The sequence below is a fragment of the Rhizorhabdus antheiae genome (assembly GCF_049889055.1).
GTDB lineage: Bacteria > Pseudomonadota > Alphaproteobacteria > Sphingomonadales > Sphingomonadaceae > Rhizorhabdus.
Genome location: NZ_JBLTWO010000008.1, coordinates 56,537 through 112,800, shown reverse-complemented (window position 1 = coordinate 112,800; position 56,264 = coordinate 56,537). Strand labels below are relative to the sequence as shown.

The following is a 56,264-nucleotide window of genomic DNA, read 5'->3' as shown; positions in this document are numbered from 1 at the left end:
CTTGCACGATGTTGAAGATGCCCGCCGGAATACCCGCCTCCACCGCCAGCGTGGCCAGCCGCACGACCGAGAACGGCGTTAGTTCGGACGGTTTGAGCACCACCGCATTGCCTGCCGCGAGTGCAGGGCCAAGCTTCCAAGCAGCCATGACCAGCGGCAGATTCCACGGTGCTATCGCCGCCACCACCCCATAGGGCTGTGTCAGCGTGAAACCCAGCTTGTCGGGCGTGGTCGCTCCGATCTCGCCGCCGTGCTTGTCGGCAAACTCGGCGAAAAAGCGGATGCACTCGGCGGTATAGGGCAGGTCCCAAGCGAGGATTTCACGCAGTGTCCGGCTCGACCCTGCAGCCTCCATCGGAGCGAGCGTTCCGGAATCGGCCTCTATCAGATCGGCCCATCGGCGCAGCAGGCGCATGCGCCCGCGCGGTTCCATCGTGCCCCAGCCGCTGGTCTTCTGACTCCGTACGGCATCTTCTACCGCATCGGCCACTTGCTGCGCGTCGGCGGAGCGCAGCTCTCCCAGCAGGCCGCCGTCCGACGGGCGCATCACGGCAAAGCTCCGCCCACGCCCGGTAACCGTTGTGCCACCGATGAAATTGGCCGCCAGCGCGGGACGGATCGTGTCGGGATCGAACGGGCTCATCTGCGGGTTCCGGTCTCTCTATGTGTCGCGGCAGTCTATGCCGGCACTTGCGCCACAGATACGACGAAGCGGTGCAAATCTGCGCGATAATGTTCCGAATCCTATATAAAACCGGCAATTTCTGTTGATCGGGGCTGGCTAGACCAGCAGCATCGAGGCGCATCGCCTGCGCCACCAATATTGCAAATTGCGGGAGCAAGAGATGACAGTTCCGGACGCGGCACAGATCGTCATGCGCGACATGACCAGCAAAGACGTTCTCGCCGCCGCCGAACTGTGCATCGAACAGCAATGGCCTCATCGCGAGGAGGATCTCGCACTGTTTTTCTCGATTGGCGAAGGCGTGGTCGCGGAGCTTGATGGCAAGGTTGTCGGCACCGTTATGGGCTGGCGCTTTGGCGAAAGCTTTGCGACCCTGGGGATGGTGATCGTCACCAACGCCTTGCAGGGCAAGGGCCTCGGCCGACAGCTCATGGATACGATGCTTGAACGGCTGCAGGGCCGCACCATCCTCCTCAATGCCACCGCCGCAGGTTTGCCGCTCTACCGCAAGATGGGTTTTGTCGAACTCGGTGCCGTCTGCCAGCATCAGGCCATCGCATCCGCACAGCCGCTGGTCCAGCTGCGCCCGGGTGAACGGGTGCGGCCGATGGGCGCGACCGATGGCGAAGCCCTCAATGCGCTCTATGCTGCAGCGACAGGAATGGACCGCAAGGTCCTGCTCGATGCCTTCCTCGCCGAAGGCAATACCGTGGTGCTGTCCCATGAACATGAGCAGTCCGGCTTTGCCGTGTTGCGCCGTTTTGGGCGTGGATGGGCCATCGCGCCAGTCGTCGCCCCCGATGCCGACGGAGCCAAAGCGCTGATCTCGCACTGGCTGGGCACGCAATCGGGCAGCTTCTGTCGCATCGACATTCCCGAAGAATCCGGGCTCGGTCCCTGGCTCGAGGAGCAGGGCCTGCCTCAGGTCGGCCGGGTTACCGTCATGGCGCTTGGCCCCGCACCGGTTTCGGGCGATACCGTCAAGGCCTTTGGCCTCGCCGCGCAGGCGCTGGGCTGAACATGCTCACCCTGAACGACAGCACCCTGCTGCTGCAGGCGGCACTGATAGATGGCGAATGGATTTCCGGCGGTCTGCCCTCGATCGAGGTCACCGACCCGGCCACGGGCGAGATCATCGGTACGGTGCCCGATTGCGGGGAAGCCGAAACCACAACCGCGATCGCCGCCGCGCAACGCGCCTGGTCCGAATGGCGTCGCCGCACGGCAAATGAGCGTGCCGTGCTGCTGGAAGCCTGGCATGCGCTGGTACTGGCCAATCTCGACGATCTTGCGCTGATCATGACCGCCGAACAGGGCAAGCCTCTGGCCGAGGCACAGGGTGAAATTCGCTACGCCGCCTCGTTCATCAAATGGTTCGCAGAGGAAGGCCGCCGCATCGGCGGCCGCAACGTGCCTTCGCCCGAGCGTGACCGGCGCATCATCGTGATGACCGAACCGGTCGGCGTTTCTGCCGCGATCACGCCGTGGAACTTCCCCGCCGCCATGATTACCCGAAAGTGCGCACCCGCACTTGCCGCCGGGTGCCCGGTCGTGATCAAGCCTTCGGAGCTGACGCCCTTTACTGCGCTCGCGCTGGCCGAACTGGCGCGACGAGCGGGCTTCCCCAGCGGTTCGATCAACGTGCTCACCGGCATGCCCGAGGCCATCGGCGCGGCGATCACAGCAAGCCCCGTCGTGCGCAAGCTCTCCTTCACCGGCTCCACCCGCGTCGGAGCGCTACTGATGCGCCGGAGTGCGGACACGATCAAGCGGCTGAGCCTCGAACTGGGCGGCAATGCACCGCTCATTGTGTTCGACGATGCCGACCTCGATCTGGCCGTTAAGGCGACGATGGCCAGCAAGTTCCGCAATGCCGGACAGACCTGCGTATGCGCCAACCGAATCCTGGTCCATTCGACGGTCTACGACGAATTTGCCGACCGCCTCGGCGCGGCTGTCGCGGCGCTCACTGTCGGTAACGGCATGGACCCTGATGCCACCACCGGCCCGCTGATCAATCGCGCGGCGAAGGACAAGGTGTCCGCTCATGTCGAAGATGCACTGGCCAAGGGTGGCAAGTTGCTGTTTTCGGGCCGCGGCGCGCAGGGTGGCAACTTCGCGCGGCCCGTCGTGATCGGCAATGCCTCGCCCGACATGTGGCTCGCGTCCGAGGAAACATTCGGCCCCGTCGCCCCCCTGTTCCGCTTCGAAACCGAACAGGAGGCCATCGCGCTGGCCAACGACACGCCCTACGGTCTGGCGAGCTATTTCTATACCTCGGGCCTCGATCGGGCGTTCCGGGTAGCCGAGGCGCTAGAGGCAGGGATGATTGCGCTCAACACCGGCTCGATCGCGATGGAAATGGCGCCGTTCGGCGGGGTCAAGCAATCGGGCCTCGGGCGCGAAGGCGGCACTATGGGCATCGAGGAATATCTGGAAACCAAGGCATTCCACATCGGTAGCCTGAAGATCTGAAACCCGGGGGACAAGCATGGCAAGCAACAGGCGAAAGCATATCATTGCGGTAATCCCCGGCGATGGGATCGGCAAGGAAGTCATGCCCGAAGGCATGCGCGTGCTGGAAAAGGCGGCGATGCTGTTCGGCTTCGATATCGAACAGAAGTGGCACAATTTCGCCTGCTGCGACTATTATGCGCATCATGGCAGGATGATGCCCGAGAACTGGAAGGAAGAGATCGGCCGTCCCGATGCGATTTTCTTCGGTGCTGTCGGCTGGCCCGATACCGTGCCCGATCACATCTCGCTCTGGGGATCGCTGCTGCAGTTCCGCCGCGAATATGATCAATATGTGAATCTGCGTCCCGTGCGCCTTATGCCTGGCGTGCCCTGCCCGCTGGCCGGCCGCGAGCCGGGCGATATCGACTTCTGGGTCGTGCGCGAGAATACCGAGGGTGAATACTCCTCGGTCGGCGGCACCATGTTCCCCGGCACGGACCGCGAAGTGGTGATCCAGGAAACAGTGATGACCCGCATCGGTGTGGACCGCGTACTCCGTTATGCCTTCGATCTGGCACAGAAGCGCCCACGCAAACACTTGACCAGCGCCACCAAATCCAATGGCATCGCCATAACCATGCCCTACTGGGATCAGCGCGTGGAAGCCATCGGCGCCGAGTATCCCGATGTGCGCCATGACAAATACCACATCGATATCCTCACGGCGCAGTTCGTGCTGAATCCGGATCGCTTCGATGTAGTGGTCGGCTCGAACCTGTTCGGAGATATCCTTTCCGATCTCGGCCCGGCCTGCACCGGCACGATCGGCGTCGCACCGTCGGGCAATATCAACCCGGAGGGCACGCATCCTTCGCTGTTCGAGCCGGTCCACGGCTCCGCGCCCGACATTGCTGGGCAGGGGATCGCGAATCCCGTTGGCCAGATCTGGTCCGCCGCGATGATGCTGGAGCATCTGGGCGAAGCAGAAGCTGCCGCTGCGATCATGCGCGCAGTCGAACAGGTTCTTGCCACCCCTTCGGCTCGCACGCGTGATCTGAAGGGCGCGGCCAGCACGGAAAACTGCGGGAAGGCCATTGCCGAAGCTCTCGGCTGACCCCGACTGGGCGCGGCATAAAGTGCTGCGCCCGGTCATCTGAACGCCCCCGAAGCGCCCCTTCGCGATCGCTTTCGGCGAATCCCGCTCTTGCTCGCAGCATAGTCTATCGGCATTGTTCCTCAATGGACGAGCCGCGATGAACGCCCCCGCTTATGCTCTTTCGAACCGTGCCCTTCTCGATATCGATCGCGATCACCTGATCCACTCGGTCACATCGTTCCGGGGCCACGAACAGAACGGCGCGGTCGTGCTCGAATCCGGCAAGGGCATGTGGCTGACGGATGCCGAAGGAAACCGACTGCTTGATGCTTTTGCGGGCCTGTGGTGCGTGAACGTCGGCTACGGTCAGGATTCGATCGTCGAAGTCGCAGCAGAGCAGATGCGCCGCCTGCCCTATGCCACCGGCTATTTCCACTTCGCCAGCGAACCGGCTATCCGCCTTGCCGGGGAGCTTACTGCCGCCGCACCGGCGGGACTCGACCATGTGTTTTTCACCCAAGGCGGCTCGGATGCCATCGACAGCGCCATCCGCTACATAGTTCATTACTGGAATGCGGCAGGGAGGCCCGAGAAGAAGCACTTCATCGCACTGGAATGGGGCTATCACGGATCGAGCAGCCTTGGCGCCGGACTTACCGCGCTCGGCAATTTCCACCGCAACTTCGATCTGCCGCGCCCCTGGCAGCACCATATCAGCTCGCCCTATCCCTATCGCCACCCACAGGGGGATGATGAGGCGGCGGTGATCGCTTCAACCGTTGCGGCGCTGGAAGCCAAGGTTGCCGAACTCGGGGCCGACAATGTCGCGGCCTTCTTCTGCGAACCGATCCAGGGCTCGGGCGGCGTCATCGTCCCTCCGCGCGGCTGGCTCAAGGCGCTGCGCAAGACCTGCACGCGGCTCGGGATCCTGATGGTGGTGGACGAGGTCATCACCGGCTTCGGTCGCACCGGCCCGCTCTTCGCCTGCCTCGATGAAGGCGTCTCGCCCGACTTCATGACCGCGGCCAAAGGCCTGACGGCCGGTTACATCCCGATGGGCGCGATGTTCATGGCCGATCACGTCTATCAGACTATCGCCGATGCCGCTCCTCCGGCTCTGCCCATCGGCCATGGCCAGACCTATTCGGGCCACCCCGTCGCCGCCGCCGTGGCACTGGAAGTGCTGCGCCTCTATCGTGAAGGCGGACTGCTCGAAAACGGTCGCAAGACCGGAGAGCGATTTGCCGAAAGGATGGAACGCATCCGCAGCCACCCACTGGTCGGCGATGTGCGCTATCGCGGCATGCTCGGCGCGATAGAACTCACCCCCGACAAGACGACGCGGGCGATTTTCGACGGCTCGCTGGACATCGCCGGACGCCTTGCAAAGCTGACCTATGCCAATGGGGTGATCGTACGCTGCTTCGCCAATGCCGTGCTCGGCTTCGCACCAGCGCTGTGCTGCACGCTGGAGGAAATGGACATGATCTTTGATCGCGTGGAACGCTCGCTGGATCAGCTGCTCGATCAGCCCGACATCCGCGCCGCCGTTGCGCCGCAAGACGCCTGAAGCAGCGAGCGCGCGATGCTCCCGGGAGGACCCAAGCTCGACAGGATCGATCTCAAGATCCTAGCCAAGCTCCAGCAGGAGGGGCGGATCACAAATGTCGAGCTGGCCGATGCGGTCGGCCTGTCACCCAGCCCCTGCCTCACGCGGGTCAAGCGGCTGGAAAGGGCCGGGTATATCACCGGTTACGGCGCGCATGTGAGCCTCAACAAGCTCGGCGAATTTCTTACCGTCTTCACCGAGGTGACCCTGAGCGAACACCGCCGAGGCGATTTCGCCCGCTTCGAAAGCCGCATCGTCAAGATTGACGAGATCGTCGAATGCCACCTCGTCTCGGGAGGGTACGATTATCTGCTGAAGTTCGTTGCGCGCGGCGTTGCGCACTATCAGTCGATCATCGAGGGCATCCTCGAAAGCGACTATGGCATCGAAAAATATTTCTCCTATGTCGTGATCAAATCGCCTTTCATCAAACACCACTTCCCTATCCAGAATCTGTTCGGCCAGAACCATGCCTGACCCTCTGACGGCAGAGCTGGCCGACATCATTCCGGATCTGGTCGCCCTGCGCCGCGACATCCATGCTCATCCGGAACTCGGCTTCTGCGAGCACCGCACCGCCGCGCGCATCGCCGAGGAACTGCGCGGCCTGGGCATAGAGGTTCATGAGGGCATCGGCACCACCGGCCTCGTCGGCGTACTGAAAGGAAAGCGCCCGGGCACCCGCACCTTGGGCCTACGCGCCGATATGGACGCGCTGCCGATCCACGAACAGACCAATCTGCCCTGGGCCAGCACCACGGCCGGCACGTTTCACGGCTGTGGCCACGATGGCCATGTGGCGATGCTGCTGGGCGCGGCGCACATGCTGGCTGCGGATCCCGATTTCGCCGGCACGCTCAACCTGATCTTCCAGCCTGCCGAGGAAGGCCAGGGCGGCGCGCGGGTGATGATCGAGGAAGGGCTGTTCGATCGCTTCCCGTGCGACCGCGTCTATGCCCTGCACAACTGGCCGGACCTGCCAGCCGGCACGATCAGCACCCGCCCAGGTGCGATCATGGGCGCAGCCGACAAGTTCCAGATCACGCTCACCGGCAAGGGCGGCCACGCTGCAATTCCGCAGGACAGCCCCGATGCGATCCTTGCCGCCGCCAGCCTCGTGCAGCAGCTGAACACCATCGTCTCCCGCGCCGTGCCGGCCTATGCCGCCGCGGTTCTTTCGATCACCCAGATTCACGGCGGCCACGCACACAATGTGATTCCCGCTGAAGTCACCGTAAGCGGCACCGTCCGCACCTTCGATCCGGCGGTGCAGGACCGTATCGAGGCGCGGATACGCGCGATGCTCAAAGGCATCGAGGTCGGCTTCGAAGTGCAAGCCGCGATCGACTACGACCGCTACTATCCGGCCACGATCAACGATCCGGTCGCAGCAGCCGACGTAATGGCCGTCGCCGCTACGGTAGCCAAAGCCGAACTCGCGCCCGAACCTGCGCCGACGTCCGAAGACTTCTCTTTCATGCTCCAGCAGCGCCCCGGTGCCTATATCTGGCTTGGCCAGGCCGCGCCGGATCATGCCGCGCCCCTCCACAACCCACATTATGATTTCAACGATAAGGTGCTGGAGACCGGCATCCGCCTCCACGTTGCGCTGGCGCAGCACTGGCTGGTTTAGCGGCATTGCTGGGGCTGCGGACTGCAAATCCGCACATGCCGGTTCGATTCCGGCTCGGGCCTCCACCTTCTCGATTCAGAAATGGCATGTCACATTCGCCGCGGGCGAGAAGGCTAAGCGGGTACTTCGCGCCTCAGGCCCCGTTTGCGCCGGCGGGCCCGCCTTCATTCTCCCAGCAGTCCAATCCGGCGAGACGCTCCTCTTTTCTTGTGACGCGGGCGGGGGGCCATGTCGGCGCCCGGTCGATGGTCCCCTCGGTGCCAAGCAGCTTTCCGTACGCCTTGGCGAGGCGAAGATGAGCGCTGCGCGCAGACGGATGCGTTGCCGCCGCTGCTGCGGCATAGGACGCTTCCATTCTCATTCTAAAGTAACTCGGCCCCATGATGCGCGCCCCGTTCAGAGAAGGATAAGAAAGCCATACTCGTCGCCCCATCGGCTGATCCCATATCCGGCTAGCGGACTGCGGGATCGCGCGCTTCGTCGCGCAACGCCATAGCGACGGCGTCCGACAGCAGATGATATCGATAGTCGCGGTAGAGATAGCGAGGCACCAGCATCTTGCGGATGCCGTGCTGTGCCATCAGAACAACTTCGTCGCTTTCATCGGGCACTGACATCGAACGTCTCCTGTGGGTGAGGACAAGGCTCGCCGGAGATCGTCAGCCGCAGCGTGCGATCGCCTGCCTGAGCACCCTGCTCCTGTGCGCAAAACCCTTGGGGCTGACGAAACCTCCGGCAAAGCCATCGTACAGACGCCTTGCCATCCGGCTTGTCATATCGAGGGCCGCTGTCCGCGCCGGCCCGCCGACGGCGGGCCCCACTTCGAAATCATGCGGCGCGCGCAGCGGAAAGGCGGTTTCCTCGATGAGGCGCCGGGCGTCGCGCGCCATGTTCCTGTGGACGGTGCGGCTTTCGACGTCAGTAGCGACCTCGGACCGCATGATCGCCGCTTGCTCGCGCGCAAGCTGCATGTTCAGGTCGACGGGAGGATCACTCGCCTCGGCCCCGGCTTCGCCGGCAGGACAGGTTCTGGAGGGATAGGTCATCTGGCGCTCCTCGGTGCGGGAGCCCAAAATTGTCTCTCAGCCGTAGCGTGCGAAGACGTGCCGCGGTACTTGGGATATGGGGATGATCAGGAGGAAAACAAGCTGGAGACCTATGCGGGGCAAGCCGTCCATCTGCACCGCAACGAGGCTCGAAGCCGTCACTCCTTGATCAGGCGACGATCAATCTGCCATTTTCCTTCCATTCTAAGCATCGGCCTTCCGCATCCCTGGCAATTTGCATGCCAGCATTGGTTGGCGTAATAGAGGGAAAGCCTTTCCCTTTTATGCAAACCGGCAAGGCAAAACATAATGGTCCACATGATATTTTATCTTTTCCTGACTCATCGGATTCGATCGGGCCATGGATTCCATATACAGCATGTTTTGATTTCCCATATTATAAGTTTATTTTCAATTTTGTTACGGGTCCGATCATATTTTTCTTATTTTACCAAGAATGATCGCCATATCTGCACCCTTGCTTCGGCAATCAGCGCACGGAGACAGCGATGACCCATGATCAATGCGACACCAGGATGCTCGAGCAACTGCGCAAGCGCGCCTTGTCGGATGCCGCACTGACCACCGATCCGATCAGCCGGCAGCAATTTCACGATCTGGCACAGGCCTATGCCGAAACCGCGACCGAGCTGCGCACCTATGGCACGGCGCGGTGGCCCGTGCCCCAGGCTGCCGTCCTGCCGTGGCGCTCGGTGCCCTTGTGGACATCGAACGACCGATAAGCGTTACGGCTCGACCATCGGGCGGCGGATTACGCTGCCAGGCATCACTCGCTGAACGGGATCGAAGCCTTTGCGTGGAGCCCTGTCGGCAACCAGTCGCGGGTGAACGTACCGCGCAACTGACGCTCGATACTGGCCTTGACGAGTTCGGAGCCGAAGCCCTGGTGGCTGCTTGCTTTCTGCACCTCGCCGCCCCGCTCTACCCAGTCGAGCTGCAGCTGCCCGTCATGCCGGGCGATCGATAGCTCCACCATTCCCTTCGGGCCCGCCAATGCTCCATATTTGACGGCGTTCGTCGCGAGTTCGTGAAAGGTGAGCGCGAGCGGCGTCATATGTTTCTCGGACAAAATGACGTCCTCGCCGGTGACGCGGACGCGCGCAGCGCCATCGAAATTATACGCGGCAAACAATTCGCGCAGCATGCCTTGCAGGGTGAAAGCCGACGTGCCGTCCTGAGGCCGGACATAGTCATAGGCGCGGCCCAGCGCAGCGATCTGTTCGCTGAGACGCACCGCATAGTGCTTCAGGCCGGGATCGTTGCGGCTCGACAGCCGCAGCAGCGACGCCACGACGGTGAAGATGTTCTTGATGCGGTGGCCGAGCTCGCGCGAGAGCAGATCCTGCTGCTCCCGCATCATCCGTTGGTCGTGAATGTCGGTGCAGGTTCCGAACCAGCGGCGGATCGCGCCCTGCTCGTCGAGCAGCGGGAGCGCCCGCCCGAGCGTCCAGCGATATTCGCCATCGAAGCGGCGCAGGCGATATTCGATCTCATAAGGCTCGCCGGTTTCGAGCGAGTGGCGCCAGATCGTCCAGGCGCGCTCCTGATCGTCGGGGTGGAATTGGCCGTTCCAGCCATTGCCGGCGGTTTCTCCGGCAGTCGCTCCGGTGAACGCATACCAGCGGGCGTTGTAATAATCATGATAGCCATCGGGGCGGGTCGACCATACCATCTGCGGCATGGCATCCGCCAGCACACGAAATCGCTCTTCGCTTGCCGCGAGCTCGGCTTCGGCCGCCAACTCCCAGGCATGACGCGCCAGCTTTTCGCGACGATCCTCCAGAAAGCGCATCACCGAGCGGGCAAGGACCTCGAGCCCTTCGCGCTGCGCTTCGCTCAGTCCCGCGCGCGGCTCGGACGAGATGACGCAGAGCGACCCAAGGGGAGCGCCCTGCGAGGAGCGGAGCGGTGCGCCTGCATAGAAGCGGATATGCGGCGCGCCCGTAACCAACGCGTTGTCGCGAAATCTGGGATCCTCCCGGGCGTCGGGAACCTCCATCATCGCATGACCCATCATGGCATGGGCGCAGAAGGACAGGCTCCGGGGCGTTTCCACCGCCGCAAGGCCGGTCCGCGTAACGAAACGCTGACGCTCTTCTTCGACCAGGCTCACGAGGGCGATGGGACATTCGCATAACCGCGCAGCGAAGCGCGTTATCCCTTGAAGCTCTGGATCGTCGAACAGCCCCTCGACCGCATAAGGCGTCAGCCGGTCCGCCTCGCCATGGTGGGCATCGTGCAGCGCGCCTGTGGTCGCCGTTGCGCCAGCGCCCGGACCTTCGAAGTCCTGCACTCGCTCAGCACCAATCGTGACGAACGGCGCTACCCGATGATCGCAAATTGCGCATTGTCCCCCAAAGACATGCAAGACCAGAGTTGGCCCCCATGCGCCGTTAACCGTCTTATCGAAAAATTGTTCCGACTCTTCCGGGCGGTCCGATCACGGGGTAGCCCCAGCCCCGCAACCCAACCCTGCCTGCGCGCTCAGCCGTACAGACTCATCAGCCAGAACAACAGGACGAGCGGAACCACGACGGCGGCAACCGCCAATATGATTGCGCCGATCGGAATGGCTGCAGACTCGTCCTGATCGATCATGCCCCTCCCTACATCGCGCGCGACCTCCGCTCAACTCGTCAGCCTTGGCGGAGGATTGCGCCATCGCGACCGTGAAGCCATGGACTTAGCCAGGCTGGCGCCCCCGCGCCGTTGAGCGAGAAAGGCAGGACCGTCGATGGCGCGACAAATCACTCTCCCTGTGAAGGGGGTCGACTTCCCCAACCGGGACGCGCGGTTGCATGGCAATATATCGCGCCGCTTCGAACTCGCCACCTGCCGACCCGGCGAGCCGGTCAGGCTGGTCGCCGAACCCGGCAATCCGGTCGACCCGAACGCGGTCCTCATCCTGTCGGCGCGCGATGTGCCCCTCGGCTATGTGCCGGCGGAACGGGCCCCCCTCATCGCGCGCCTGCTGAAGCAGGGCGAAGGCGTACCCGCCATCTTCCAGGGCATTGCAGGCACCACCGCCTTCATCCGCCTGTCGCTCGACGGAACGGTGCCCGTCCTTCCCGCACTGCCCCCTGCCGTCGAAGCCATCGACGCGGAGCCGGACTATTTCACGGATCCGCCGAGCCCGTTCGACTGACCGCGCTCCGTGCGGGATCAGGCCCGTCTGCAAACCGATGCTGTCGTGCAGCGCATAGCGGTCGACGATATCCGCGCTCGCCCGGTTATAGCCGACGACCTCCACGGCGTTACCCTCGCGCCGCAACCGAAGCACGATCTTGTCGAGCGCTGCCGCGGCCGAGATGTCCCAGAAATGCGCTGCCGACAGGTCGATGCGCACCTCCTTCCCCGGCTATTCCGGCTGAAAGCAGCGGGTGAAGCGTTCGACCGAGAACATGCGCCGCACTTTCGCGGCGAGGAAGATGCCCGAGAGGATCACTCCGGCGAGCACTCCGGGCAACAGGTCTCGTGTCCAGACCAGGACGACGACCGAGGCGTAAAGCCCGACCTGCGGATCGGCGGCCGGAATAGCCACCTGGAATTGCTCCGGGTCCTTGCAAAAGCCGTGGCCTTGGTGGCGCCCGATCGAGAGATCGACGCGGAAGATGTCGAAGCGGACGCGGCGAGAATGCCCGGCTTTGAGTCACCCGGCCTCGATTGATAAGGCCGACCGTCCATCGGTGGGGGCCAAATGGACGGTCGGCCAATCATGCCGAAGCGCCAGCGGCCAGGATCCCGTTGGGGGTAGGATCCGAAGTCGCCGGACTGCGCCGGCGTGCGCGAAGGCTTGACCCATCGAACACGCAGCCAGGCTGCCAGCCGAAAACAGCGCATTGCCGTCTGTAGCGGCAGTTTCTCTGCGTCTCTGTTACCGTTACATCGAGGCTCGATAATGTTCATGACTCGCTGTTTCGAAGCGTTTATCGTTACGCCCGATGAGCGGGCACCAAACCGGAGCGGGAGGCAGTGACGCCGATGCCGCACGCCAGGAACCACAGGGAGCGGCGTCCGAGCAGGCTGCGTTGATCCGTATGGAACTCGACTCGATCCTGACTTCACCCGATTTTTCACGCGCACCGATCATGAAGCGGTTGCTCTGCTTTCTGGTGGAAGAAACCGTCGCCGGGAGAGGCGACCAGCTGAAGGCCTATTCGGTAGCGGTCGACGGTCTTGGCCGCGCACCCGATTATGATGCGCGCGCAGACAGCTACCCCCGGGTGCAGGTCGGCCGTCTGCGCAAGATGCTCGACAATCATTATCGGCTATCCGGCGCTCAATATGGAGCCCGGCTGAGCATACCGAGCGGCCGGTACAAGGTGGTGCTCGAACTGCCGACGATCGCGCCGGAAGGTTCAACGGAGCCGCTGCCGCCCGCCCTTGCGGAACATATGCCCTCGTCGGGGCCATCGCGGCTGTCCTTCGGGATCTCGCTGCTGCTGACCCTGGTGCTCGTGGTCGGCCTGGGCACGGCTGTGGCGCTTCTGTTGCCCATGGGCACCTCGCGCGCCGCCGATGAGCGCCCGATCCTTGAGGTCGCCGGCACGAACATGGCGCGACAGAGCCCGCTGGGTTCGCGCATTCGCACCGTATTGATAAACGGCCTCGGTCGCAGTCTTGCGTTCGACCTGCGCCCGCTTCCGCTGTCGCCGTCTGTGCAAACGCCGTCGAGAGACGCGCCCCCCGCGCGCTATCGTCTGGGAGCGGACCTGATCGATGGCCCATCGCCCCGCCTCTTCCTCCGCCTGACCCAGCTATATCCCAACAAGCTCCTCTGGTCCGGCGACGTCACGCTGCCGCCCACCGTGCGCAGCGACGCGGCGGCTCTGGACCAGCGACTGGCGTCCGTCATCGCGACCATCGGCAAGGTGGACGGGTTGATTGCCATCCACGAACTCCAGCGCAGCGCCGGGCAGGAAGCGATCGGCTATAGCTGCCTGCTGCTTTACCATCGCTATCGCAAGCAGCGATCGCCCGAGGACCGCCTCCATGTCGAGACCTGCGTCGACCGCAGCCTGGCGCGCAATCCCGACGATGCCACGCTGCAGGCGGCTGCGGCACAACTGGCTGCGGAGAAGATGTACGATCCCGGCGTCGATCCGAGTTCGAAGGCCGGATATCTTCTCATCGCACGGCGCCACGCGCAGCTGGCACGTGTACTCGACCCTTATAATGGCTGGACCAACGCCACCCAGGCCCGCATTGCGCTGGCCCGCGGCTCCTGCTCTCAGTCATCCAATTTCGCACAGCGCGCCGTCGCCCTGCAACCTTATGAACCGAACTTGCTCGCTGATGTAGGGGTCTATCTGGCCGATTGCCGGGACCCTCACGCCGAAGCCGTGATCCGCCGCGCGATCGCGGTTGGCGATGACCCCTCCGGCCGTTATCATGTCCCGCTGCTGATGCTCGCCATCATCCGCGACGATCATGCTCTTGCCCGTGAGGCCCTGTCGCAGATGGCACCGCCGGTGATCGGGCGGCCGCGCGGCTTCTACATCATGGCAGCCGCGGGCTATGGCATGCTGGGCGACCGGGAAAAGGGGCGCGCAGCCTGGAAACAGCTCGAGAGGCTGGACAGCGCCGTCGCTCCGGCACCCCGCGCCTATCTCGATCAACTCGGTTATTCGCCAGAAACGCGACGGAAAATTACGAAGGATCTTCGACTGATCGGCCTCGCACCGGTTCTGTGAGCCAGTGATTTAGCGCTATCCCGCTTCGGCGGTCGGCGTTACAGCCGTGCAACGATATCGCATCGACCATCGGATGCAGACGCAGGGATGGCCCCATGAACACCGTCGTCGACATCTCCCTCCGCCTTGCCGGCCGAAAGCCCGATCTGGGGGCGGACCTGCTGGTAGCTGCGGCCGCGATCGGCCTTGCAGCCGCCGGACGACTGATCGTCGACATTTTTGCGCCGGGTGTGGCGCCCTTCGCCTTCGTCTTCCCCTTCATCATATTGGCGAGCCTGGTCGCCGGCGCACGGGCGGGACTGATCGCGGCAAGCATCTGCCTGATCCTCATCTGGTATTTCGTCATTCCCCCGGCTCGCTCCTTCGAGATCACTGCGACGCAGCTTATCGGTCTTCTCGTCGCCGCATTCTCTCTCGTCCTTGCGGTGGCCGTAATCTCCGCCTTCCGCTCCACGGCCCTGCGTCTGCGCGAGGAGGAACGCCGTCATATCGAGTTTCTCTCTCTCGCCTTGCGCGAGGTGGACCACCGGACGCGCAACAATTTCCAGATCGCGGCCTCGCTTCTGGTATCTCGCGCAATGTCCCACGCCGATCCCGACGTGCAGGACGAGCTCCGCGCAGCGGCAGGCCGGCTGCAGTCGCTCGCCGCCGTCTATTCCAACCTGGCGCTCAGCAGCGCCGACCTGACCAATGTCCTGCTGCACGACCATTTGCGCGATGTCTGTGACCGGATTCGGGAGGCTATGCTGCCCCCCGGCATCACGCTGAGCCTCGATGCCGAACCGATGCAGGTAGCGGCGAAGACAGCCGTGGCGATCGCGCTGATCGTCAACGAGGCGATCACCAATGCCGCCAAACATGCCTTTCCCGATGGTCTCGGAGAGATCGCCCTATGGGTCCGGCGCGAAGGCGACGGGCTGGTGGTGACGATCGAGGACAATGGCGTCGGGCGGGCGGACGCGCCATCGGAAAAAGGCCATGGCAGCGGAGCGAGCCTGATGCAATTGCTCGCCCGTTCGCTCCGCGCCACGCTGGACATCAGTGCGGGCTCGACGATCGATCATGGGACGCGCTGCGAATTGCGCGTGCCGGCCCAGCCGGACTGAGCGGCGCGCCGCCCGGACCGGATCAGCCGAAGCGGCCTGTCACATAATCGCGCGTGCGCTGGCCGCGCGGATTGGCGAACAGCTCCTCGGTCGGCTGAAACTCCATCATCCGGCCAAGATACATGAAGCCGGTATAGTTGGAGATACGCGCCGCCTGCTGGAGGTTGTGCGTCACGATGACGATCGTGAAATCCTCGCGCAGTTCGATCAACGTCTCTTCCAGCTTCGCGGTGGAAACCGGATCGAGCGCCGAGGCGGGTTCGTCGAGCAGGAGGACATCCGGCTCCACCGCGATGCCACGTGCCACGCAGAGGCGCTGCTGCTGCCCGCCCGACAGGCCGAGGCCCGAACTGTGCAGCTTGTCCTTGACCTCGTCCCACAACGCGGCGCGGCGCAACGACTTCTCGACGATCACGTCCATCTCGGCCCGGCTCTTGCGCTGGTAGAGGCGCACACCGAAAGCGACATTGTCGTAGATCGACATCGGGAAAGGCGTCGGCTTCTGAAACACCATGCCGACGCGCGCGCGCAGGCCCGCGACGTCGACCGGCGAACGGACCATCGTCGCCTCGTCGATCGTGCCCTCGCGCTCGCGCAGGCGCTGGAGGCTCTTGCGGTCGGCGAGCACGTCATGACCGTCGAGAAGGATGCGGCCGACCGCATGCTGACGCGGATAGAGATCGTAGATCCGGTTAAGCGCGCGCAGCAGGGTCGACTTGCCGCAGCCCGACGGGCCGATCAGCGCGGTGATCTTGTTGCGCTCGACCGGCAGGTCGACGCCGAACAACGCCTGGGTTTTGCCATAGAAGAAGTCCAGCTTGCGCGCTTCGATCGCGAGCCGGTCGCTCGGCGGGAAGGCCAGATGGACCTCTTCGGACAGATGCGAAGGAAGGTCGGTCATTAGCGGCGGGCCTCCCGGGCGACGACGCGCCCGATGATGTTGATGGACAAGACGGCGACGGCGATCAGCAGCGCCCCGACCCAGGCCAGACGCTGCCAGTCCTCATAGGCGGACAGGGCGAACTGGAAGATGGTCGTGGGCAGACTGGCCATGGGTTGGGTCGGATCGACCGAGAAGAACTGGTTGCCGAGCGCGGTGAACAGCAGAGGCGCGGTTTCGCCGCTGATGCGGGCGAAGCCGAGCAGCGCGCCGGTGATCAGGCCTGCGCGGGCGGACTTCCACACCACCTTGCGGATGACGAAGGCGCGGCTGGCTCCCAGCGCCATACCGGCTTCGCGCAAGGCGCTCGGCTGCAGGCTCAATATGTCCTCGGTCGTCCGGGTCACGATCGGCATGGCGATGATCGCCAGCGCCACGGCACCCGCAATGGCAGAGAAGCCATGAAAGGGCCGGACCAGTATCTCGTAGACGAACAGACCGATCAGGATCGACGGCGCCGACAGCAGCACGTCGTTGAGAAAGCGGACGGCGGCACCATAAGGGGAGCTGCCGCCATATTCCGACAGCCAGGTACCGGCCAGCACGCCGATCACCACGGCGATCAGCAGGCCCATGCCGCACATCATGATCGATCCCATGATCGCGTTGGACAGACCGCCTTCGGAGCCAGGAGCGGGCTGCGTCATGGTGAAGATCTTGGCGTCGATGCCGCCCAGACCCTTGCTCAGCAGCGACCACAGGATCAGCACGAGCGCGGTCAGCGCGATCAGCGTCGCGATCGCCGTGAGCCCGACGAACAGATAGTTGGAGAGGCGGCGATAAAGGGCGCGGTCCATGACGAAGGCCTCAATATTTCTGGCCGCCGAGCAGAGCCCGGGCGATGGCGAGGACGCCGAAGGTGATGAAGAACAGCACCAGCCCGAGCGCGACGAGCGCCGCGCTGTGCATGTCGCTGGTGGCCTCGGCGAACTCGTTGGCGATCGTCGAGGCGATGGTCGAGCCCGAGGCGAAGATGGAGTCGGGGAAGCCGTGGGCATTACCGATGATGAAGGTGACGGCCATCGTCTCGCCGAGCGCGCGGCCGAGGCCGAGCATGACCACGCCGACGACACCGCGCCGGACATAGGGAATGATCACCGAGCGGACCACCTCGAAGGGGGTGCAACCCAGGCCGTAGGCGGCCTCGCGCAACTGCGCCGGAACGGTCATGAACAGCTCGCGGAAGACCGCTGCCATATAGGGCAGGATCATGATCGCGAGGATGACCGATGCGGTGAAGATGTTGGCGCCGTTCGGAATGCCGGAAAATACCGACTCCTGCCAAGAGCCGGGCTCGGCCTCCATGATCAGCGGGAGTTGAACATGCTCGGCGAACCAGGGCGCGAGCACGAACAGGCCCCACATGCCATAGACGATCGACGGGATGCCGGCGAGCAGCTCGACCGCGATCGCCACCGGCTGCGCAATGGTGCGGGGGCAGAACTCGACGAGAAAGACGGCGACGCCCAGCGCCAGCGGCAGCGCCATGACCAAAGCAAGGAAGGCGGTGACCAGCGTGCCGACGATCGGGCCCGCAGCACCATAGACTTCGGTGACCGGATTCCATTCGCTCGAGGTGAGAAATCCCAGCCCGAACTCGGCGAAGGCCGGCCAGCCGCCGATGGCGAGGCTGATGACGACGCCGCCCAGAGTGACGAGCAGCATCGTTGCCGCGCCCAGGCAGGCCGCCTGGAAAATGGCCTCGCCGGTCGAACGCGATGGTCCGAAGCGTGCAGTGTCAGTTACGGCGCTGGCCATGGTCCTGTTCCCGTAAAGCGGCGAGGTTCAAACGCACCTCGCCTACCCCCTTGCCTTCTCGGGTTGACGTTCCGATCAGCGTGCTACGTAGACCGGCTTACCGCCCGCCTTCACATTGGCAAGCCATTGCTTCCGGACCAGCGCCTTCACCGGAGCCGGCAGCGGCACATAGTCCAGCTGAGCCGCCGTCGCATCCCCCGATTTGTACGCCCAGTCGAAGAATTTCAACACGCTGGCGCCGGTCGCCGCATCGGCCTGGCTGCGGTAGACGAGGATGAAGCTCGCGCCGGTGATCGGCCAGCTCGACGCTCCGGGCTGATCGAGCAGCAGGACATAATTGCCCGGCGCCGCCGACCATTTCGCGCCGGCTGCAGCAGCGGCGAAGTTCGCGGCGGCAGGCGCGACGAACTTGCCCGCCTTGTTCTGCAACAGGACGAAGGTCGCCTTATTCTGTTTGGCATAGGCATATTCGACATAGCCGATCGAGCCCATGGTCTGCTTGACGAAGGCCGAAACGCCGTCATTGCCCTTGCCGCCGATCCCGGTCGGCCAGGAGACCGCGTCACTGGCGCCGACCGTCGAGGCCCAGGCCGGGCTCTTCATCGCGAGATAGGTGGTGAAGAGGAAAGAGGTGCCCGAACCGTCCGAGCGATGCACGACGGTGATCGGAAGCGGCGGCAGTTTGACGCCCTTGTTGAGGGCGGCGATGCGCGGATCATTCCACTTAAGAACGCGGCCCATGAATATGTCGGCGAGCAGCGCGCCCGACAGCTTCAGCTGACCCGGCTGGACGCCGGGGAGATTCACCACGGGAACCACACCACCCATGATCGTCGGGAACTGATAGAGGCCGGCTGCCGCCAGTTCTTCGGGCTTCAGCGGCTTGTCGGATGCGCCAAAGTCGACCGTCCGCGCCTTGATCTGCTTGATCCCGCCGCCCGAACCGATCGCCTGATAGTTCAGGCCGATGCCGGTGCTCGCTTTGTAGCTCTCGGCCCACTTCGCGTAGATCGGCGCCGGGAAGGTCGCGCCGGCCCCCGAAATCGCGGCCGCGCCTGCGGCAGATGCCGTGCTGCCGATGATCAACGTGGCGCCGAGCACAGCGGCGAAATTCCTGAACATTCCGTGAGTCTCCAATCCCGGCCTGTGCCGGGCTCGAGCCCGCTTACTGATCGCCTGTTACACGAATGTTACAGCCGGCGCGCCCGATAGTCCGGGCACTCGCCGCCAGTTCGCGCGAACAATGTCATGAAATTGTAACAGGCGCGATTTCACCCTGCACAGCTGGCAAGCAGGCCCGCATGACCTGCCGGCACTGGCCCGGAAAGATTTTCTATTCCCAATCGCCACCGAACCGCTTGACCGGAATGTAACCGATCGGTACTTGATGCGTACCGATCGGTCACATCGGTAGGGAGCATCACCATGGCCTATGTCGGTTTCACCTTTCTCGACGGGCAGACGAGGGACCCGACAGCGGATGATGCCGTGCGTTTCACGCCGGTTGAACTGCGCGTGATCGCGCTGGCCGAGCGGATCGACGCGACGCAGGAAATCGATGCCGGCAGCCGCCTCGGCAGGTTCGTCGAATGGGCATCCGGAATCAGGCTGCCCCGCCCCCTCGCCGACCAGCGGCTCGAGACACTGCGCCGCTTCGCCTCACTCGCGCGCCATCATGCAGACCGGCTCGATGAAGCCGACATCGCCGAGATGCGCCATGCCGGCTATTCCCCCGGCCAGATACGGGGCCTGTTCGACTATCTGAGCCACGAGCACCCCAGTATCGCCTGAGCGCCGCCGGCACGCCTTTCCTGTTTACAAGCCCATCGCCTTGCGCATGAAGGCGTCGCTCTCCCGCAGCATCTGCGCGCGCATCTCGCTATCGTCGATCTGATGATCCCGATTTTCGAACACCACCAATCGGCTGTCCCGCCCCGCAGCCCTCAGCGCCTTGTCCATCAACCGCGACTGTTCGATGTCGACATTGCGGTCCATCGTGCCGTGGTACATCAAAACCGGCGCCTTGATGCTCGCCGCGCGGCGGGCCGGTGAGCCCTGGACCGCCTGCGGTCCGTCGCCGATCCTGTCTGCTTCCAGTCTGTAGTAGGACCACCACCTGCTGTCCTGTTTGAGCGCGGGCAGGTCCGTTACCGGGGCGATCGCAACCACCGCCTTGAACAGGGTGGGGTCGATGACCGCAGACTGGAGCGCGGCATAGCCGCCATAGGACCAGCCCAGGATGCCCAGCTTCGACGGCGCAGCGATACCCTGCTTGATCAGCCAGCGCCCGGCATCGGTCACGTCGCCGATCGCAGTCGGCCAGGACTGATAGCCATTCTTCTGAAACCAGTCGTCACCGTAGCCGGTCGAGCCGCGGAAATTGGGCTGGAGTACGGCATAGCCTCGTGCGGCATAATATTGGACCATCCAGTCAAAGCCCCACTCATCCCGAGCTTCTGGACCACCGTGGGGCATGACGATCGCCGGCAGATTCTTGCCCCTGCTTCCGGGCGGCAGCGTCAGATAGCCGGGGATCATCGTGCCGTCGGCAGCGGGAAAGCTGACCGGTCGCATCTCGGCCAGCTTCAGCCCTTCAAGCTGCGGGCGGACCGGCTGGAAGGTCGCCATCTGTTTGGTTGCCCGGTCGAGAATGTAATAGACGCCCGGATCCTTGTCGCTGTCGGCGCGGATCAGCAGCTTCTTCTCGTCGATGCTCGAATCGACGATGGACACCATCGGCTGCCCGGGCAGCGCCTTGGCCAGCGAATCGCGCAGCTTGGCAATCTTCTCGTCGAAATAGACCGAATAGCGAGCGTCGGTCGCATAGCTCGCGCCGATCACTCGATTGCGCCGGCCGATCTGAACGAGGTCATCGACATCGACATCGGGCCGGGCAAGCAGAAGCTCGCGACTGCCGCTGCCATCGAGCGCCATGCGATAGAGCGCACGCCGCCCTTCTGTCTTGTCGAAACCGTAAACTGCGTTGCGTTCATGATCGACGGCGACAGGAAGGAAGCCGGTCTGATCCATATAATTATAGGTAGAGAAGGATTCCCACTTCTTGCTGTCAGCGGCACGAAAAAAGTAACGGATAAGCCCTGAGTTTCGACCATTCTCGAACAATTCGACGCCTTTGACGCGAATATGACCATATCCATCGGTCAGGTAACCGGTAAGATATTGTTCCGGTCGCTCGACTCGACTGGTCGCCAATGTGCGTGTATCCACTTTGTCGACAACCATTCCGGCCTCACTGCTGCCGAGGCGCGAGCCTATCCGATCTTCCGCCAGTTGCATCCTTGTCATGAGGACGGCACCGTCCTCGTCTGCAAGCCAGTCAATCACGCGTCCGCCATTGGTGTTGTCGCCTCGGCCGTCGAAGCCGGACGACTTGCTCAGCATCTTCAGATTCCCACCATCCATATCCACAGCGACGATGCGGCTGAACGCGATAATACCGTAGAGAGCGGAATCGGGCGTGCGCGTCAGCCCCCAAATGTCGCAGATCAGCCGGCTGTTGGTGATCCAGTGGCAGCCCGATAGCCTGTCGGTCTCGCCATCGGACATCAGCGCAACCTTGGGCTGTTGATCGACACCCGGAGCGAAGGTGAGCAATGCCGAACCCTGGCCTTTGGTCGGCACGACATAGGCTAGGCGCGTCCCGTCCGGCGACATGCTTATCTTTTGGATCTGCTCGCGTGCGCCGAAGGCCGCCGCGAGGTCCGTTTCGGCCGAGGCCATCGCGCCGAACGATATTGTGCCGACAAGAAAACCGATGATGTTGCGTCGCATAGCGTCCCCCCCCCTGCGCCCGATGTCCCGCACCGTCAGCGCTCGCGCAAGCGGGATTGGGTCCATTTTCGTGCTATCTCCCTCGACATCTCCCCCAAGAAATGCGGCGTCTCCGAACTGACGCCATTCTCCAAGAAAAGCGCCATCGGGCGGTCAGAAGGACGCCATCAACCAGCGGCATAGGCTGAGCCATGTTCGCGCCCTGGATGACCTCGAAACGCAGCCGGATCGCCGCCGCGCTTCTCGGTTGTGGGCTGATCTTCGCGGGCGCACGGGGCGTCGCCGGCGACAAGGATGCATTCGATCCGCTGTCGCAGCCGGTCGCTGCGCCGCTCTCGATCATGACCTATAATGTCGAGGGCCTGCCCTGGCCCGCCCGAATCAATCGTCGCGCGTCGCTGCTGCATATGGCGAACCGTTTGCGCGCCCTGCGCGCCGCAGGCCGGCAGCCTCATGTCGTGCTGCTCCAGGAAGTCTTTTCCGACGACGCCCGCGCCATGGCCCGATCGTCAGGCTACGCGTTCGTCGCCTTCGGCCCGTCAGCCGACACGCGGGGCGATGCGCGGTACGACGATGTGCGTCTGTGGAGTGATCCCGATCGCCTACATGGCGAAGGGATCGGCAAGCTGCTCGACAGCGGGCTCGTCATCCTGTCCGACTATCCGATCGGACGTGTGCGCAGCATGACCTTCGGAGAGGCCTGCGCCGGTTTCGACTGCCTCGCGAACAAGGCGGCGATGGCGGCAGAGGTCGAGCTGCCGGGCGCCCAGGGGGCCGTCACCATCGTCAATCTCCACCTCAACGCGCGCAAGGCCTCCGGCGTGGCGATCGACCGGGCCAATGCGGTCTATCGCCGGCAGGCATCGGCGCTACAGCGCTTCCTGGCTGCGACCGATCGCGTCAAGCCGCTGGTGGTGGCGGGCGACTTCAACATCGGACGCAGCATGCTGCGCCGGGCAGCGATCACCAGCGCTCTGCCATCGCGCGGCCAGCGCGGGATCGCCGACGCCCTGTCCCGCTGTATCGCGACACCCGACATCTGCGGTGGCGCGAGCGCAGAGGATGCGGTCGCCACCCATCGGCGCGGCAAGGACCGGCACTTTCTCTTCCCCGGCGAACATATCGCCTTGGCAGTGCAGGCGATCTCGGTCCCCTTCGGACACGACCGCGACGGCTCGATGCTCTCGGACCATATCGGCTATGTCGCCCACCTCGACCTGGTCCCGCGCACTTCCGGCACATAGCCACGACGTGTAGCTTCACGTGCGGCGCCGCCTGGGTCAGGCTTGCGACCATTGATGTGCGGTAGGAACTTTTTGGCGTTCCATAGGCAGCAAATAGTCTGTCCTTCCGATCGCCAGCCCCGCGTTGCGGATCAGCGCATAGGCCATTGGGTAATGTCAGATCGACCGCTGCGCCCGCATCGGCCCATCCTGATCGATCAGCGCGCCCCCTCCGATGCCAGCCACCCGGCCAGCAGCAGCACCTCCAGCGGCCAGGCCGCCAGCGCGAGAAACAGGCCGAAGGGCAGGCGGCTCGACCGATCGACGCCACCGCGTCCGATCGCCAGCGCCAGCGCGACTGCCAGGCCGCCGAGTGCCGCCAGCAGCAACAGCACCGGCAGCAGGCGCCAGCCGAGCCACAGGCCCAGCGCACCGAAGAGCTTGGCGTCCCCTGCCCCCATGCCTTCGCGGCTGCGCAGGCGGCGGTAGAGGACGCGTATCGCCATGAAAGCGAGCCAGGCGGACAGGCCGCCGATCAGGCGATCGCCGACAGATGGCGGCAGGCCCATGGCAAGCGGCAGCAGCGCCGCGACCGCCAGCGCTGCGACCAGTCGATCGGGCAGCCAGAAATTTCGCAGGTCGAGCAACGCCAGCGCCAGCAGGAGCCAACCCATTACCGCCGCGCAGAGCGCTTCCGCCGGGGAGTTGGCGACGAGCGCCGATAGCAGGCCAACGATCAGCCCGCCCGCCTCGGCCAGCGCATGCACAGGCTCGATCCCGGCGCCGCAACAGGCCGCCCGGCCCCGGCGCAGCGCATAGCTGGCGAGCGGTACCAGATCGCGGGCGCGCAATTGGGCGCCGCAATGGTCGCACACGGACCGCCCAGCAGAGACCGACCGATCCTGTGGCCAGCGGATGACAAGCGCTCCGATGAAGCTGCCGAAGACCAGCCCCAGCACGGCGCCCAGCAGTGTCAGCATCGTCGCAGCATCCGATCTGTGGCTGTCATGGCCCCGTCACCTGCTCATGCAATAGGGGAGACAGATTCGATAGGGCCGAATTCGACAGGGGTGTCGTGATGCGTAATGTCGGTAGTTGCCAGTGCAGCCTGCTCGGCCGCTTCCTGATGTTCGCGACGCGGAACGCCCGCGCCGCGAACCAGGCCTCCGGTCAGAGGTTGAGCAACGCCGGATCGCCGCCCTGCGCGGTGATGTTCACCGAAAGCGCGCGCTCGGTCGCATAACGCAGCAGCGCGTGCGGGCCGCCGGCCTTAGGCCCGGTGCCCGACAGGCCTTCGCCACCGAAAGGCTGCACGCCAACCACCGCGCCGATGATCGAGCGGTTCACATAGACATTGCCTGCAGGCACGAGTTCGCGGACCTCGGCGGCGAAGCGCTCGATACGGCTGTGGATGCCCAGCGTCAGGCCATAGCCGCGCGAGGCGAGCCGGCCCGCGACCGTCGCCAGATCTGCGGGATCGTAGCGGACGACGTGCAGGATCGGACCGAACACCTCGCGTTCGAGAAAGTCCGCGCTAGGAATTTCGGCAATCAGCGGCGCGAAGAAATCGCCGCCCGAGGGGGCCTCGCAGGTGTGAAGGATCGTCGCCTCGCGCGACAGCCGCTCACGATGCGCCTCCAGCGCCATCCGCGCATCGGCATCGATAACCGGTCCCACATCGGTCGACGGCGATGACGGGTCGCCGATCACCAGCGCGTCCATCGCGCCCCGGATCGTGTCGATCAGTTCGTCCGCGCTGTCGTGCGGTACGAACAGCAGGCGCAGCGCCGAGCAGCGCTGGCCGGCCGAACCGAAGGCCGACAGGATGACGTCGTCGACCACCTGCTCCTTGAGGGCGGTGGTGTCGACGAACATACCGTTGAGCCCGCCCGTCTCCGCGATGAAGGGAATGATCGGGCCGTTGCGCGCCGCCAGCTGGCGGTTGATCGCCCAGGCGGTCTCGGTCCCGCCGGTGAAGGCAACGCCGTCGATGCCGGGATGGTTGACGATCGCACCGCCCACCGTGGCGCCATCGCCCGGCAGCAGCGCGAGCAGCGCCGGATCGAGCCCGGCCTTGTGGAACAGCCGCACCGCACGGGCGGCCACCAGCGGCGTCTGCTCGGCGGGCTTGGCAAGCACCGCGTTGCCTGCCGCAAGTGCGGCTGCGATCTGCCCGGTGAAGATGGCGAGCGGGAAGTTCCACGGGCTGATGCAGGCGAAAAGGCCGCGCCCGCCCAGTTCGAGCTGGTTGGTTTCGCCCACCGGCCCGGCGAGGATCGTTGGCGCGCCGAACTGGCGCTCGGCCAGCTCGGCATAATAGCGGCAGAAGTCGATCGCCTCGCGCACCTCGGCCACGCCATCGTTCAGCGTCTTGCCCGCTTCCAGCGACAGCAGCGCGATGAAGCCGTCCATCTCGGCCTCCATCGCATCGGCCATGGCGCGCAGGACCGGCGCGCGACCATTGCCCCCCAGGCGGTTCCAGCGCGGCTGCGCCCGGCGCGCCGCCTCGATCGCGCGGTCGACATCGGCCGGGGTGGCAGTCGAGACATAGCCGATCACCCGGCTGCGATCGGCCGGACTGGTCACCGGCTCGGATGCCGCCGCGACCAGCCGCCCCTCGACGATCGCGCCGGTGGTCTCGCGCTCACCGGCGGTCAGTTGCGTGGCGCGCTCGGCGATGTTGCGTGCTTCGACCAGCGAATAGTCACGCCCCAGCGGATTGGCGCGGCCGGCGCCGTAAATGTCGGCGGGGACCGGAATACGCGGGTGGCGATCGGGCTGCGCTGCGACGGCGGCGATCGGATCGGCGACGACCAGATCGGCCGGCACCTGCTCGTCGAGCAGAGCATGAACGAAGCTGGTATTGGCGCCATTCTCCAGCAGGCGGCGGACCAGATAGGGCAGCAATTCCTCATGCCCGCCCACCGGCGCATAGGCGCGCAGGCGCAGCTTGCCGTAGCGGGCCTCCGCCGCATCGTAGAGCGCCTCGCCCATGCCATGCAGGCGCTGATGCTCGATCACCGCGCCGGCCTGCTCGGCCATGCGGCGCACCGCCGCCAGCGTATGGGCATTGTGGCTCGCAAATTGCGGGTAGAGCGCCGGGCTGGCGTCGATCAGGGCCTGCGCACAGACCAGATAGGACAGGTCGGTCGCCGCCTTGGTGGTGAAGACCGGATAGTCGGGCCGACCGGCAACCTGTGCGCGCTTGATCTCGCTGTCCCAATAGGCGCCCTTGACCAGACGCACCATGATCCGCCGTCCGCTGCTCTCCGCCAGATCGCGCAGCGCCGCGATCACCGCGAGGCCGCGCTTCTGATAGGCCTGAACGACGACGCCCAAGCCCTGCCAGCTGCCCAGCTCGGGTTCCCTGACCAGCTTTTCGATCATCTTCAGCGAGATGACGAGGCGATCGGCCTCCTCCGCATCGATCGCGAAGTTGAGGTCATGGCGCGCGGCGATCAGGGCCAGCCGCTTTACGCGCGGATAGAGCTCCTCCCACACGCGCGCTTCCTGCACCGCCTCGTAACGCGGGCACAGCGCCGACAGCTTGACCGATACGCCATGGCCGAGTTCGGGGCCGGCGCCACTGGCGGCCTGTCCGACCGCTTCGATCGCATCGGCATAGATGCGCTCATAGCGCTCTGCATCGGCGGCCGTGCGCGCGCCTTCGCCCAGCATGTCGAAGGAGCAGAGAAACGCTTCCTTGCGCGCGCGCGTCAGCGCGTCGGCGATCGTCCGCCCGAGCACGAACTGTTCGCCCATCATCCGTACCGCTGCGCCGACGGCCTGGCGGATCACGGGCTCGCCGAGCCGCGCGGTCATGCGCTTGAGGAACCCGCCGAGGTCGCGCCGCGCCTCCTCATCGACATCCACGAGGCGGCCGGTGAGCATCAGGCCCCAGGTCGAGGCGTTGACGAACAGGCTGTCGGACTTGCCGAGGTGGCTGGCCCAATCGGCCGAGCCGATCTTCTCGGCGATCAGCCGATCGCGGGTGTCGGCATCGGGGGTCCGTAGCAGCGCCTCGGCGAGGCACATCAGCGCGAGGCCCTCGCGGGTGCCGAGCGAGAATTGTTGAAGGAAGCTCTCAACGACGCCCTGCTTCTTGGTCGCCGCGCGCGCGCCCTCGACCAGGGCCACCGCCTCGGCAACCACAGCTGCGCGCTGCGCCGGATCGAAGGGCTGACGGTCCAGCAGCGACCGGACGACCTCGGCCTCATCCTGATATTTGCCGCCGTCGATGATATCCCATTTGGAAAGCTGATTAGCCATTCGATCCTCGCAGCACGGCACTATATGCCGATATATCTCTATGATATTCGCCTCTTCACCGAATGTGCTTCATATTAAGGCCATCGAAAGCGAAGAGATTCGAAAATGCCCCCTCCTGATCCGAAGCTTGTTCAGATCGACGAGACCGACCGCCGCTTGCTGCGCGTCCTGCAGGACGATGGTCGAATCACGAACCAGGCGCTGGCGCAGATGTGCGGCATGTCGCCGGCCGCCTGCTTCGACCGGGTGAAGCGCCTGCGCGAACGCGGGGTCATCACCGGCTACACGGCGCTGCTCGACCCGGAACATCTCGACCAGGGCCTGATGATCTTCATCGAGGTGATGCTCGACCGCACCACCGATGACGTCTTCACCGCTTTCTCGGAGCATGTCCGTCGCGTGCCCCAGGTGCTGGAATGCCATATGGTGGCAGGCGGCTTCGACTATCTGCTCAAGGTCCGCGTCTCCAACATGTCGGCCTACCGCAGCTTCCTCGGCGACATCCTTACCGCGATGCCCGGCGTGCGGGAAACCCGCACCTATGCCGTGCTGGAAGAGGTGAAGCTCACCACCAAGCTGGCGCTATGAGCCTTCGCATCGCGGTGCTTCCCAGCGCCCGCGAAATATGCCAGCCTCCTTATCTATCTAAGATAACAATAATGATGGACGAGGAGCGTGCGAGATGCAGGCAGGCGAACGCCTCGCTTTTGTAGCTATTCCGCCGGGTTGGCGCGGCGGCGTTGCGCGCGTCACCCTGATGGGCGGCGCGCCGCTGATGGCGCTGATGTTCGCAGCGCTCGGCCCCGTCCTGCCGACCATCGCCGAGCATTTCGGCGGCCAGAGCCAGGGCGCCTTCGCCGCGCAGATGATCCTGACGATGCCGGCAATCGGCGTGATTCTGGGCGGCATATTGGGCGGCCTGACGGTCGAGCGCTGGGGTCCCCGCCCGGTCATGATCGCGGCGCTTTCGGGCTATGGCGTGCTCGGGGTCAGCGGCTATTTCATCGACAGCCTGCCCTATCTGCTCGTCGCCCGCTTCCTGCTCGGTCTCTGCGTCGCGCAGATCGGCACAGCGATCGGGGTGATCGTCGGCAGCTGGTTCGAGGGCGTCGCGCGGGCGCGGCTGCTCGGCTATCAGAGTGCGGTCGCAGGGGTGTTCGCGGTCAGCGGTCTGCTGATGTCGGGCCTGCTCGCCGAAGCCGGGGGATGGCGCACGCCTTTCCTGCTCTACACGATCGCCTTCGTCGTCCTCACGCTCGCGGTGACCGGCCTGCCCAAGGGCGTGGGCCGGACAGCGCCACGCGAGGAGCGCGCATCGCTCCGACCGCTGATGACGCTATGGCCGGTCTATGCACTCGCACTGTTCCTGTTCGTCGGCTATTTCATGACCTCGATCCAGCTGTCCTTCCTGCTGGCGGAGGACGGCTTCGACAGTCCGCTGGTCCGCTCGGTCGTGATCGCCTCGGGCGTGCTTGCCGGCGGTGTGTTTGGCGGCTGCTATGGCCGCTTCTACGCCTGGTTCGGCGAACGCGGGGTGCAGTTGATGCTGGTCCTGATGATGGCGACCGGTCTTGCCATCATCGGCTTTTCGAGCAGCGTCGCGCTGCTGACGCTGGGCGCAGTGCTGTCGGGCGGCGGCGGCGGCATGATACCGCCCCATATCGGCGGCATCTTGCTGAACCGCGTCCCGCCCGAGATCCGCGCGCGCGCCGTCGGCCTGGAGTTCACTGTCCTCTACATCGCCGACTTCATCAATCCGCTGATCATGACCCCGCTCCGCGCAGCGATCGGCATCCACAATGCTTTCATTGTCGCGGCGGTCACGCTCCTGATCGGAGGGGTCGCGATCTCCGTTCGGCAACGCAGGGGATAAGGCCTTGTCAGTCTATTTTATAATAGATAGCCACCTTAACGAATAAAGAGTCGGTACGATGAGGAGGGGATGAGGCATCGCGGGACGTCCGTCCCAGCGCGCGGTGCAGCCTGCCCCTCTGACAGGGAGGGGATATGCAGTTGGACGGTAAGGTTGCGCTCGTCACGGGCGCTGGCGCGGGCATCGGGCAGGCAACTGCACGGCTCTTCGCCGAGCGCGGCGCGAAGGTGATCGCCACCGACATCGACGAGGCGGGACTGGCCGAAACCGTCGAGGGCCGATCGAACATCGTCACCCAGCGCTCCGACGCCACCAGCCTCGCCGATGCGAACGCGGCGGTCGGGCTGGCTGTCGAGCGTTTCGGCGGCCTCCATCTCCTCATCAACGTCGTCGGCGGCAGCCGCCCCGGCAAGACCGTGGTGGATTTCGACGAAGAGGAATGGGACTTCTGGGTCCGGCTCAACCTCAACTCCACCTTCCTGATGTGCAAGGCGGCGATCCCCCGGATCGCGCAGGACGGCGGCGGATCGATCGTCAACATCGCCTCCGGCGCCGGCGTCTCCGGCATGGGGCGCAACCCGGCTTATGTGGCGGCCAAGGGCGGCGTCATCTCGCTGACCAAGTCGCTGGCGATCGACCATGCCGCACAGGGCATTCGCGCGAACGTCATAGCGCCGGGCCCGATCCTGACCCCGCTGATGAAGCGCAACCGCTCCGAACAGGAAATCGCCTTCATGTCGAAGCTGTCGCTGGTCGGCCGCCTCGGCAAGCCGGAGGAGATCGCCGGTACCGCCGCCTTCCTGTGCAGCGAGGACGGCGCTTTCATCAATGGCGAACTGATCAATGTCGCGGGCGGAAGCGGCGGGCCGATCTGATCGCGCCGCCGCCCGCTGCCCCGCCCCAAGAGGAGAACCCACATGCTGTACGACGCCTATGCCTGCTGGCGCGAACTGGCCCCCGCCGTGGAGCGCGAGCGCACCACCCTGGAGGACAAGGTCCAGTATCTTACCGACAAGATCCGCATTCAGGAGATGATCAACGAATATGCCTTCGCCTGCGACAGCCGCGGCTGGGACGTGCTCGAGCGCCTCTATGACGAGAATATCGAGCGGGTGATGAAGGGTACGCTCGACGAGACGGTGAAGGGCCGGGACAATCTGATCGGGCTGCACGCCAAGCCGGCTTTGCCCCGCCGCGAGGGCGTCGTCGCCCCGCCGCGCGACCTGACCAAGATCACCGGCCTCGAGATCCGCCACCTGATCGGAACCCAGGTCGTGCGCGTGTCGGACGACAACCAGTCCGCCTGGGCGCTGTGCCATTATCAGATGGCGCTGGTCGGGCAGGAAAATGACGAGTGGCAGCACGGCCTGCACGAAGGCACCTATTTGTTCAGCTTCAGCAAGGCGACCGGCAGCTGGCGCTTCACCAAGCATCAGATCTGGACCAACAACGCTGCCAATCCGATGTTCTCCGATCCGCGGGCGAGGAAGGGCGCGTGAGCCGCTTTGCGGGCAAGGTAGGGCTGGTCACGGGGGCAGGCCGCGGCATCGGTGCCGCGACCGCCGAGGAGCTTGCTCGCGGCGGTGCCGCGCTCGCTCTCAACGATGTCGACGAGGCGCGCCTCGAAGAGACGGCAGAGCGCCTGCGCGGCCATGGGGTCCGCGTCACCACCCATATCGGCAGCGTCATGGAGCCCGCCTTCATCGCGGATTTCGTGGCTGCGGCCAATGCCGCCCATGGCAAGGTCGACCTGCTCGCCAATAATGCCGGCGGCGGCCCGCCGATGACGCCCTGGGCCGAGTTCGCGAAATCCGACTTCGCCCATTTCCGGGCGATCTTCGAGATGAACTTCTTCACCCAGGCGATGCTGCTCCACGCGGTGCTGCCCGGCATGGTCGAGCGCGGCTTTGGCAAGGTCGTCTGCGTGAGCTCGATCTCGGCCGTGCTCGGCCAGGAATCGGGCAGCGCCTATGCATCGGGCAAGCTGGCGCTGCACGCGCTGGTCAGCTCGGTGTCGAAGGAGGTCGCCCGCTTCGGCGTGAATGTGAATGCGGTGGTGCTGGGCAATCCGCCCCACCCCAGCCGGACGCCCGAGCGACAGGCCTTTCTCGACAAGATGTCGCATTTCGACCGGGTCGGCCGGCTGGAGGAGTTCGGCAAGGCGATCGCCTTCCTGCTGTCCGACGAGGCTTCCTATATTTCCGGCGCCGCCGTGCCGATCGACGGAGGGCTGATCGCACCGCGCCTGAACGAGTGACGGGGGTCTGCGCACCCCGACAACAATAAGATCATGCGCACGAAAAGGAGAGGGAAATGACCAGGCAGCACATGCTGATGTGCGGCATAGCCGCTTTGCACCTTGTTCCCGGCACCGCCGCAATGGCCCAGCAATCGGGTCCGTCCGCCGGGACGCCCGCCGTGAACGACAGCCAGATCGCCGACATAGTCGTCACGGCACGCCGTCGAGAGGAGGCGTTGCAGGACATTCCGATCGCCGTCCAGGCCTTCACCGGCGAGATCCTCGAAAAGCAGCGCATCCAGAATGCGACCGACCTGTCGAAGATCGTCCCCGCCCTCACCTCCGCGCAGAGCAGCCGCGACGAGGAGAATTATGTGATCCGCGGCCAGTCCGGATCGGGTGCCTCGATCTCGGGCCAACAGGTGACGGTGCCTGCCTATTTCGCGCAGGTGCCGCTGCCGATCGGCGATGGCGGCGGACCCGGCTATTATTACGACCTGCAGAATGTGCAGGTGCTGAAAGGCCCGCAGGGCACGTTGTTCGGCCGCAATTCGACCGGCGGCGCCGTGCTGTTCGAGCCGCGCCAGCCGGGCACCGAACTGGGCGGCTATGTGATGGCCGAATATGGCAATTACGACAATCGCGGGATCGAAGGCGCGCTCAACCTGCCGATCAGCGACACGCTGCGCATACGCGTCGCCGGCAAGGGGCTCAAGCGCGACGGCTTCACCCGCAATGCGACGACGGGCAAGCGCCAGGATGACCGCGATTTCGTGAGCGGGCGCATCTCGATCGGATGGGATCCGACCGATCGCCTCTCGAACATCCTGGTCGCGGACATCTTCCGCTCGACCACCAATGGCAGCTCGAACATCCTGGCGGCAGTCAACCCAGCCGCACTCATCCCGACCCTGTTACAGGGGGCGGTATCGCAGGCGCTCGCCCGCCAGAACGCCGCCGGGCCGCGCACGACCTTCAGCAATGTCGACGGCATCGACAAGAAGCGCTCGATGGGCGTGTCGAACATCACCAGCTACGACATCGCCGACGGGCTGATCCTGAAAAACATCTTCGGCTATCGGCGCTTCAAGCAGGTCAACCGCTTCGACTTCGACGGATCGCCGCTGACCATCCTGCACTTCGACACCTGCTCGACTGCGGCCACCTGCAATGCGCGGGATCCAGGCGCGCCCTGGGGCCTCAACATCCGCCAGATCAGCGATGAATTGCAGCTGCAGGGGCAGGCGTTCGACGACCGGCTCAAATATATCGTCGGCCTGTTCGGGGCCGATCTCGACACGCCCGACGCCAATTACCAGCACCAGACATCGGTCTTCGGTTCGGTGACCGACACCAACCAATATATCGACGACACGTCGCGCGCGATCTTCGCCAATCTCAGCTACGGTTTTGGCGGCACGCTCGAGGGGCTCACGCTCAATGCGGGCTATCGCTGGACGCATGACCGCCGCGCGCTGACCCTCTATCAGGTCACCAATAGGCGTTGCGTGACCGGCGCCACCGGGACGACCGTAGCCAATCCGGCGCAGGCCGATCCCTGCCGGGCGGATTTCGTCGCCAAGGCCAACAGCGACGCCTATACGGTCGGCTTCGACTATAAGCTGTCGCCCGGCACGATGGTCTATATCTCCCACCGCCAGAGCTATCGCGCGGGGGGCACCAATCCGCTGGCGGCTCCGGCACTGCTCGCCAATCCGCCCATACCCAATGCGATCTCGCTCTTCCGCTATCAGCCCGAGACGTTGCGCGACGTCGAGCTGGGCCTGAAGTCCGATTTCCGGCTGGGCGAGTGGAGCCTGCGAACCAACATCGCGGCTTATTATCAGTGGCTGAAGGACGCGCAGATCAACCAGACCTTCGGCGTCGGCACCGCCAATGTCAGCGCGCTGGTCAACGCCGCCTCGGCCAAGATCAAGGGCGCCGAAATCGACGTGACGGTGGCGCCGACGCGCGATTTCAGCGTGCTGATGTCCTACGCCTATACCTCGGCCAAATATGGCGCTTTCCTCGATTATTCGCGGCGCGATCCCGCGACCAACGCACCCACCCGCCAGTCGGGCCGCATCTTTCCGTTCACGCCACGCCACAAGCTGAACGTGAACGCGCAGTGGACGCTGCCCGTCGATGAATCGCTGGGCAAGATCTCGGGCTCGATGAACTGGGCCTATAAAAGCTCGATCATCCTGGGGCTGGTGCCGTTCATCACTTTGCCCAATGGCACCAATGTGTTCGACGGGGAAAGCCGCGAGCGGGCGACGCAGACGATCGACCTGACCGTCGACTGGCGCGAGATTTTCGGCAGCAGCTTCGATCTGGGGCTGTACGTCACCAACCTCACGAACACGACGTTCAAGATCGGCGGCGCGTCGCTGATCAATTCGAGCCTGGGCGTCAACCAGCGCATGTACAACGAACCGCGTATGTACGGGGCGACGCTCCGCTACGCCTTCTGAGGAAAGGAACCCGATGGCCGATATACAGCGAATAGCTGGCAACCCGCGGATGAGCGGCGCAGTGGTCCACAATAATGTGGTCTATCTGTCCGGGCAGGTCGCGATCGACCATCGGGGCGGCGCCGTTCCCGATCAGGTCGAGGAGGTGCTGTCGCGGATCGACGCCTTGCTGCAGGAGGCGGGCAGCGACCGGAACCGCCTGCTCACGGCATCGATCTTTCTGTCGGACCTCGCCATCCTGCCCGAACTCAACGCGGTGTGGGATCGCTGGATCGTGCCGGGCTGCGCCCCGACGCGGACGACGATGGAGGTAAAGCTCGCCTCCCCGCTCTACGCGCTGGAGATCGCGGTCACCGCCGCGACCGACTGAACGAGCCAGGCCAAAAAGAAAAGCTCCCGGCCGCGCTGGCGACCGGGAGCTTTCTTGTCTGTAGTCGAGATCAGAAGCGCTTGGTCAGCTGGATCTGAACCGTCCGCGGCAGGTTGGCGAAGCCCAGCTGGTCGGCCGGAATGCCCGCCGCCGTGCCGGTGCCGCTGCCGGTTGACGGACCGTCGACGACGCCACTGACATAAAGACGGTTGGTCAGGTTCTTGCCGATGACGGCGATCACCCAATTGTCGTCCCATGCACCGACGCGGACGCCGGCATCGAGCGTGGCATATTTGCTCTGGCGCGACAGCGGATTATTGAAGCCCGAAGCGAGGTAGCTGCCGCTGTAGCGGACGTCGACATTGGTACCGAGCTTGAGCGTGCTGCTCAGGTCGGTGTCATAGGCGACGCCGAAATTGCCGGTCCAGCGCGGCGCGACCGACAGCGGCGCACCGTTCAGGTTCTGACGCGAGGCGATCGCGCTGATCGCCGTGCAGCCCTGTGCCGGAGTCTGGCCTGCATAGCAGGGCGCCAGCGGGAACTTGGTGTAGGTCGCCTTGGTATAGTTCAGCGATCCGTGGACATTCAGCCCGGCAACGGCACGCGGCGCATATTCGAACTCGGCTTCAATACCGCGGGTCTTCGCGTCGGCGGTCAGCGTCTGGAAGGCGAAGATCGGCGAGTTGAAGAAGTCCACCTGCAGATCGAGATACTTATAGGTGAACGCGGTCAGGTTCAGGCGCAGCTGGTTGTCGGCCAGCGTCGACTTGATGCCTGCCTCGAAGCCCCGTGCCCGCTCCGGATCGAAGGTGAGATCGGCGAGCGGATTGGTCGAAAATTTCGAGTTGATGCCGCCGTTGGAGAAGCCGCCCGACTTGTAGGCGGTCTTGAACGCACCATAGACGAGCAGGTCGCGCGAGGGCTTCCAGGTCAGCGTGACTTCGGGCGACCAGTTGTTGAAGGTCTGGTTCGCCGTCACTTCGCCCAGACCATCCGGATCGTTCTGATCGCGGAAGATCGCGGTCACGCCGGGGTTGTTATAGGGCTGGGTAAAGAAGCTGTCCTTGGTCTCATGCGTGTAACGCACACCACCGGCCAGTTCGACGGTCGGAACGATCTTCCAGGTAACCTGACCGAACAGCGCGGTCGTCTCACCCTTGGTGAAGCTGGTCTTGCTCGTTGCGACAAACTGGTTCTCGGGCGAAGCCGCGCTGTTGCGCAGGCCGGCAAAGGCCACCCACTGCCCGAAGTTGCGGCGCGTCTTCTGATAGAGCGCGCCGACCATCAGGTTGATCGGGGCGTCGAAGCTGGTGAGCGCGCGCACTTCCTGCGAGAAGGACCGCCAAGTCGAATTCTCGGTTGCCCAGGTTGCGTTGTTGCTCGACTGGAAGTCGCAGGCGCAGGTCCAGCGGTTATTGTTGCGGTTGAAATTGGTGACCGAGCTGATCGTCACATTTTCCAGCTCATAGTTCACATTGCCGTTGATCGCATAGCTCTCATAGCGGTTGTAGAGCTGGCCATCCTTCTTCGCATAAGGGAAGTTGGCGGCGATGTCGGCCGGCATGTTGTTCTGGTGCGTAACGAACTTGTCGTTGTCGCAGGCATAGCCGCTGAGCTGGCTGATGCCGGTGCCCAGGCCGCAACGGAAAGCGACATAGTTCCACGAGCTGTTGTTCACGCTGTTGCGGTCGTAGCTGGCCTTCAACGTCATCGTCAGACGATCGGTCGGCTCGTACTTCAGCGTGACGCGGCCGAGGATCTCGTCCTCGCCCGGCGCGCGGCTGGCCGCCGGCGTCGCGAGGTGGCCGATCGGGTTGCCGGTGCCACCCGTCAGCAGATTCTGGATGTCGAGCGTGGTGTAGGTCCGGTTGACCGAGACGTTGCGATAATAGCCGCCGTCCATGGTCGACGCACGCACCGCGACGCGCAGGCCGAGCGTCTCAGTCAGCGGGCCAGAACCGATGAACTCGCCCTGATATTGACGCGAGCGGAACTCATAGCCCGCACGCGCGATGAACTCGCGCTCGGGTCCGGGATCGTTGGTCGCGAGGCTGATCACACCGGCGGTCGCGTTCTTGCCGAAGAACAGCGCCTGCGGACCCTTCAGGACTTCGATCCGCTGGAGGTCGAAGAAGCCCTCCTGGATGATGCGGCCTTGACCATAATAGGCACCGTCGACGACCACGGCGACCGACTGTTCGATGCCGATCGAGGTGGACGACGAACCGATGCCGCGCAGCGTGAGCTGGGCACCCGAGCCGTTCGACGCACGGCCGACGTTCAGATTCGGCGTCGCTGCCGCGATCTTCTCGATGCTGGTGATGTCGCGCTTGAGCACGAGATCGCCGCTGATCGCAGTGACCGCGACGGGAACGCTCTGGACGCTCTCCTGACGCTTACGCGCGGTAACGACGATGTCCTCGAGGCCACCGACGACCTCCGAGGCCGCCGTCTGGGCCGGGGCATCCTGCGCCAGTGCGGGCGCAGCCATAGTGAAGGCGAGCGCCATAGTGGACGCGCCAAGCAGAGTTGTTCGGAAAATCACCGCATCGTCTCCCCTAGATCTATCGTTCGGCTTTTATTCGGCATTGATGATAGGCGTGACCGCTGCGGTTGCCGCCTCGCAAAAACACTAGCTTCCGAGCGGCGGGTTAGAGATGTGGCTTTTCTGCATCACCTCATCCTCTGGCTAGTCAGTCCTGCCTGTCGACTTGGGTCGAGGCCGAGATTTATTGCACCGCACCGATATCCATCGCTGAAGGCGCCAGTGACGAGGCCGCCTATCCTTATTGACAGGGTGAAATGCCTGCCGTCTCGGAAAGGATCGGCCCGCAACATGAGAATGAAGAGAGAGGACCACCGATGCGGGAATCCAGCGCCGAAGGGCTGCAGAAGGAAATACTGGACCTCGCGGCGCGGCGCGACATTGCCGATGCGGTCCAGCGCTACATGCGCGGTCTCGATCGCCTCGATCGCGCCATGCAGCGCAGCGCCTTTCACGACGATGCGGAGATCGACTGCGGCCTGATGGCGGGCAAGGTCGATGCCTTCGTCGACTTCTGCCAGGAATTCCTCGGTTCGATGGAGGGCAGCCATCATCTGCTCGGACAGGTCCGCATCGAACTCGACGGCGATCGCGCACGCGGCGAATGCTATTTCCAGGCCTGGCATGGCACGCGCGGCAGCGAGGGCGAGCCCCGCGACCTGGTGATCGCCGGCCGCTATATCGACGATTATCGCTGCATCGACGGCGACTGGCGGATCTCCCGCCGGGTGCTGCTGACCGACTGGGTCACCGACCTTCCCGCCGACCACAGCTTCTTCGAGAACAGCCCGGGCGCGCTGCGCGGCGGCCGGCGCGGCGAAGACTATAGTCAGCGGCCCCGCTGACGTCCCCTTTGGGCGGGCTGGCCGGGCAGTGCGAAAGCCACCAGATAGTCGCCCCGCTTCGTGCGCAGCGATCCGTGACCACCGGCGACGATGACGATCATCTGGCGGCCGTCGCTGGCGGCATAGCTGATCGGGGTTGCCTGACCGCCCGCCGGTAGCCGCTGTTGCCACAGCAGACGGCCCGTCCGCGTCTCGAACGCCCGGATCTGGGCGTCGGTCGTGGCGGCGATGAAGCTTACGCCTCCGCCGGTCGTCACCGCACCGCCCAGGTTGAATATCCCGACCGGTAACGCAAGACCGAAAGGCGCATTGCCGCTGCTGTCGCCCAGCGGCCGCTGCCACAGCAGCCGCCGGCCTTGCAGGTCGACACCGGCGATCCGTCCCCAGGGCGGCGCTAGGCAGGGAAAGCCGATCGGCGACAGGAAGGGCCGCAGACGCAGACCGAAGGGGGTCCCGGCCATCGGCATGGGCGGCATCGGTCCGCTTCGCTTCGCGGAACGCCCCGCATCGGGATCATAGGGAGTTGCCCCCGCCGCATCGGCTTCCGCCCGGTCGACCAGTTGCCCGACGAAAGGCATGTTCGAGCTGTTGACGATCATCGTCTGCCGCGCAGGATCGATCGCAACTCCACCCCAATTGATCGCGCCGAATGTCCCCGGCGAGAACAGGAAAGGATCACGTGACGGCGGCGTATAGTCGCCCTCATAGCGCAGCCGCCTGAAGGCGAGCCTGCACAGCAGCATGTCGACCGGTGTGGCGCCCCACATCGCCCGTTCGGTGATTCGCGGCGGAGCGAAGGATGGCAGCCCGCTCGAGTAAGGCTGCGTGGGCGATACATTCTCGGTCGACGACGATGGAACCGGCCTCTCCTCCACGGGCGCCAGCGGCCGGCCGCTGCGTCGGTCGAGCAGGAAGATCTGGCCGGTCTTGCCCGCCAGGATCAGCGCGGGTGTCGGCCGCCCTCCTCGCGCAGGAATATTCACGAGTGCTGGCTGGGCCGGCATATCATAGTCCCACAGGTCGTGATGCACGGCCTGGAACGCCCAGCGCACCGCGCCCGTCGCCGCGTCGAGAGCGACGAGGGACGTGCCGTATTTCTCGGCTGCGGCGGTCCGAAGCGCGCCATAGAAATCGGGCGAACTGTTGCCGGTGGGCACATAGACGAGGCCCAGCGCCGGATCGGCGGTGAACAACGCCCAGGCATTGGGATTGCCGACCGAGAAGAGACCTTGCTTGTCGGCACGCCCCGCCTTCCCCGGAGCGCCGGCGTCCCACACCCAGTGCAGCGCACCCGTCCGGACATCATAGGCCCGCACGACGCTGCGCGCCGGATCGAGCCGCTGATTGTCGATCACATAGCCGCCGATGACGGCCAGATCGCCGATGATCGCGGGCGGCGACGTCCCGTAATAATAGCCGTCGAACCGCGTCGCGACGCCTTTCAACAGGTCGACGCTCCCCCTCTTGCCGAAGCCCGGACAGGGACGGCCCGTTGCCGCGTCGACCGCGATCAATCGGGCATCCAGCGTCGCTTCCAATATCCGCGACGCGCACTCGCCCGTGCCGGCGCTGGCATGGTGCGAAACGCCGCGACAGACGATCGAGAAAGCCTTGCTGGCGTTCACCTTCGGATCGTGGCGCCAGACCTCGCGCCCCGACGCGCCATCGACGGCGAAGATGCGGTTGCGCGGGTCGCAGAGGTAGAGGACGCCGTTGATCGCCAGCGGGGTGGCGGTGAAGCGACTGTTGTTGCCGAGATCATCTATGCCGCCGGTCCGGAAGGTCCAGGCACGCGCCAGGCTGCCGGCATTGGCGGGGGTGATCTGGGCGAGCGGGCTATGATGGTCGCCTTTCCAGTCGCCACCATAGTTGGGCCACTCACCCTTATCGACCGGTGCAAAGGCGACCGCGTCTTGTGCCGGCGAAGGCGCAGGCTCCCGGACCCAGACCCATCCGCCTGCCAGCAGCGCACTCGCGCCGACCGCGACCATCAGAGGCGTCAGCCCCCCGCCCGGCTCCCGGCGTGTCGGCTCGAGCCAGAGCGCCACGGCACTGAGTGGCACCAGCAGCACCAACGGCGCAGCAACCCGGGCCATCATGCCCCAAGGCTGGGTGCCGACCTCCCACAGCGCCCAGCCGATCGTGGCGAGGCAGAGCAGGGCGTACAGCCAGTAGCCACGTCGGTCTCTCCGCAGAAGAAGCACGGCCGAGCAGACCAGTCCGACCCCGGCGATCGCATAATAGGCCGAGCCGCCGAGCCAGAGCAGCTGCGCGCCGAACCAGCAGAGCGCGGCACCGACGATCCCCAGAACAGCCGCGTGCAGGACGATGATCGACAGACACAGCGCTGCGGGCATCAGAATTCCTTTGGCAGAGACGTCGTGCGGGGGGGCGCTTGGGTGTCAGACGAGCATGGCAACCATCTCGCCTGCGAGCAGGCCAAGCCGCCGCACGCCCTCGGTCGCTGCCTCCGAAGGGATCATCGAGAAGCTCAACCGGAAGCGATTGGTTGCGGGGCGGACATTCTCGGCCCTGGCCGGATAGAAGGCCGCGCCCGAGATGATCGAGACCTTATGCTCCATCAACGCGCGCTCGGCGAAGCGGCCGGCGTCGACGCCCTCGGGCAGGCTGGCCCAGACATAGAGACCACCCTCGGGACGGGTCCAGGACACACCGTCCGGCATATGCTGATCGAGTGCGGCCAGCATCGCATGGAGCCGCTCGCGATAGACGCTACAGCCCGTCTCGATCGCCGTGTCGAGCGACGTCCGGATAACGTCGAGCAGCAGCATCTGGTTGAGCGCGCTGGTCGCCAGGTCGCTCGCCTGCTTGATCAGGACGAGCTTGCGGATCGCATCGCGGGGGCCGGTGATCCAGCCGATGCGGAGCGAGGGCGCGACCGTCTTGGAGAAGGTGCCGGTGTGGAGCACGGGGACTTTTTCGATATCGCCATAGCGGCACATCGCCAGCGTCAGCAGCGAGGGGATCGGTTCGCCCTCGTAGCGCAGCTGCTCGTAACAACCGTCTTCGACGATGATCATGCCGGTGGCGTCGGCGAGGTCGAGCAGTTTTTCGCGATCCGCCAACGACATCGTCGTACCGGTCGGGTTGCGGAAATCGGGGCCGACATAGCAGAATTTGGCGCCAGCCAACGCGCTTGCATCCCATTCCGCCGAATCTTCGGGCAGGCCCAGATAGCGCGGCTCATAGGCATCGAACGCCCGCAGGGCGCCGATGAAGCTCGGAATCTCGACCATGGCCTTGTCGCCCGGCGACAGCAGCAGCTTGGCAATGAAGTCCAGTCCCTGCTGCGACCCGTTGGTGATCACGACATTGTCGATCCCGCACGCCACCCCGGCATCGGCGGCAGTCTGCTCGGCTATCCATTGGCGCAACGGCGCATGGCCCTCGCTCGGCGCATATTGCAGCGCCGTCCGCGCGAGCGTGCGGTCGCCCCAGATGCGATCCGAAGCCTGCCGCAAGGCCACATAGGGAAAGATGTCGGGATCGGGCAGCCCGCCGCCAAGATGGATGATCTGGCGCGCGTCCAGCAGCTTCATCCGCTCGCGAATGTCGGACGCGACGACCCCCGCCATGCGGCTGGCATAAAGCGATTCCCAGTCCGGCATCGGACGGCCCCTCTTCTGTCTTTTTTCGTTGCCGGGAGTGTCGCCAGAGGGTCGGAGCATGTCCAGTCGGGACACTGCTCCGATCCTTGCTTTCGCGAGATCGCTGCTCCGGGAGCGGGCGTTCAGGGCTCGATCTTGACCGGCATCCGCTTGATCCCGCCGACGAAGTTGGACCGCAACCGGCTCACCGGACCGGCGAGATCGAGCTGCGGGAAACGCGCGAGGATTTCGGTCAGCACCGCGCGCAGCTCGATCCGGGCAAGGTCGTTGCCCAGGCAGCTGTGCCGCCCGAAGCCGAAGGTGAGATGGCGGTTCGGCTTGCGCGTGAAGTCCAGATCGAAGGGGCGATCGAACACGCTTTCGTCGCGGTTGGCGGACGGATAGAACATCACGACCTTCTCGCCTTCGCGCACCGTCTGTCCGGCGATATCGATGTCGCGCGTCGCGGTTCGGGCCATGTAAACGATCGGCGTGACCCAGCGCAGCAATTCCTCGACGGCCGGCACCATCAACGACGGATCGGCGGTCAGCTGCCGCCGCGCCTCGGGATGCTCGATCAGCGCCAGCATGGCGCCGCTGGTCGCGTTGCGCGTGGTTTCGTTGCCTGCGATGGCGAGCAGGAAGCAGAAGCCCAATATCTCCATGTCGTTCAGCGGCGTGCCATCGATCCGCGCCTCGACCAGCAGGCTGACCAGATCCTCACGCGGCGCGGCGCGGCGCTGGGCGATGAAGCGGGCGAAATAGCCGAACATCGCCTGCTGCGCGGCGGCAATGGCCTCACGCGGCAGATCGACATCGCCATATTCGGGGTCCTCGCTGCCGATGACCGCGTTGCTCCATTCATACATCTGATCACGGTCGTCGGTGGGGACGCCGAGCAGTTCGAGGATCACGTCGAGCGGCAAGCGCATCGCGATGGCGTCGACGAAGTCGATGACCTGTTCGCCGTTAGTCGCGGCGGCGATCCGCGCGGCCGCGACGTCGTTGGCGATCTGGCTGCACCGCTCGATGATATGCGCCTCCAGTGCGCGCATCACGCTGGGCTTGAAGCGCTCGCGAAGGATCATGCGGTATTTGTGATGCTCGGGCGGGTCCATCGTCAGCATCAAAGGGACGCGCGGGCCGCCGCCTTCGACCTCCTGGTCTTTGCGCAGGATCGTGACGCCGGGGCTGCTGATGAAATTGTCGCTGTCCTTCCCGATCGCGGTGATGTCGTCATAGCGCGCCAAGGCCCAGAAAGGCTGGCGAATCCCGTCCTCGTGCCAGGCGATCGGGCGGTTACGCCGCATCTCGGTCCAGATGTCATGCGGATAGCCATGGCTCGCGAAACGATCGGGATCGAACAGTGCCGGATCGGCCAGCGGGCGGGTGTCGGTCATCGGGGCATCCTCTTAGTGAACGATCGCTAACTAGCGTTTTCAGAACAGCTCCGCTAGGGGGATCGCGATGATCGACGACGACAATCGGCAAGGCACCGCTCCCCGGCGGACGCGCATGACGCGGGAGGCGCGGCGCTCGCTGATCCTGTCGGCAGCATCCGAGATGTTCCAGAAACACGGCTATGCCGCTGCGAGCATCGATGCGATCGCCCTCGCCTCCGGCATCAGCGGCCCGGCGATCTATCGCTATTTCAGCCGCAAGACCGAGATATTGGTCGCCCTGCTCGAGGCAGCCGCCGTGGACGCCCTCGACGCGATCGAGTCGGCAGCAGGCGAGAAGGCGGTGACGATCGATCTCATGGCCGACGTCCTGGTCGACCGCGCGCTACGCGAGGGCGCCGTGATCGGTCTGCTCCAGTCCACCATCATCGACATGGACGCCACCGACCGATCGCAGCTCGAACAGGTGCGCCGGGCGCTGGTCGACCGGCTGAGCGCTCTGTTGCGCGGAGTCCGCCCGTCGATCGAAATCGAGCAGGCGAGAACCCATATCGAAGCCGCGCTGTCGATCGTGGGCCAGCTGGCACGGCGCGGTCCCGATGCGGCCGAGGTCGATCGGATGCGACCGATCTTGCGCGCCGTTCTGGCTGCCTGACCGGAGTCAGGCGTCCACCGGCTCCGCGAGGCGTGCGCGGACCAGATCAACGAAATTGCCGACCAGCGCCGACCCGTTGGCGGACGACCAGAGCATCGACAATGGCAGCGGCAGATCGAGATCGACGATATCGCGCAGTACGATCCCCGGCGGGGTCCGGTCGGGCCGCGCGGCGGTGACCACGCCCAGCCCGATCCGCGCCGCCGCCAGTTCATAAGCGATGTCGACCGCCATGACCTCGACCGCGATATTGGGCGAGACGCCCTGCGCATCGAAGGCGGCGATCATGCGGTCGAACAGGCGCGGCGACACATGCCGAGCCGGCCAGAGCAGTGGCTCCCCGGCGATATCACGCAACCTGACATGCGGTTGCGCGGCGAGCGGATGATCGTCCGGCAGTGCCAGCACGAACTTGTCCTCGCCCATGGCCACCGAATGAAACTGGTCGCGGTCGCTGCTTTCATCGATCACGAAAGCGACATCGATCTCTCCGGCGGCCAGCCGGGACCGCTGTGCGTCCGACGGCAGCGGGAAGGCGCGCAGATCGACCTCGGGATAGAGCTTGCGGAAATCGCGCAGCACCAGCGGCAGGATCGGCCGCCGCAGCATCGCTTCCGAGAAGGAGACGCGGATGGTGCCCCGATCGCCCAGCGCCACGCTTTTCACATGGCGGCCCGCCTCCTCGATCGACATCAGGATGCGGCGCACATCCTTGGCGAGTTCGCGGCCCGCCTGGGTGATGGCGACGCCGCGCGCCTGCCGCTCGAACAGGGCAACCCCGCCCAGCTCGCGCTCCAGGTCCGCTATCCGTCGGGACAGCGCCGACTGGGCGATGTTCAGCCGTTCCGCCGCGCGGTGAAGATTCTGCTCCTCGGCAACCGCGAGGAAGAAGGGAAAATGCTTGGCGATCCGCAAAGTGCGCAGCGTCGCGACACCGCTCGAGATCGTCGGCTGGAGCGAGGAGGTCGTCCCCGATGCAGCGGGCGCACGGGTGACCGGCGCCGTTTCGGCTTCATGGTCCTTGTACATCGGATCAGGCCAGTGTGACACGGACGACGGCGCGGGTGCGGGCGATCTCGCTCGACCGCATAAGCACCTCGACATCGGCGCGGTTGCTGCCGCCGAGATGGCGTCCGACCACCGAAGCGGCCAGCGGCTCGCCCATGGCCTCCGCCTGCTCCTCCTGCATGGACACCAGCGAGGCCGAGGCCGTGCCCGACCAGGACCGGACCATGTCGCAGATCCGCTCGGCAAGCGAACCCGCCGAGCCATCGCGCTCGACGAGCGGCACAGGCTGTCCAAGACGGACATCGGCAAAACGCAGAATCGATCCCTCCATCAATCCCCTCCAATGTCTGCCCCGCCTGCCTCTGCACCTTGCAGCTGCGGGGCTTGCGCCGTGACGGGCCTTCCAGAGCCGCCCCGACCAATTGCTGATACCAGCGACAATATCGTTATCTTATATAAGATAGGCACAGCCATGGTTTGGAGTCAACATTGGCAGCCATGAGCCAACATATCCTCCGCCTCGCTTCGGCGCTGGCAGCCTCTCCCATGCTTCTTTACTTATAAAGATAGATAGTACAGAGAATCGGTGAGAGGAGAAAACATCATGGCCACCGCCATCGCCGCAACAGGTGACGCAAGCGAAATGCTCGCCACCCGTCGCTCCCCGCTTCCCGATGCGCTCGTCGCACCCGGCCCCGACGCAGATGAGAGCGCCCGCCTGTTCGAGATTGCGCTGCGCGTCCCCGATCATGGCCGTCTCGCGCCGTGGCGCCTGATCCGCATCGCCGGCGCAAGCAAAGCGCGCTGGGTCGAGCGCCTGATGGAGATCGTCGAGACGCGCGAGGACGCCGCCAAGACGCGTGTCAGCACGCGCAAGCTGGCATCGGCCCCACTGGCTGTCGTGGTCGTGTCGAAGGCGACGCCGGGCCACAAGGTCCCCGAATGGGAGCAATGGCTATCGGCCGGCGCCGTCTGCATGAACCTAGTCAATGGTGCCCATGCACTGGGCTATGGCGCCCAATGGCTGACCGGCTGGCATGCCTATGACGCGGACGCCACCGCCCTGCTCGGCCTGACCGACGGTGAAAGGGTCGCCGGAGTCATCCTGATCGGTACCATCGCCGAACCCGCCGGACCGCGCCCACGCGTGTCGGTGGCCGACACCGTGACCGACCTGGATCTCTGAGCATGGCCCCGGGGGGCAAGCGATCAGGGCTTGAGCGATTCCGCGATCACGGTGATGCCGGTGTCGAAGCCGTGTCGACGCTCGCCACCGCCGGTATAATGCTCGCGGATCGCGCGCTCGGCGGTCAGCGGGTCGCCTTCGGCGATCGCCCGATAGATGCGCTCATGCTCCTGCGCCAGCGAGAGCCGCACCGAGCGGTCGGCGAAAGTGCCATGGACCGACTTGTTGAGCGCGAGTTCGTCGACCTGCGCCGACCAGAGCTTTTCGAGCGCGCCCACGACGAGGCTCATCGTCTCATTGCCGCAGCCCGACACGAGTTCGGTGTGGAAGGCGCGCGCGAGCCCGATGAAGGTGCTCGGATCGTCGACGGCCGCGAGGCTGGCATCGATGTTGGCGCGGAGCTTCGGCAGGACCGTCGTCGCGCGATCGGTGCGTCGCGCCGCCTGCGCGGCACAGGCCGGTTCGAGCAGGCGCATCGCATCGACCAGGTCGATCAGCGGCACCTTGCGCGCCTGCAGAACCAGACCCAGCATATAGGCAGCTGTCGAAGGCTTGGGCACATGAATGACGGCGCCGCCGACATTGCCGCGGATCACGGTGATCAGGCCTTCGGTCTCGAGGATGCGGAACGCCTCGCGGATGCAGGGCGGGCTGACGCCGAACTCGGTGAGTAATTCGTCTTGTTTGGGCAGAAGGTCGCCATCGCCGAGTGCTCCCGAGAGGATGCGCGCGCGCAGCGAAGAGGCGACAATCTCCGCGAGACGCGGCTGCCGCAGCCGCTTCTTGCCCGATACGGTCATAGTCAGGTTCGGTGCCTCCAACTGGTCCGCGCGCTCCGCGCGGAGGGCTCTCCCTCTGAAGATCAGCAATAGGTTTCGTTCCAATCTTTGCAACAACAACCCGTATAACCGTTACAAATAACAGGAGAGACAGGATGGGCGCCGATCTGGCCCGCTATCAGACCTTTACGATCAGCATCACGCCCTTCACGGCCGATGGCGCGATTGACGAAGCCGCCTTCCGCCGCCACCTGCGCAAGCTCAGCGATGCGGGCGTCGGGGTCTATGTCGGCGGCGGTGGCAGTGGCGAGGGCTATACGCTGTCCGACGAGGAAACCGAACGCTTGCTAGCCATCGCCAGCGATGAGCTCAAGGGCCGCTCGCCGATCCGGGCGATGGGCGTCGAGCCGCGCACCGCGCGCCAGATGATCGCCTTTCTCGACAAGGCGAAGCGGGCCGGTGTCGACGCCGCTCAGGTCTATTCGCTCGACGTCGGCCATGGCCATGTGCCGACCCCCGCCGAACTCGACCGCTATTTCGACGAGGTTCTGTCGAACAGCGACATTCCGTCGGTCCTGTCCACCCACCAGTCGGTGGGCTATGTCATCCCGGCGCCGGTGATCATCGCGTTGTTCGAGCGCCACCCGCAGCTGATCGGCCTCAACATCAGCCACCAGGACCCCAATTATCTTCGCACGCTGTCCGATGCGCTGGGTGATCGGATCGACATCTGTGTCGGCGGGCCGCACAACGCCCCCCTCGCCTTCGCCTTCGGCGCACATGGCTTCCTGACATCCGAGGGCAATATGGCGCCGCGCCTGTGCGCCAGCGTGATCGCCGCCGCCCGCAGCGGCGACAATGTCGCCTTCCTGGAGCGCTGGGGAAAGCTGATGCGGCTGTTCCTCGCGCTGTACGGCAATGGCGGCATCCGCGTCACCAAGGCGCTGCTCGAACATTTCGGCATGGCCGGCGGACATCCCCGCCCACCACGCCTCCCTTCGGAGCCCGAAGCGCTGCAACGCGCGCTGGCGGTGGTCGAGGAGATCGGCCTGGCCGAGATCGAGGGCTGGTAAGAAAAAGGCCCCCTGCCGAAGCGGGGGGCCATTGATTTCCGGTCGGTCTGCGATCCGATCCTATTCGGCGGCGATCGCGTCGCGCTCGGGCGGGTCGGGCTCATAGCTGGTCGTGAACTCGTTGAAGAAGTCGGACTCGCGCGACGTGTCGATCGTCCGCGCCCCGCGCACCCCGAATTTGCGCCTTGCCTCCTCCAGCGGAAGATCGAGCCAATCCTCGTAGCGCGGGAGGAACAGCGGATCGGACCGCTCGCCCACCTTCAGCGCATAATGGGCAAGGTCCCACATCTTCGGGAACAGCGCGGGGTAGTGAAGCGGCCCGCGCATGAACATCGGGATGGTCAGCAGCGTATTCTGCACATTGAGCAGCCCGGCCAGCTCGGCGTTGAAATGGCGGAAGAGATTACCGTATTTCAGGAAGGCCGGCATGATCTCGCCGAGGCCGTCGAACCCGCCGCCGCTCAATATGTGCATGAAGTCGTGGATCTGGACGCCGCGCAGGAAGAAATATTCGAAGCTCGAGCGCGGCTCGAAGCTCGGAATGATGTCTACCTCCATCTGGGCGCCGACCAGCTGCTTGTACCAGATGCCGCCGATAGACCCTTCCGGGCAGGACTTCATGTCGTCGCGGCGCAAACGCGACAGCCAGCGCTCATCGAGCCATTTGTCGAACTCGGGCCAGTCCTTGCGCGCCTCGTTGAACAGCTCCTCGATCCGCTCATGGTCCTGCACCTCGCGCACCGCCTCGATCAGCATCGGAATGCCGAAAGTCGGCGGATAGTCGCGTCCATTCTTGCGCAGGCTCTGCGTCACGACCCACTCGCGGATGCGATAGTCGCTCAGATATTTTGACGAGCTGATCAGCGCGCTGCTGGTCGTCTCGACCTTCTGGCGACCACGCTGCAGATAGGGAAGATCGTCTTCCGTCATCCTCTTCCTCCTCGTTTCGGCTCTCAGGCCGCCACTTCCTCGACCTTAGGGAGTTGCGGCCCCACCATCTCGCCCGGCAGGGCCCCGGTGAACGCGCCGTTTTCGAAGGTCGGCACGCCGTTCACCAGCGTGAGACGCATCGGCGCCGCGTCGCGGGTGAAGCGCCAGGTCATGCCGCCCTTGCCGTCGGGCACGTCGAAGACGCGCTTGAGCGGCCGCGCCTCGATCTCGTCGAGCTTGAACACCGTGACGTCGGCGCGATAGCCGGGCTTCAGCACGCCGCGATCGGCGAAGTTGAAATGGCCCGCCTGCTTGCCCGTCTGGACATGGATCGCTTCTTCCAGGGTCAGTTCCTGCTGGCGCATGAACTGGGTCAGCAACAGGATATTTTCGCCGCCGCCGCAGAGCATCTGGCCGTGGGCGCCCGCGTCCGAGATGTTCGCGACGGTCTTGTCGTCCTTGAGCATCTGCAGCGTCTGCTCATGCGCCATCGGGTGCGGCATACGGTTGACGATCGAGTTGAGCCCATTGGCGATGACCCAGTCGGCGAGCGCATCGGACGGATGGACGCCGCGCTGCTCGGCCAGATCCTTGAGGCTGAGGCCCAGCGGGCCGGCACCGGTCTCGGAATCGAGCAGCAGCATCATGTGCGGATTAGCGACGAGCGACTGTTTGAACGCCTTGTTGTCCCAGCTGTCGCGAGCCCGCGCCCGGAAGTCCGGGTCATTGAGCAGGGCGAGCTTTGCCTCGACCGTCTCGGCCTGCACGACCTCGTGCCAGACATATTCGTTCGCCTGGGCGAAGGACGAGGTGCTGAAGAAGTTGAGCGCGGTCGTCGGCGGAACGTGCGCGAAGCTCGGCCAGAAATCGAGGCCCTCTTCCTTCTGCTTTGCGGTGATTTCCCACATGCGGTCGCGGATCGAATCCTGGAAACGCAGCAGGCCGCCCGCGCCCGCCATCTGCACGCGGACGCCGCGTCCACGGCAGAGATTGCCGAGCCGCTCCATCTGCTCGGGCGCCTTCAGACGGAAGAAGGTGTCGAGGATGACCTGCAGCTGGGTACCCGGACGGCTCGCCAGCACGCCGATCAGCGCCGACCATTCGGCATCGTCGGCGACGAGGCTTGGCACCGCGCGATCCTGGCTGTCATGGTCCATCAGGTTGGACGACATGCCCAGCGCGCCCGCGTCGAGCGCGTCCTCGAGCAGCGCGCACATCTTCCGGATTTCCTCGGGGGTCGCGGCGCGGGTCCAGGCGTCCATTCCCATAGCCGCCAGGCGGATCGCGATATGCCCGGCATAGCCCGCGATGTTCGCTGCCGTCGGACAATTTTTCGCGATCGACGCGCTATATTCGGACCAGCTGCGCCAGTCCCACGGCAGGAGGTCGAAGAAGGGCTGCTCGGGCACCTCCTCGAAGAAGGTAAAGATCTTCACCATCTCCCGCTGCACCTCGCGCTCCTCGTGGATCGGCGCTGCGGTGAAGCCGCAATTGCCGATGACCACCGTGGTCACGCCATAGCCGGGCAGCGGGTCGAGGCTCGGCTGCCACCACATCACCGCGTCCATATGGGTATGCGGCTCGATAAAGCCCGGGGAGACGATGCAGTCGCTGGCGTCGACGACCTTGTCGCCGGACGCAGGCTCCAGATTCTGGCCGATCTCAATGATCGTCTTGCCGCCGATGCGGACGTCGGCCTTATACGCCGGTGCGCCGGTTCCGTCGACGACGGTGCCGCCCCGGATGAGAATGTTGGTCATGGCTCTCCTAACCTCCTGATAGCACCGAGTAGTTCATAAACTGTATAAGATTGCAAGCTTAACAGGGTTGCCGATCAGGCAGGCCGCGTCAGCCGCCTTTCGGCTCGCCCAATGCACGGTGCGCGACGATCTCGATGCCGTAGCCGTCGAGCCCGACGAAGCTCGCATCGCTGTTGCTGAGCAGGACGATCCGGTGGATGCCGAGGTCGGTCAGCACCTGTGCCCCGATCCCATATTCGCGCAGCGCCATCGTCCGGCCGCTGCTTTCCTCGCGCCGCTCGCGCCGGGCGCGGATGATGCAGGCGACGAGGTCGGGCGCGGGCGAGTTGAGGATCACGACGACCCCGCTGCCCTCGGCCGCGATCGCCTCCATCGCTTCCCGCAGCACGCCCGATCGATCGCCCTCTTCGGCGAAGAGATCGGCCAGCGGAAAATGGACGTGCATGCGCACGAGCACGGGCGCTTCGGGATCGATCCTGCCCTTCACGAGCGCCACGACCTCTGCTCCGCCGACCTTGTTGCGATAGCTCTGTATCCGCCATTCGCCGCCCCAGGCGCTGACGAAGCGCATCTCCTCGCGCAGCTCGACCAGATGATCGTGGCGGCGGCGATAGGCGATCAGGTCGCGGATCGTGCCAATCTTCAGCCCATGCTCGCGCGCGAACGGGATCAGGTCGGGGAGACGCGCCATCGAACCATCGGGGTTGAGGATCTCGCAGATCACGCCCGACGGATTGAGCCCCGCGAGGCGCGCCACGTCGACCGCCGCCTCGGTATGGCCGGCGCGGACCAGCACCCCACCCTCCCGCGCCACGAGCGGAAAGACATGGCCCGGCGTCACGATCTCGTCCCGCGAGCGTGAGGCGTCGATCGCGACCGAGATGGTGCGGGCGCGGTCATAAGCGCTGATCCCGGTCGTGACCCCATCGCGCGCCTCGATCGAAACGGTGAAGGCAGTCTCATGGCGCGTGCCGTTCTGGCGCGACATCGGCTCCAGCCCCAGCTCGTCCGCGCGTTGACGGGTTATCGCGAGGCAGATCAAGCCACGGCCATGCTTCGCCATGAAGTTGATCGCGTCGGGCGAAGCCATCTGCGCGGGGATGATAAGGTCCCCCTCATTCTCGCGGTCCTCGTCATCGACAAGGATGAACATCCGCCCGTTACGCGCGGCGTCGATGATCTCTTCGGGCGACGACAGAAAGCCATGCGGAAGCGGGGACGAAGGCGCCATCGGACGGATCCACTCCTGTGCCGGCATCCTTCTCGCGGGCCGGGCTTGGCGCTCGCAGAGGATTGTCCGGGCAGCCGGCCTGTTTGCCGACGATGGGCCCCGTCTATCGGCGGCCGGAGGGGGCAGCCATTGCCGTTGGGCTATCGGGTTGTTCGCCGCGCAGCATCGGGCGGGATTGCTGTGCGATGCCCTGTCGGCAGTCGTGAGGCCGGGAACGATGCCGGGCCGCTATGGGTACCGCCACCAATCGGCATTTGAATCGAACGCTCCTCCGACCGAGTTTCGGAACCAGTCGAGACCATATGAAGCCGAGAGAGAGCGATGCGTTTTTCCCTGATATTCGAGGCCCAGATTGCCGATGCGTCGCCGCGTGGCGAACGGCAGGTGTTCGACGAACTGGTCGAACAGGCGGTCCTGGCCGAACAGCTCGGCTTCGACGTGGTCTGGAGCGTGGAGCACACCTCGCTCACCCATTATGCCCATATGAGCGCGCCGGAGACCTTCCTGGCCTATATCGCGGGGCGCACGTCGCGCATCGGCATCGGCCATGGCGTGGTCTGCCTGATGCCCGCCATGAACCACCCCATCAAGGTCGCCGAGCGTGTCGCGACGCTCGACCTGCTGTCCAAGGGTCGGGTCCATTTCGGCGTCGGCAAGGGCGGCAGCCAGCAGGAAGCGGGCGCCTATGGCTATGACCTGCGCGAGCTGCAGCCGCTGATCGACGAGGCGATGTACCTGATCCCGAAGATGTTCGTGCAGGACGAGATCGAACATAACGGCCCGCACATCAATATTCCGGCACGCCCGATCCATCCCAAGCCCTATCAGGATCCGCATCCGCCGATGTATCTGGCCTGCACCAACCCCGACACGCTGGTGCGCGCCGGGCAGCGGGGCCTGGGCGCGCTGGTGCTCGGCTTCGGCGGACCCGAGGAGGTCGCCAAGAAGAACAAGCTCTATCGCGATGCGTGGGAGAGCCGCGACGTAGCCGACCAGGTCGGTTATCGCCCGATCCAGCACCTCGCAGCGCTGTGCCCGACGATCGTGCTCGACGACGCCGCACAGGCGCGCAAGATCGGCATTCGCGGCCAGCGCTATTTCTACGAGTCGCTCAACTACTGGTATGGCGGCGGCCCCCGACCCGAGCCCGAGACCTGGGGCGAGGAACTGGTCGAAGAAGGTACCGACACCATCATCACCACCAAGCTGGCGTCCGAGACCATCTCGATGGACCTGCGGCCCGACGAGAATGGACGCCGCCCCAGTTCGGGCATCCTCAGCGCGCGCAACGCCTATGGCTCGGTCGAGGATTGCATCGACTATGTCGAACAACTCGCCGCCGCCGGCGCCGACGAGATATTGTTCATGACCAATATGGGCACGGTGCCCCAATGGGCGCAGCTCGAAACGCTGCGCAAGATCGGTACGCATGTGATACCGCATTTCCGGTGAGACCAGCGATCGACCTTGCCGGGCGGACTGCGGTCGTGACCGGGGTCGCGTCCGGCATCGGTCGCGCCCTCGCACTCAAGGCGGCCGGCCTGGGCATGGCAGTCGCGGGCTGCGACCGTGACGCCGCCGGTCTGGATGCTCTGCGCGCTGCCCTCGACGCAACGGGAACGCCACACGCCCTGCGCATCGCCGACGTGACCGATGCGCAGGACATGGCCGGGCTGGCGGAGGCGGTTTCCACCATGCCTCCGGTTGCACTGCTCTTCGCCAATGCCGGCCTGTTGCGCAAAGGCGCGGTCCTCGACCTGCCGCTGGACGACTGGCGGACGCTGCTGGAGGTCAACATCTTCGGGGTGGTCAACACGCTTCAAGCCCTGGTGCCGGCGATGATCGCCTCGCGCGTGCCCGCGCAGGTCGTCGTGACCGGATCGACCGCATCGATGGTCACCGCACCGGGCCTTGCGGCCTATAGCGCGACCAAGCATGCCCTCTGGCCTGTGGTCGAGGCGCTCCGCGACGAACTCGACGGCACCTCCGTCGGCGCCACGCTGCTGATGCCCGGCGCCGTCGCCACTGCGATATTCGCCTCTACCGACCCGGCTCGCACCCGGCCGGCGGACTCGATGGAACCGGAAGATCTCGCCGAGATCGCCTTCGCCGGCGCCCTGGCCGAGGCACCGAAGATCCTAACCCACCCCGCCTATGCCGACCGTGCCCGCGCGCGTTTCGAGACAGTACTGGACGAGATCTCTCGACATTGAAAAACCCATCGCGATGGGTTATTTTCAACCATGGTCACTGTCTATCGTGCTCATGGCCTGCGTTTCATCATCTTCGTCGATGATCACGTACCGGCCCATGTCCATGTATTCGGCGACGGACATGCCAAGATCAACCTCCTCGGGGCTGATGGCACGCCCGAGATCGTGACCATCGAAGCTATGAAGCGGGGCGACGTTCGCCGGGCGCTGCAGATCGTGGTCGAGCAACAGACCTATCTGCTGTCATGTTGGAGAGACATCCATGGTTGATACCGGCAGGATCGATCCTGACATGGCCCAGCCCGACAGCTTCGGGCCGAGCGACCTCGACCTTGCGGCAGCGGAAGAACGCGGGCGCATTGCTGCGCAGATTGAACCCCGCGCCGCCCGCGTACGCTATGATCGCCGGCGGGGACGAATGCTGGTCGAGCTCACCAATGGCTGTTCCTTCACCTTCCCCCCGCGCCTTGCCCAAGGCCTGGAAGATGCGAGCGACGAGGCGCTCTCCCAGGTCGAAATTCTTGGCAACGGCTATGGCCTGCACTGGGAAAGCCTGGATGTCGACCTGTCGATCCCCGGCCTGCTAGCCGGGCTCTTCGGTACCAAATCCTATATGGCGCGCCGAGCCGGGCAGGCGACGTCGGCTGCGAAAGCCGCAGCGGCCCGCCAAAATGGCTCCAAAGGGGGCCGCCCCCGGAAAACCGCCGGAACATGAAGGTCGACACCGCCAGGATTGTCGCTGGCGGTGCCCCGATGCTGGCTCGTTCCGAGAAAGGCGGCGGGCCTCACACCGCCGGGTGGAACTGCTTGTACCAGTCGCGATATTTCAGGATCGGGCCGTCGGCAGAGGACAGCATCGGCTGCTCGACATAGGCCTTGTAGGGCCAGATCTTGCCGTCGCTATATTGTTCTTTCAGCCCATGTTCGGCGGCCAGCCTGGTGAAGTTTTCGATCTGCTCGGAGGCGAGCGGACAGTCATCGTCCTTCAGGAAGAACTGGTGAACGTAATAATGGCTGAGATTCTCGTCCACTGGGGTGACCGAGACATAATAGACGGTGACGATACCCGGCGCGTGAGGCGTGCGGCTTTCGACCCGCGAAAGGCCGCCGCCGATGACTTCGGACTCGACCGTCGAACCGATCGACTTGTCGGCGGGCCCTTCATAGCCGGCGGGCAGGATGCGAACGGGGCTGTAAAAGCGAAAGCCCTCGGTCTTGATCTCACCGTCGGAGATCGCCTTGCCGGTGCCATGAACCCCCGGAAAATGCGCGAAGTCGACGCCATTTTCGAACACGTCCTGCGGATGGGCCGATCCGAAATCGTCATGGAGGCGGTGGAAGCCGGCGCCGGGAATCTTCCGGCTCTCGTCATATAGGGGCAGCTCGTACATCGGCGGCCGCCCGTCGAGGTCGTGCCAGATGAAGATCATGCCGCCGCGTTCGGCGGTCGGCCATTTGCGCACCTGCGCACGCGGCGGGACCGCCTTGGCGTGGGGCACATGGACGCACTTGCCGCTCGTGTCGTAGCGCCACTGGTGGAAGGGACAGACGATCGTCTCGCCTTCGACCCAGCTGTCATAGCCGAGATGCGCGCCGAGATGCGGGCAATGCGCATCGGTGACGACGGTCTCGCCGCTTTCGGTGCGGAACAGGACGAGGTCCTTGCCGAAATAGCGGAGCGGGCGGACATCCTTGGGCGACAGATCGTCGGTGAAGCCGACCGCGAACCATCCGGTCGGATAGGGATGAAATGGGTAGCGGGTACCGAAGCGACTGGGTGCATTCATGACAACATCCCTCCTTTTTTATCAGATGATCGACGCGCCGCCGTCGACCACGACCGTTTGTCCCGTGATATGTGCGCCTGCATTGGAGGCGAGCAGCAGGGTGGCGCCCTTGAGGTCGTCGTCGCAGCCGAGCTGGCCGCGCGGCGTGTCGCCCCGCAATTCCTCGCCATGCTTGTCCAGGACATACCCCGTCAGCTTCGACGGGAAGTAACCGGGCGCGATCGCGTTGACGCAGATGCCCTGCGCGCCCCATTCGGCGGCGAGCGCCCGGGTAAAATTGATCAGGCCGCCCTTGCTCGCATTATAGGCGATCGTGCCGATCATGCGCGGGTGGTGCCCCAGCAGCCCCTCGACCGATGCGATGTTGATGATCCGCCCCCAGCCGTTCGGCAGCATGAAGGCGCGGCCGACCGCCTGGGCGAGCAGGAAAGGCCCGGTCAGGTTGACCGCGAGCAGCTTGTTCCACCCGTCGAGCGGCATCTCCTCGGTCTTCGAGCCCCAGGACGTGCCCGCATTGTTGACGAGGATGTCAACGCTCAGCCCGGCGGCCTTGATCGCCTCGACCACGCGAGCCGGCTCTTCGGGCTTGCCCATGTCGGCTGCGATCGCGATTGCCTCGATCCCGAGGCCCGCCAGATGCGCCACGGCGGCGTCGAGTTCGTCCTGCTTGCGCGCGGTGAGGATGATCTTCGCGCCGAATTCGCCGAGTGCCTCCGCCATGGTCAGGCCCAGCCCGCGCGAGCCTCCGGTCACGAGGGCGGTCCGTCCGGTCAGGTCGAAAAGTGTCTTCAACGGGGTCGACATCAGCAATAAGTCTCCAGGGTCATCCGGCGGTGTAGCCACCGTCCACGAACAGGGTCTGGCCGGTCACGAAGCCGGACGCGGGCGAGGCAAGGAAAAGCAGCGCGCCCATCAGGTCCTCGACCTCGCCGAGCCGACCGAGCGGGGTGCGATCGACCA

At 64.8% G+C, this 56,264-nt stretch carries 51 protein-coding genes, 1 pseudogene and 1 other annotated feature (2 of these 53 running past the window's edge); of the genes and pseudogenes, 27 read left to right on the top strand and 25 right to left on the bottom strand.

Translation table 11 applies throughout. The features are described 5' to 3' along the window. On the bottom strand, positions 1-643 hold the 5' portion of the coding sequence (locus ACNI3R_RS15420) for an aldehyde dehydrogenase family protein (RefSeq protein ID WP_426184903.1). 830 nt of this gene lie to the left of the window's left edge; the window shows 643 of its 1,473 coding nt (coding positions 1-643); the start codon lies at positions 641-643; its stop codon lies off the left edge, out of view. Between the two features lie 232 nt (positions 644-875). Between ACNI3R_RS15420 and ACNI3R_RS15415 the strand changes: the two genes are divergently transcribed. The 6 genes from ACNI3R_RS15415 (at position 876) to ACNI3R_RS15390 (ending at position 7,480) form a co-directional block, all read left to right on the top strand. Further along, complete coding sequence (locus ACNI3R_RS15415; RefSeq protein ID WP_426184901.1) at positions 876-1,703, top strand: GNAT family N-acetyltransferase; 828 nt, start codon at positions 876-878, stop codon at positions 1,701-1,703. A 2-nt stretch (positions 1,704-1,705) separates the two neighbouring features. Further along, positions 1,706-3,160, top strand: coding sequence for an NAD-dependent succinate-semialdehyde dehydrogenase (locus ACNI3R_RS15410; RefSeq protein ID WP_426184899.1), 1,455 nt, complete (start codon positions 1,706-1,708; stop codon positions 3,158-3,160). Between the two features lie 16 nt (positions 3,161-3,176). After that, positions 3,177-4,256: a tartrate dehydrogenase gene (locus ACNI3R_RS15405; RefSeq protein ID WP_426184897.1), complete on the top strand. Its 1,080-nt coding sequence runs from the start codon at positions 3,177-3,179 to the stop codon at positions 4,254-4,256. Between the two features lie 139 nt (positions 4,257-4,395). Continuing rightward, on the top strand, positions 4,396-5,808 hold the full coding sequence (locus tag ACNI3R_RS15400) for an aspartate aminotransferase family protein (RefSeq protein WP_426184895.1): 1,413 nt from the start codon (positions 4,396-4,398) through the stop codon (positions 5,806-5,808). A gap of 15 nt (positions 5,809-5,823) precedes the next feature. Further along, positions 5,824-6,324, top strand: a complete 501-nt coding sequence (locus tag ACNI3R_RS15395; protein WP_426184893.1) for an Lrp/AsnC family transcriptional regulator — start codon at positions 5,824-5,826, stop codon at positions 6,322-6,324. Next, positions 6,317-7,480, top strand: a complete 1,164-nt coding sequence (locus ACNI3R_RS15390) for a M20 aminoacylase family protein (protein ID WP_426184891.1) — start codon at positions 6,317-6,319, stop codon at positions 7,478-7,480. The genes ACNI3R_RS15395 and ACNI3R_RS15390 overlap by 8 nt, the downstream gene beginning before the upstream one ends. Before the next feature lie 452 nt (positions 7,481-7,932). Here ACNI3R_RS15390 and ACNI3R_RS15385 read toward each other — a convergent pair whose 3' ends face one another. Further along, positions 7,933-8,097 (bottom strand): hypothetical protein, encoded by a 165-nt coding sequence (locus ACNI3R_RS15385; RefSeq protein ID WP_426184889.1) that lies wholly within the window; start codon positions 8,095-8,097, stop codon positions 7,933-7,935. Between the two features lie 42 nt (positions 8,098-8,139). Continuing rightward, positions 8,140-8,526: a hypothetical protein gene (locus ACNI3R_RS15380; RefSeq protein ID WP_426184887.1), complete on the bottom strand. Its 387-nt coding sequence runs from the start codon at positions 8,524-8,526 to the stop codon at positions 8,140-8,142. A 509-nt stretch (positions 8,527-9,035) separates the two neighbouring features. On the opposite strand from ACNI3R_RS15380, the gene ACNI3R_RS15375 reads away from it, so the two are divergent. After that, a complete protein-coding gene (locus ACNI3R_RS15375) occupies positions 9,036-9,269 on the top strand; it encodes a hypothetical protein (protein ID WP_426184885.1) in 234 nt (77 codons plus the stop codon). Positions 9,270-9,313: 44 nt separating this feature from the next. Here the strand turns inward: ACNI3R_RS15375 and ACNI3R_RS15370 are convergent, their stop codons facing one another. Continuing rightward, positions 9,314-10,840 (bottom strand): sensor histidine kinase, encoded by a 1,527-nt coding sequence (locus ACNI3R_RS15370; protein ID WP_426184883.1) that lies wholly within the window; start codon positions 10,838-10,840, stop codon positions 9,314-9,316. Positions 10,841-11,281: 441 nt separating this feature from the next. Between ACNI3R_RS15370 and ACNI3R_RS15365 the strand changes: the two genes are divergently transcribed. Continuing rightward, the gene (locus tag ACNI3R_RS15365; RefSeq protein ID WP_426184881.1) at positions 11,282-11,692 is read left to right on the top strand and encodes an HIRAN domain-containing protein; all 411 of its coding nucleotides are present in this window, start codon (positions 11,282-11,284) and stop codon (positions 11,690-11,692) included. Between the two features lie 9 nt (positions 11,693-11,701). On the opposite strand, the pseudogene ACNI3R_RS15360 reads toward ACNI3R_RS15365, so the two are convergent. Then, positions 11,702-12,055, bottom strand: a pseudogene (locus ACNI3R_RS15360) (STAS domain-containing protein); the annotation flags it as partial. Continuing rightward, positions 12,055-12,110 (bottom strand) — a sequence feature (sul1 is cis-regulatory element that is thought to sense ions involved in sulfur or methionine metabolism; They are found in Alphaproteobacteria). (Overlaps the previous pseudogene by 1 nt.) Before the next feature lie 474 nt (positions 12,111-12,584). Between ACNI3R_RS15360 and ACNI3R_RS15355 the strand changes: the two are divergent. Together ACNI3R_RS15355 and ACNI3R_RS15350 are read left to right on the top strand one after the other, a co-directional pair. After that, complete coding sequence (locus tag ACNI3R_RS15355; RefSeq protein ID WP_426185127.1) at positions 12,585-14,240, top strand: tetratricopeptide repeat protein; 1,656 nt, start codon at positions 12,585-12,587, stop codon at positions 14,238-14,240. Between the two features lie 95 nt (positions 14,241-14,335). After that, positions 14,336-15,346 carry a sensor histidine kinase gene (locus ACNI3R_RS15350; protein ID WP_426184879.1) on the top strand — a complete coding sequence of 337 codons (1,011 nt, stop codon included), beginning with the start codon at positions 14,336-14,338 and terminating at the stop codon, positions 15,344-15,346. A gap of 22 nt (positions 15,347-15,368) precedes the next feature. On the opposite strand, the gene ACNI3R_RS15345 is transcribed toward ACNI3R_RS15350, so the two are convergent. The 4 genes from ACNI3R_RS15345 to pstS all read right to left on the bottom strand — a co-directional run bounded on the left by ACNI3R_RS15345 (position 15,369) and on the right by pstS (position 19,166). After that, positions 15,369-16,247: a phosphate ABC transporter ATP-binding protein gene (locus tag ACNI3R_RS15345; protein ID WP_296625026.1), complete on the bottom strand. Its 879-nt coding sequence runs from the start codon at positions 16,245-16,247 to the stop codon at positions 15,369-15,371. Then, a complete protein-coding gene (pstA, locus tag ACNI3R_RS15340; protein ID WP_426184876.1) occupies positions 16,247-17,083 on the bottom strand; it encodes a phosphate ABC transporter permease PstA in 837 nt (278 codons plus the stop codon). The genes ACNI3R_RS15345 and pstA overlap by 1 nt, the downstream gene beginning before the upstream one ends. Before the next feature lie 10 nt (positions 17,084-17,093). Continuing rightward, entirely contained in the window at positions 17,094-18,044 is a 951-nt protein-coding gene (pstC, locus tag ACNI3R_RS15335; protein WP_426184874.1) for a phosphate ABC transporter permease subunit PstC, read from the bottom strand. Between the two features lie 75 nt (positions 18,045-18,119). Beyond that, a complete protein-coding gene (pstS, locus tag ACNI3R_RS15330; protein WP_426184872.1) occupies positions 18,120-19,166 on the bottom strand; it encodes a phosphate ABC transporter substrate-binding protein PstS in 1,047 nt (348 codons plus the stop codon). A gap of 303 nt (positions 19,167-19,469) precedes the next feature. Here pstS and ACNI3R_RS15325 point away from each other — a divergent pair, with 303 nt between their 5' ends. Beyond that, positions 19,470-19,835: a hypothetical protein gene (locus ACNI3R_RS15325; protein WP_426184870.1), complete on the top strand. Its 366-nt coding sequence runs from the start codon at positions 19,470-19,472 to the stop codon at positions 19,833-19,835. A 24-nt stretch (positions 19,836-19,859) separates the two neighbouring features. Here the strand turns inward: ACNI3R_RS15325 and ACNI3R_RS15320 are convergent, their stop codons facing one another. Next, entirely contained in the window at positions 19,860-21,836 is a 1,977-nt protein-coding gene (locus tag ACNI3R_RS15320) for an alpha/beta hydrolase family protein (protein WP_426184868.1), read from the bottom strand. Positions 21,837-22,027: 191 nt separating this feature from the next. Between ACNI3R_RS15320 and ACNI3R_RS15315 the strand changes: the two genes are divergently transcribed. Further along, a complete protein-coding gene (locus tag ACNI3R_RS15315; RefSeq protein WP_426184866.1) occupies positions 22,028-23,080 on the top strand; it encodes an endonuclease/exonuclease/phosphatase family protein in 1,053 nt (350 codons plus the stop codon). A gap of 197 nt (positions 23,081-23,277) precedes the next feature. Here ACNI3R_RS15315 and ACNI3R_RS15310 read toward each other — a convergent pair whose 3' ends face one another. Together ACNI3R_RS15310 and putA are read right to left on the bottom strand one after the other, a co-directional pair. Beyond that, positions 23,278-24,039, bottom strand: coding sequence for a prepilin peptidase (locus ACNI3R_RS15310; protein ID WP_426184864.1), 762 nt, complete (start codon positions 24,037-24,039; stop codon positions 23,278-23,280). 190 nt (positions 24,040-24,229) lie between these two features. Beyond that, complete coding sequence (gene putA / locus ACNI3R_RS15305; RefSeq protein ID WP_426184862.1) at positions 24,230-27,328, bottom strand: bifunctional proline dehydrogenase/L-glutamate gamma-semialdehyde dehydrogenase PutA; 3,099 nt, start codon at positions 27,326-27,328, stop codon at positions 24,230-24,232. 105 nt (positions 27,329-27,433) lie between these two features. Between putA and ACNI3R_RS15300 the strand changes: the two genes are divergently transcribed. The 7 genes from ACNI3R_RS15300 (at position 27,434) to ACNI3R_RS15270 (ending at position 34,284) form a co-directional block, all read left to right on the top strand. Beyond that, on the top strand, positions 27,434-27,916 hold the full coding sequence (locus ACNI3R_RS15300; protein WP_426184860.1) for an Lrp/AsnC ligand binding domain-containing protein: 483 nt from the start codon (positions 27,434-27,436) through the stop codon (positions 27,914-27,916). A gap of 94 nt (positions 27,917-28,010) precedes the next feature. Beyond that, complete coding sequence (locus ACNI3R_RS15295) at positions 28,011-29,201, top strand: MFS transporter (protein WP_426184858.1); 1,191 nt, start codon at positions 28,011-28,013, stop codon at positions 29,199-29,201. 134 nt (positions 29,202-29,335) lie between these two features. Continuing rightward, positions 29,336-30,076 (top strand): SDR family NAD(P)-dependent oxidoreductase, encoded by a 741-nt coding sequence (locus tag ACNI3R_RS15290; protein WP_426184856.1) that lies wholly within the window; start codon positions 29,336-29,338, stop codon positions 30,074-30,076. 42 nt (positions 30,077-30,118) lie between these two features. Continuing rightward, positions 30,119-30,700, top strand: a complete 582-nt coding sequence (locus ACNI3R_RS15285) for a nuclear transport factor 2 family protein (protein WP_426184854.1) — start codon at positions 30,119-30,121, stop codon at positions 30,698-30,700. Further along, positions 30,697-31,458 (top strand): SDR family NAD(P)-dependent oxidoreductase, encoded by a 762-nt coding sequence (locus ACNI3R_RS15280; RefSeq protein ID WP_426184852.1) that lies wholly within the window; start codon positions 30,697-30,699, stop codon positions 31,456-31,458. The genes ACNI3R_RS15285 and ACNI3R_RS15280 overlap by 4 nt, the downstream gene beginning before the upstream one ends. Before the next feature lie 56 nt (positions 31,459-31,514). After that, on the top strand, positions 31,515-33,914 hold the full coding sequence (locus ACNI3R_RS15275; RefSeq protein ID WP_426184850.1) for a TonB-dependent receptor: 2,400 nt from the start codon (positions 31,515-31,517) through the stop codon (positions 33,912-33,914). Between the two features lie 13 nt (positions 33,915-33,927). After that, positions 33,928-34,284, top strand: a complete 357-nt coding sequence (locus tag ACNI3R_RS15270; protein WP_426184848.1) for a RidA family protein — start codon at positions 33,928-33,930, stop codon at positions 34,282-34,284. 70 nt (positions 34,285-34,354) lie between these two features. On the opposite strand, the gene ACNI3R_RS15265 is transcribed toward ACNI3R_RS15270, so the two are convergent. Then, positions 34,355-36,793: a TonB-dependent receptor gene (locus tag ACNI3R_RS15265; protein WP_426184846.1), complete on the bottom strand. Its 2,439-nt coding sequence runs from the start codon at positions 36,791-36,793 to the stop codon at positions 34,355-34,357. Positions 36,794-37,146: 353 nt separating this feature from the next. Between ACNI3R_RS15265 and ACNI3R_RS15260 the strand changes: the two genes are divergently transcribed. Next, positions 37,147-37,674 (top strand): nuclear transport factor 2 family protein, encoded by a 528-nt coding sequence (locus ACNI3R_RS15260; RefSeq protein ID WP_426184844.1) that lies wholly within the window; start codon positions 37,147-37,149, stop codon positions 37,672-37,674. Here ACNI3R_RS15260 and ACNI3R_RS15255 read toward each other — a convergent pair. From ACNI3R_RS15255 to ACNI3R_RS15245, 3 genes are all read right to left on the bottom strand, one after another. Further along, the gene (locus ACNI3R_RS15255) at positions 37,659-40,031 is read right to left on the bottom strand and encodes a membrane-bound PQQ-dependent dehydrogenase, glucose/quinate/shikimate family (RefSeq protein ID WP_426184842.1); all 2,373 of its coding nucleotides are present in this window, start codon (positions 40,029-40,031) and stop codon (positions 37,659-37,661) included. The two genes, ACNI3R_RS15260 and ACNI3R_RS15255, sit on opposite strands and share 16 nt — an antisense overlap. Before the next feature lie 45 nt (positions 40,032-40,076). Continuing rightward, complete coding sequence (locus tag ACNI3R_RS15250; RefSeq protein WP_426184840.1) at positions 40,077-41,303, bottom strand: aminotransferase-like domain-containing protein; 1,227 nt, start codon at positions 41,301-41,303, stop codon at positions 40,077-40,079. Between the two features lie 122 nt (positions 41,304-41,425). Then, positions 41,426-42,682, bottom strand: coding sequence for a cytochrome P450 (locus ACNI3R_RS15245; protein ID WP_426184838.1), 1,257 nt, complete (start codon positions 42,680-42,682; stop codon positions 41,426-41,428). 67 nt (positions 42,683-42,749) lie between these two features. On the opposite strand from ACNI3R_RS15245, the gene ACNI3R_RS15240 reads away from it, so the two are divergent. Then, positions 42,750-43,337 carry a TetR/AcrR family transcriptional regulator gene (locus tag ACNI3R_RS15240; protein WP_426184836.1) on the top strand — a complete coding sequence of 196 codons (588 nt, stop codon included), beginning with the start codon at positions 42,750-42,752 and terminating at the stop codon, positions 43,335-43,337. 6 nt (positions 43,338-43,343) lie between these two features. Here ACNI3R_RS15240 and ACNI3R_RS15235 read toward each other — a convergent pair whose 3' ends face one another. Both ACNI3R_RS15235 and ACNI3R_RS15230 read right to left on the bottom strand, forming a co-directional pair. After that, complete coding sequence (locus ACNI3R_RS15235) at positions 43,344-44,366, bottom strand: LysR family transcriptional regulator (protein WP_426184834.1); 1,023 nt, start codon at positions 44,364-44,366, stop codon at positions 43,344-43,346. Positions 44,367-44,370: 4 nt separating this feature from the next. After that, positions 44,371-44,676 carry a hypothetical protein gene (locus ACNI3R_RS15230; RefSeq protein ID WP_426184832.1) on the bottom strand — a complete coding sequence of 102 codons (306 nt, stop codon included), beginning with the start codon at positions 44,674-44,676 and terminating at the stop codon, positions 44,371-44,373. A 273-nt stretch (positions 44,677-44,949) separates the two neighbouring features. On the opposite strand from ACNI3R_RS15230, the gene ACNI3R_RS15225 reads away from it, so the two are divergent. Continuing rightward, a complete protein-coding gene (locus tag ACNI3R_RS15225; RefSeq protein WP_426184830.1) occupies positions 44,950-45,531 on the top strand; it encodes a nitroreductase family protein in 582 nt (193 codons plus the stop codon). Positions 45,532-45,554: 23 nt separating this feature from the next. Here the strand turns inward: ACNI3R_RS15225 and ACNI3R_RS15220 are convergent, their stop codons facing one another. Then, positions 45,555-46,331 (bottom strand): FadR/GntR family transcriptional regulator, encoded by a 777-nt coding sequence (locus tag ACNI3R_RS15220; RefSeq protein WP_426184828.1) that lies wholly within the window; start codon positions 46,329-46,331, stop codon positions 45,555-45,557. A 134-nt stretch (positions 46,332-46,465) separates the two neighbouring features. Here ACNI3R_RS15220 and ACNI3R_RS15215 point away from each other — a divergent pair, with 134 nt between their 5' ends. Next, on the top strand, positions 46,466-47,383 hold the full coding sequence (locus ACNI3R_RS15215; protein ID WP_426184826.1) for a dihydrodipicolinate synthase family protein: 918 nt from the start codon (positions 46,466-46,468) through the stop codon (positions 47,381-47,383). A gap of 60 nt (positions 47,384-47,443) precedes the next feature. On the opposite strand, the gene ACNI3R_RS15210 is transcribed toward ACNI3R_RS15215, so the two are convergent. The 3 genes from ACNI3R_RS15210 to ribB all read right to left on the bottom strand — a co-directional run bounded on the left by ACNI3R_RS15210 (position 47,444) and on the right by ribB (position 51,331). Further along, complete coding sequence (locus ACNI3R_RS15210; RefSeq protein WP_426184824.1) at positions 47,444-48,313, bottom strand: hypothetical protein; 870 nt, start codon at positions 48,311-48,313, stop codon at positions 47,444-47,446. Positions 48,314-48,336: 23 nt separating this feature from the next. Continuing rightward, on the bottom strand, positions 48,337-50,073 hold the full coding sequence (locus ACNI3R_RS15205) for an N-acyl-D-amino-acid deacylase family protein (protein ID WP_426184822.1): 1,737 nt from the start codon (positions 50,071-50,073) through the stop codon (positions 48,337-48,339). Between the two features lie 88 nt (positions 50,074-50,161). Further along, positions 50,162-51,331: a 3,4-dihydroxy-2-butanone-4-phosphate synthase gene (gene ribB / locus ACNI3R_RS15200; protein WP_426184820.1), complete on the bottom strand. Its 1,170-nt coding sequence runs from the start codon at positions 51,329-51,331 to the stop codon at positions 50,162-50,164. Between the two features lie 294 nt (positions 51,332-51,625). Between ribB and ACNI3R_RS15195 the strand changes: the two genes are divergently transcribed. Genes ACNI3R_RS15195 through ACNI3R_RS15180 form a run of 4 tightly spaced genes read left to right on the top strand, consistent with a single transcriptional unit; the run spans position 51,626 to position 54,232 of the window. Beyond that, entirely contained in the window at positions 51,626-52,756 is a 1,131-nt protein-coding gene (locus tag ACNI3R_RS15195; protein ID WP_426184818.1) for an LLM class flavin-dependent oxidoreductase, read from the top strand. After that, positions 52,753-53,517: an SDR family NAD(P)-dependent oxidoreductase gene (locus tag ACNI3R_RS15190; RefSeq protein WP_426184816.1), complete on the top strand. Its 765-nt coding sequence runs from the start codon at positions 52,753-52,755 to the stop codon at positions 53,515-53,517. The genes ACNI3R_RS15195 and ACNI3R_RS15190 overlap by 4 nt, the downstream gene beginning before the upstream one ends. A 30-nt stretch (positions 53,518-53,547) precedes the next feature. After that, positions 53,548-53,787: a DUF4160 domain-containing protein gene (locus ACNI3R_RS15185; RefSeq protein ID WP_426184814.1), complete on the top strand. Its 240-nt coding sequence runs from the start codon at positions 53,548-53,550 to the stop codon at positions 53,785-53,787. Further along, positions 53,780-54,232 carry a DUF2442 domain-containing protein gene (locus ACNI3R_RS15180; RefSeq protein WP_426184812.1) on the top strand — a complete coding sequence of 151 codons (453 nt, stop codon included), beginning with the start codon at positions 53,780-53,782 and terminating at the stop codon, positions 54,230-54,232. Before ACNI3R_RS15185 ends, ACNI3R_RS15180 begins: the two co-directional genes overlap by 8 nt. Positions 54,233-54,302: 70 nt before the next feature. Here ACNI3R_RS15180 and ACNI3R_RS15175 read toward each other — a convergent pair whose 3' ends face one another. The 3 genes in view from ACNI3R_RS15175 to ACNI3R_RS15165 are tightly spaced (at most 21 nt apart) and all read right to left on the bottom strand, a layout consistent with a single transcriptional unit that may run on beyond the window. Then, on the bottom strand, positions 54,303-55,304 hold the full coding sequence (locus tag ACNI3R_RS15175) for a Rieske 2Fe-2S domain-containing protein (RefSeq protein WP_426184810.1): 1,002 nt from the start codon (positions 55,302-55,304) through the stop codon (positions 54,303-54,305). Between the two features lie 21 nt (positions 55,305-55,325). Beyond that, positions 55,326-56,108, bottom strand: a complete 783-nt coding sequence (locus ACNI3R_RS15170) for an SDR family oxidoreductase (protein ID WP_426184808.1) — start codon at positions 56,106-56,108, stop codon at positions 55,326-55,328. A gap of 19 nt (positions 56,109-56,127) precedes the next feature. Then, a protein-coding gene (locus ACNI3R_RS15165) for an SDR family NAD(P)-dependent oxidoreductase (protein WP_426184806.1) crosses the window boundary here: on the bottom strand, positions 56,128-56,264 show its final stretch. The gene runs 634 nt beyond the window's last position; 137 of the gene's 771 nt are visible here — the last part of the coding sequence; its start codon lies off the right edge, out of view — the gene reads right to left on this strand; it ends in the stop codon at positions 56,128-56,130.

Bases quoted from the DNA above. Each gene is read 5' to 3' on its own strand.
- ACNI3R_RS15185 (WP_426184814.1), top strand. From the start codon at position 53,548: ATGGTCACTGTCTATCGTGCTCATGGCCTGCGTTTCATCATCTTCGTC.
- ACNI3R_RS15180 (WP_426184812.1), top strand. From the start codon at position 53,780: ATGGTTGATACCGGCAGGATCGATCCTGACATGGCCCAGCCCGACAGC.
- ACNI3R_RS15400 (WP_426184895.1), top strand. From the start codon at position 4,396: ATGAACGCCCCCGCTTATGCTCTTTCGAACCGTGCCCTTCTCGATATC.
- ACNI3R_RS15240 (WP_426184836.1), top strand. From the start codon at position 42,750: ATGATCGACGACGACAATCGGCAAGGCACCGCTCCCCGGCGGACGCGC.
- ACNI3R_RS15275 (WP_426184850.1), top strand. From the start codon at position 31,515: ATGACCAGGCAGCACATGCTGATGTGCGGCATAGCCGCTTTGCACCTT.
- ribB (WP_426184820.1), bottom strand. From the start codon at position 51,331: ATGCCGGCACAGGAGTGGATCCGTCCGATGGCGCCTTCGTCCCCGCTT.
- ACNI3R_RS15260 (WP_426184844.1), top strand. From the start codon at position 37,147: ATGCGGGAATCCAGCGCCGAAGGGCTGCAGAAGGAAATACTGGACCTC.
- ACNI3R_RS15265 (WP_426184846.1), bottom strand. From the start codon at position 36,793: ATGGCGCTCGCCTTCACTATGGCTGCGCCCGCACTGGCGCAGGATGCC.
- ACNI3R_RS15390 (WP_426184891.1), top strand. From the start codon at position 6,317: ATGCCTGACCCTCTGACGGCAGAGCTGGCCGACATCATTCCGGATCTG.
- ACNI3R_RS15345 (WP_296625026.1), bottom strand. From the start codon at position 16,247: ATGACCGACCTTCCTTCGCATCTGTCCGAAGAGGTCCATCTGGCCTTC.
- ACNI3R_RS15225 (WP_426184830.1), top strand. From the start codon at position 44,950: ATGGCCACCGCCATCGCCGCAACAGGTGACGCAAGCGAAATGCTCGCC.
- pstA (WP_426184876.1), bottom strand. From the start codon at position 17,083: ATGGACCGCGCCCTTTATCGCCGCCTCTCCAACTATCTGTTCGTCGGG.
- putA (WP_426184862.1), bottom strand. From the start codon at position 27,328: ATGGCTAATCAGCTTTCCAAATGGGATATCATCGACGGCGGCAAATAT.
- pstC (WP_426184874.1), bottom strand. From the start codon at position 18,044: ATGGCCAGCGCCGTAACTGACACTGCACGCTTCGGACCATCGCGTTCG.
- ACNI3R_RS15255 (WP_426184842.1), bottom strand. From the start codon at position 40,031: ATGCCCGCAGCGCTGTGTCTGTCGATCATCGTCCTGCACGCGGCTGTT.
- ACNI3R_RS15195 (WP_426184818.1), top strand. From the start codon at position 51,626: ATGCGTTTTTCCCTGATATTCGAGGCCCAGATTGCCGATGCGTCGCCG.
- ACNI3R_RS15270 (WP_426184848.1), top strand. From the start codon at position 33,928: ATGGCCGATATACAGCGAATAGCTGGCAACCCGCGGATGAGCGGCGCA.
- ACNI3R_RS15210 (WP_426184824.1), bottom strand. From the start codon at position 48,313: ATGACGGAAGACGATCTTCCCTATCTGCAGCGTGGTCGCCAGAAGGTC.
- ACNI3R_RS15205 (WP_426184822.1), bottom strand. From the start codon at position 50,073: ATGACCAACATTCTCATCCGGGGCGGCACCGTCGTCGACGGAACCGGC.
- ACNI3R_RS15220 (WP_426184828.1), bottom strand. From the start codon at position 46,331: ATGACCGTATCGGGCAAGAAGCGGCTGCGGCAGCCGCGTCTCGCGGAG.
- ACNI3R_RS15350 (WP_426184879.1), top strand. From the start codon at position 14,336: ATGAACACCGTCGTCGACATCTCCCTCCGCCTTGCCGGCCGAAAGCCC.
- ACNI3R_RS15310 (WP_426184864.1), bottom strand. From the start codon at position 24,039: ATGCTGACACTGCTGGGCGCCGTGCTGGGGCTGGTCTTCGGCAGCTTC.
- pstS (WP_426184872.1), bottom strand. From the start codon at position 19,166: ATGTTCAGGAATTTCGCCGCTGTGCTCGGCGCCACGTTGATCATCGGC.
- ACNI3R_RS15235 (WP_426184834.1), bottom strand. From the start codon at position 44,366: ATGTACAAGGACCATGAAGCCGAAACGGCGCCGGTCACCCGTGCGCCC.
- ACNI3R_RS15250 (WP_426184840.1), bottom strand. From the start codon at position 41,303: ATGCCGGACTGGGAATCGCTTTATGCCAGCCGCATGGCGGGGGTCGTC.
- ACNI3R_RS15175 (WP_426184810.1), bottom strand. From the start codon at position 55,304: ATGAATGCACCCAGTCGCTTCGGTACCCGCTACCCATTTCATCCCTAT.
- ACNI3R_RS15245 (WP_426184838.1), bottom strand. From the start codon at position 42,682: ATGACCGACACCCGCCCGCTGGCCGATCCGGCACTGTTCGATCCCGAT.
- ACNI3R_RS15395 (WP_426184893.1), top strand. From the start codon at position 5,824: ATGCTCCCGGGAGGACCCAAGCTCGACAGGATCGATCTCAAGATCCTA.
- ACNI3R_RS15295 (WP_426184858.1), top strand. From the start codon at position 28,011: ATGCAGGCAGGCGAACGCCTCGCTTTTGTAGCTATTCCGCCGGGTTGG.
- ACNI3R_RS15290 (WP_426184856.1), top strand. From the start codon at position 29,336: ATGCAGTTGGACGGTAAGGTTGCGCTCGTCACGGGCGCTGGCGCGGGC.
- ACNI3R_RS15410 (WP_426184899.1), top strand. From the start codon at position 1,706: ATGCTCACCCTGAACGACAGCACCCTGCTGCTGCAGGCGGCACTGATA.
- ACNI3R_RS15320 (WP_426184868.1), bottom strand. From the start codon at position 21,836: ATGCGACGCAACATCATCGGTTTTCTTGTCGGCACAATATCGTTCGGC.
- ACNI3R_RS15380 (WP_426184887.1), bottom strand. From the start codon at position 8,526: ATGACCTATCCCTCCAGAACCTGTCCTGCCGGCGAAGCCGGGGCCGAG.
- ACNI3R_RS15315 (WP_426184866.1), top strand. From the start codon at position 22,028: ATGTTCGCGCCCTGGATGACCTCGAAACGCAGCCGGATCGCCGCCGCG.
- ACNI3R_RS15300 (WP_426184860.1), top strand. From the start codon at position 27,434: ATGCCCCCTCCTGATCCGAAGCTTGTTCAGATCGACGAGACCGACCGC.
- ACNI3R_RS15215 (WP_426184826.1), top strand. From the start codon at position 46,466: ATGGGCGCCGATCTGGCCCGCTATCAGACCTTTACGATCAGCATCACG.
- ACNI3R_RS15405 (WP_426184897.1), top strand. From the start codon at position 3,177: ATGGCAAGCAACAGGCGAAAGCATATCATTGCGGTAATCCCCGGCGAT.
- ACNI3R_RS15365 (WP_426184881.1), top strand. From the start codon at position 11,282: ATGGCGCGACAAATCACTCTCCCTGTGAAGGGGGTCGACTTCCCCAAC.
- ACNI3R_RS15385 (WP_426184889.1), bottom strand. From the start codon at position 8,097: ATGTCAGTGCCCGATGAAAGCGACGAAGTTGTTCTGATGGCACAGCAC.
- ACNI3R_RS15355 (WP_426185127.1), top strand. From the start codon at position 12,585: ATGGAACTCGACTCGATCCTGACTTCACCCGATTTTTCACGCGCACCG.
- ACNI3R_RS15375 (WP_426184885.1), top strand. From the start codon at position 9,036: ATGACCCATGATCAATGCGACACCAGGATGCTCGAGCAACTGCGCAAG.
- ACNI3R_RS15170 (WP_426184808.1), bottom strand. From the start codon at position 56,108: ATGTCGACCCCGTTGAAGACACTTTTCGACCTGACCGGACGGACCGCC.
- ACNI3R_RS15325 (WP_426184870.1), top strand. From the start codon at position 19,470: ATGGCCTATGTCGGTTTCACCTTTCTCGACGGGCAGACGAGGGACCCG.
- ACNI3R_RS15285 (WP_426184854.1), top strand. From the start codon at position 30,119: ATGCTGTACGACGCCTATGCCTGCTGGCGCGAACTGGCCCCCGCCGTG.
- ACNI3R_RS15230 (WP_426184832.1), bottom strand. From the start codon at position 44,676: ATGGAGGGATCGATTCTGCGTTTTGCCGATGTCCGTCTTGGACAGCCT.
- ACNI3R_RS15415 (WP_426184901.1), top strand. From the start codon at position 876: ATGCGCGACATGACCAGCAAAGACGTTCTCGCCGCCGCCGAACTGTGC.